The organism is Exiguobacterium sp. SH5S4 (assembly GCF_004337045.1).
Lineage (GTDB): Bacteria > Bacillota > Bacilli > Exiguobacteriales > Exiguobacteriaceae > Exiguobacterium > Exiguobacterium aurantiacum_A.
In genome coordinates this window covers 1-55,081 of the sequence record NZ_SJUQ01000020.1, presented here as the reverse complement: position 1 = coordinate 55,081, position 55,081 = coordinate 1, and the positions used below count along the sequence as shown (strand labels likewise).

54 protein-coding genes are annotated in these 55,081 nt (G+C 49.9%); 19 read left to right on the top strand and 35 right to left on the bottom strand.

The window, feature by feature from the left end:
- The first annotated feature begins 489 nt into the window (after window positions 1–489).
- The 5 genes from EVJ32_RS11625 (at window position 490) to EVJ32_RS11605 (ending at window position 4,262) form a co-directional block, all read left to right on the top strand.
- The gene (locus EVJ32_RS11625; protein ID WP_131458554.1) at window positions 490–942 is read left to right on the top strand and encodes a sigma factor; all 453 of its coding nucleotides are present in this window, start codon (window positions 490–492) and stop codon (window positions 940–942) included.
- Window positions 943–947: 5 nt separating this feature from the next.
- The gene (locus EVJ32_RS11620) at window positions 948–1,193 is read left to right on the top strand and encodes a site-specific integrase (protein WP_131458553.1); all 246 of its coding nucleotides are present in this window, start codon (window positions 948–950) and stop codon (window positions 1,191–1,193) included.
- Window positions 1,194–1,302: 109 nt separating this feature from the next.
- Window positions 1,303–2,802, top strand: a complete 1,500-nt coding sequence (gene istA, locus EVJ32_RS11615) for an IS21 family transposase (RefSeq protein ID WP_131458552.1) — start codon at window positions 1,303–1,305, stop codon at window positions 2,800–2,802.
- On the top strand, window positions 2,799–3,569 hold the full coding sequence (gene istB / locus EVJ32_RS11610) for an IS21-like element helper ATPase IstB (protein WP_131458551.1): 771 nt from the start codon (window positions 2,799–2,801) through the stop codon (window positions 3,567–3,569). The genes istA and istB overlap by 4 nt, the downstream gene beginning before the upstream one ends.
- 63 nt (window positions 3,570–3,632) lie before the next feature.
- The gene (locus tag EVJ32_RS11605; protein ID WP_131458550.1) at window positions 3,633–4,262 is read left to right on the top strand and encodes a tyrosine-type recombinase/integrase; all 630 of its coding nucleotides are present in this window, start codon (window positions 3,633–3,635) and stop codon (window positions 4,260–4,262) included.
- 108 nt (window positions 4,263–4,370) lie between these two features.
- Here the strand turns inward: EVJ32_RS11605 and EVJ32_RS11600 are convergent, their stop codons facing one another.
- The 13 genes from EVJ32_RS11600 to EVJ32_RS11540 form a co-directional block, all read right to left on the bottom strand.
- The gene (locus tag EVJ32_RS11600; RefSeq protein ID WP_131458549.1) at window positions 4,371–5,798 is read right to left on the bottom strand and encodes a lipopolysaccharide biosynthesis protein; all 1,428 of its coding nucleotides are present in this window, start codon (window positions 5,796–5,798) and stop codon (window positions 4,371–4,373) included.
- A 14-nt stretch (window positions 5,799–5,812) separates the two neighbouring features.
- Window positions 5,813–7,783, bottom strand: a complete 1,971-nt coding sequence (locus EVJ32_RS11595; RefSeq protein WP_131458548.1) for an alginate lyase family protein — start codon at window positions 7,781–7,783, stop codon at window positions 5,813–5,815.
- A gap of 4 nt (window positions 7,784–7,787) precedes the next feature.
- On the bottom strand, window positions 7,788–9,134 hold the full coding sequence (locus EVJ32_RS11590) for a hypothetical protein (protein WP_131458547.1): 1,347 nt from the start codon (window positions 9,132–9,134) through the stop codon (window positions 7,788–7,790).
- A gap of 12 nt (window positions 9,135–9,146) precedes the next feature.
- Window positions 9,147–10,235: a glycosyltransferase gene (locus EVJ32_RS11585; protein WP_131458546.1), complete on the bottom strand. Its 1,089-nt coding sequence runs from the start codon at window positions 10,233–10,235 to the stop codon at window positions 9,147–9,149.
- Between the two features lie 44 nt (window positions 10,236–10,279).
- Window positions 10,280–11,383, bottom strand: coding sequence for a glycosyltransferase (locus tag EVJ32_RS11580; RefSeq protein WP_131458545.1), 1,104 nt, complete (start codon window positions 11,381–11,383; stop codon window positions 10,280–10,282).
- Between the two features lie 14 nt (window positions 11,384–11,397).
- Entirely contained in the window at window positions 11,398–12,159 is a 762-nt protein-coding gene (locus tag EVJ32_RS11575; protein ID WP_236639514.1) for a glycosyltransferase family 2 protein, read from the bottom strand.
- A gap of 3 nt (window positions 12,160–12,162) precedes the next feature.
- Window positions 12,163–13,017 (bottom strand): NAD-dependent epimerase/dehydratase family protein, encoded by an 855-nt coding sequence (locus EVJ32_RS11570; protein ID WP_131458543.1) that lies wholly within the window; start codon window positions 13,015–13,017, stop codon window positions 12,163–12,165.
- Window positions 13,010–13,645 (bottom strand): sugar transferase, encoded by a 636-nt coding sequence (locus EVJ32_RS11565; protein ID WP_131458542.1) that lies wholly within the window; start codon window positions 13,643–13,645, stop codon window positions 13,010–13,012. The genes EVJ32_RS11570 and EVJ32_RS11565 overlap by 8 nt, the downstream gene beginning before the upstream one ends.
- Before the next feature lie 17 nt (window positions 13,646–13,662).
- Window positions 13,663–15,495 (bottom strand): polysaccharide biosynthesis protein, encoded by a 1,833-nt coding sequence (locus EVJ32_RS11560; RefSeq protein WP_131458555.1) that lies wholly within the window; start codon window positions 15,493–15,495, stop codon window positions 13,663–13,665.
- A gap of 76 nt (window positions 15,496–15,571) precedes the next feature.
- Entirely contained in the window at window positions 15,572–16,471 is a 900-nt protein-coding gene (galU, locus tag EVJ32_RS11555; protein ID WP_131458541.1) for a UTP--glucose-1-phosphate uridylyltransferase GalU, read from the bottom strand.
- A 219-nt stretch (window positions 16,472–16,690) separates the two neighbouring features.
- On the bottom strand, window positions 16,691–17,458 hold the full coding sequence (locus tag EVJ32_RS11550; RefSeq protein ID WP_131458540.1) for a tyrosine-protein phosphatase: 768 nt from the start codon (window positions 17,456–17,458) through the stop codon (window positions 16,691–16,693).
- A 15-nt stretch (window positions 17,459–17,473) separates the two neighbouring features.
- Window positions 17,474–18,190: a CpsD/CapB family tyrosine-protein kinase gene (locus EVJ32_RS11545; protein WP_070328404.1), complete on the bottom strand. Its 717-nt coding sequence runs from the start codon at window positions 18,188–18,190 to the stop codon at window positions 17,474–17,476.
- Window positions 18,183–18,908, bottom strand: coding sequence for a YveK family protein (locus EVJ32_RS11540; RefSeq protein ID WP_131458539.1), 726 nt, complete (start codon window positions 18,906–18,908; stop codon window positions 18,183–18,185). Before EVJ32_RS11540 ends, EVJ32_RS11545 begins: the two co-directional genes overlap by 8 nt.
- Window positions 18,909–19,102: 194 nt before the next feature.
- Here EVJ32_RS11540 and EVJ32_RS11535 point away from each other — a divergent pair, with 194 nt between their 5' ends.
- Together EVJ32_RS11535 and galE are read left to right on the top strand one after the other, a co-directional pair.
- The gene (locus tag EVJ32_RS11535; protein ID WP_131458538.1) at window positions 19,103–20,299 is read left to right on the top strand and encodes a hypothetical protein; all 1,197 of its coding nucleotides are present in this window, start codon (window positions 19,103–19,105) and stop codon (window positions 20,297–20,299) included.
- A gap of 20 nt (window positions 20,300–20,319) precedes the next feature.
- Window positions 20,320–21,336, top strand: a complete 1,017-nt coding sequence (galE, locus tag EVJ32_RS11530; protein ID WP_131458537.1) for a UDP-glucose 4-epimerase GalE — start codon at window positions 20,320–20,322, stop codon at window positions 21,334–21,336.
- Window positions 21,337–21,361: 25 nt separating this feature from the next.
- Here the strand turns inward: galE and EVJ32_RS11525 are convergent, their stop codons facing one another.
- The 5 genes from EVJ32_RS11525 to EVJ32_RS11505 form a co-directional block, all read right to left on the bottom strand.
- Complete coding sequence (locus EVJ32_RS11525) at window positions 21,362–21,718, bottom strand: hypothetical protein (RefSeq protein WP_131458536.1); 357 nt, start codon at window positions 21,716–21,718, stop codon at window positions 21,362–21,364.
- A 124-nt stretch (window positions 21,719–21,842) separates the two neighbouring features.
- Window positions 21,843–23,042 carry an alpha-amylase family protein gene (locus tag EVJ32_RS11520; protein WP_131458535.1) on the bottom strand — a complete coding sequence of 400 codons (1,200 nt, stop codon included), beginning with the start codon at window positions 23,040–23,042 and terminating at the stop codon, window positions 21,843–21,845.
- A gap of 85 nt (window positions 23,043–23,127) precedes the next feature.
- Window positions 23,128–24,051: an LCP family glycopolymer transferase gene (locus tag EVJ32_RS11515; protein ID WP_131458534.1), complete on the bottom strand. Its 924-nt coding sequence runs from the start codon at window positions 24,049–24,051 to the stop codon at window positions 23,128–23,130.
- Between the two features lie 101 nt (window positions 24,052–24,152).
- On the bottom strand, window positions 24,153–24,998 hold the full coding sequence (locus tag EVJ32_RS11510) for a YihY/virulence factor BrkB family protein (protein ID WP_131458533.1): 846 nt from the start codon (window positions 24,996–24,998) through the stop codon (window positions 24,153–24,155).
- A 72-nt stretch (window positions 24,999–25,070) separates the two neighbouring features.
- Window positions 25,071–26,024, bottom strand: coding sequence for an LCP family glycopolymer transferase (locus EVJ32_RS11505; RefSeq protein WP_131458532.1), 954 nt, complete (start codon window positions 26,022–26,024; stop codon window positions 25,071–25,073).
- 434 nt (window positions 26,025–26,458) lie between these two features.
- Here EVJ32_RS11505 and EVJ32_RS11500 point away from each other — a divergent pair, with 434 nt between their 5' ends.
- From EVJ32_RS11500 to EVJ32_RS11485, 4 genes are all read left to right on the top strand, one after another.
- Window positions 26,459–26,671 carry a hypothetical protein gene (locus EVJ32_RS11500; protein ID WP_131458531.1) on the top strand — a complete coding sequence of 71 codons (213 nt, stop codon included), beginning with the start codon at window positions 26,459–26,461 and terminating at the stop codon, window positions 26,669–26,671.
- A gap of 59 nt (window positions 26,672–26,730) precedes the next feature.
- A complete protein-coding gene (gene gnd / locus EVJ32_RS11495) occupies window positions 26,731–27,612 on the top strand; it encodes a phosphogluconate dehydrogenase (NAD(+)-dependent, decarboxylating) (protein WP_131458530.1) in 882 nt (293 codons plus the stop codon).
- A gap of 201 nt (window positions 27,613–27,813) precedes the next feature.
- The gene (locus EVJ32_RS11490; protein ID WP_131458529.1) at window positions 27,814–28,284 is read left to right on the top strand and encodes a hypothetical protein; all 471 of its coding nucleotides are present in this window, start codon (window positions 27,814–27,816) and stop codon (window positions 28,282–28,284) included.
- A 107-nt stretch (window positions 28,285–28,391) separates the two neighbouring features.
- On the top strand, window positions 28,392–29,378 hold the full coding sequence (locus tag EVJ32_RS11485) for a metallophosphoesterase family protein (protein WP_131458528.1): 987 nt from the start codon (window positions 28,392–28,394) through the stop codon (window positions 29,376–29,378).
- A gap of 150 nt (window positions 29,379–29,528) precedes the next feature.
- Here the strand turns inward: EVJ32_RS11485 and EVJ32_RS11480 are convergent, their stop codons facing one another.
- Window positions 29,529–31,376 carry a DUF2194 domain-containing protein gene (locus EVJ32_RS11480; RefSeq protein WP_131458527.1) on the bottom strand — a complete coding sequence of 616 codons (1,848 nt, stop codon included), beginning with the start codon at window positions 31,374–31,376 and terminating at the stop codon, window positions 29,529–29,531.
- A gap of 638 nt (window positions 31,377–32,014) precedes the next feature.
- Between EVJ32_RS11480 and EVJ32_RS11475 the strand changes: the two genes are divergently transcribed.
- On the top strand, window positions 32,015–34,468 hold the full coding sequence (locus EVJ32_RS11475) for a sensor domain-containing protein (protein WP_131458526.1): 2,454 nt from the start codon (window positions 32,015–32,017) through the stop codon (window positions 34,466–34,468).
- A gap of 193 nt (window positions 34,469–34,661) precedes the next feature.
- Here the strand turns inward: EVJ32_RS11475 and EVJ32_RS11470 are convergent, their stop codons facing one another.
- The 10 genes from EVJ32_RS11470 to EVJ32_RS11420 form a co-directional block, all read right to left on the bottom strand.
- Window positions 34,662–35,108 carry an Asp23/Gls24 family envelope stress response protein gene (locus EVJ32_RS11470; protein ID WP_131458525.1) on the bottom strand — a complete coding sequence of 149 codons (447 nt, stop codon included), beginning with the start codon at window positions 35,106–35,108 and terminating at the stop codon, window positions 34,662–34,664.
- 42 nt (window positions 35,109–35,150) lie between these two features.
- Window positions 35,151–35,357 carry a DUF2273 domain-containing protein gene (locus EVJ32_RS11465; RefSeq protein ID WP_131458524.1) on the bottom strand — a complete coding sequence of 69 codons (207 nt, stop codon included), beginning with the start codon at window positions 35,355–35,357 and terminating at the stop codon, window positions 35,151–35,153.
- A gap of 12 nt (window positions 35,358–35,369) precedes the next feature.
- A complete protein-coding gene (amaP, locus tag EVJ32_RS11460) occupies window positions 35,370–35,912 on the bottom strand; it encodes an alkaline shock response membrane anchor protein AmaP (protein ID WP_070328388.1) in 543 nt (180 codons plus the stop codon).
- 152 nt (window positions 35,913–36,064) lie between these two features.
- Complete coding sequence (locus tag EVJ32_RS11455; RefSeq protein WP_131458523.1) at window positions 36,065–36,460, bottom strand: hypothetical protein; 396 nt, start codon at window positions 36,458–36,460, stop codon at window positions 36,065–36,067.
- A gap of 126 nt (window positions 36,461–36,586) precedes the next feature.
- A complete protein-coding gene (locus EVJ32_RS11450; RefSeq protein ID WP_131458522.1) occupies window positions 36,587–38,173 on the bottom strand; it encodes an FMN-binding glutamate synthase family protein in 1,587 nt (528 codons plus the stop codon).
- A 102-nt stretch (window positions 38,174–38,275) separates the two neighbouring features.
- A complete protein-coding gene (locus EVJ32_RS11445; RefSeq protein WP_131458521.1) occupies window positions 38,276–39,124 on the bottom strand; it encodes a MurR/RpiR family transcriptional regulator in 849 nt (282 codons plus the stop codon).
- A gap of 265 nt (window positions 39,125–39,389) precedes the next feature.
- On the bottom strand, window positions 39,390–39,926 hold the full coding sequence (gene dcd / locus EVJ32_RS11435) for a dCTP deaminase (protein WP_131458520.1): 537 nt from the start codon (window positions 39,924–39,926) through the stop codon (window positions 39,390–39,392).
- A gap of 2 nt (window positions 39,927–39,928) precedes the next feature.
- On the bottom strand, window positions 39,929–41,149 hold the full coding sequence (locus EVJ32_RS11430) for a GTP-binding protein (RefSeq protein WP_131458519.1): 1,221 nt from the start codon (window positions 41,147–41,149) through the stop codon (window positions 39,929–39,931).
- 12 nt (window positions 41,150–41,161) lie between these two features.
- Window positions 41,162–42,736: a nucleoside recognition domain-containing protein gene (locus EVJ32_RS11425; protein WP_131458518.1), complete on the bottom strand. Its 1,575-nt coding sequence runs from the start codon at window positions 42,734–42,736 to the stop codon at window positions 41,162–41,164.
- Entirely contained in the window at window positions 42,736–43,812 is a 1,077-nt protein-coding gene (locus EVJ32_RS11420) for an NAD(P)/FAD-dependent oxidoreductase (protein WP_070328381.1), read from the bottom strand. The genes EVJ32_RS11425 and EVJ32_RS11420 overlap by 1 nt, the downstream gene beginning before the upstream one ends.
- A gap of 184 nt (window positions 43,813–43,996) precedes the next feature.
- On the opposite strand from EVJ32_RS11420, the gene gnd (EVJ32_RS11415) reads away from it, so the two are divergent.
- From gnd (EVJ32_RS11415) to EVJ32_RS11400, 4 genes are all read left to right on the top strand, one after another.
- Window positions 43,997–44,881: a phosphogluconate dehydrogenase (NAD(+)-dependent, decarboxylating) gene (gene gnd, locus EVJ32_RS11415; RefSeq protein ID WP_131458517.1), complete on the top strand. Its 885-nt coding sequence runs from the start codon at window positions 43,997–43,999 to the stop codon at window positions 44,879–44,881.
- Window positions 44,882–44,963: 82 nt separating this feature from the next.
- On the top strand, window positions 44,964–46,307 hold the full coding sequence (locus tag EVJ32_RS11410) for a GntT/GntP/DsdX family permease (RefSeq protein ID WP_016507825.1): 1,344 nt from the start codon (window positions 44,964–44,966) through the stop codon (window positions 46,305–46,307).
- Window positions 46,308–46,323: 16 nt separating this feature from the next.
- Window positions 46,324–47,823, top strand: a complete 1,500-nt coding sequence (gene gntK, locus EVJ32_RS11405; protein ID WP_131458516.1) for a gluconokinase — start codon at window positions 46,324–46,326, stop codon at window positions 47,821–47,823.
- Window positions 47,824–48,053: 230 nt separating this feature from the next.
- Entirely contained in the window at window positions 48,054–48,356 is a 303-nt protein-coding gene (locus tag EVJ32_RS11400; protein ID WP_070328377.1) for a hypothetical protein, read from the top strand.
- Window positions 48,357–48,397: 41 nt separating this feature from the next.
- Here EVJ32_RS11400 and EVJ32_RS11395 read toward each other — a convergent pair whose 3' ends face one another.
- Window positions 48,398–48,913: a dihydrofolate reductase family protein gene (locus EVJ32_RS11395; RefSeq protein ID WP_131458515.1), complete on the bottom strand. Its 516-nt coding sequence runs from the start codon at window positions 48,911–48,913 to the stop codon at window positions 48,398–48,400.
- Between the two features lie 66 nt (window positions 48,914–48,979).
- Here EVJ32_RS11395 and EVJ32_RS11390 point away from each other — a divergent pair, with 66 nt between their 5' ends.
- The 3 genes from EVJ32_RS11390 to EVJ32_RS11380 all read left to right on the top strand — a co-directional run bounded on the left by EVJ32_RS11390 (window position 48,980) and on the right by EVJ32_RS11380 (window position 51,133).
- Entirely contained in the window at window positions 48,980–49,879 is a 900-nt protein-coding gene (locus tag EVJ32_RS11390) for a helix-turn-helix transcriptional regulator (protein WP_131458514.1), read from the top strand.
- A gap of 84 nt (window positions 49,880–49,963) precedes the next feature.
- The gene (locus EVJ32_RS11385; RefSeq protein WP_131458513.1) at window positions 49,964–50,236 is read left to right on the top strand and encodes a hypothetical protein; all 273 of its coding nucleotides are present in this window, start codon (window positions 49,964–49,966) and stop codon (window positions 50,234–50,236) included.
- A gap of 180 nt (window positions 50,237–50,416) precedes the next feature.
- Window positions 50,417–51,133, top strand: coding sequence for a polysaccharide deacetylase family protein (locus EVJ32_RS11380; protein WP_131458512.1), 717 nt, complete (start codon window positions 50,417–50,419; stop codon window positions 51,131–51,133).
- 34 nt (window positions 51,134–51,167) lie between these two features.
- Here the strand turns inward: EVJ32_RS11380 and EVJ32_RS11375 are convergent, their stop codons facing one another.
- From EVJ32_RS11375 to EVJ32_RS16500, 5 genes are all read right to left on the bottom strand, one after another.
- A complete protein-coding gene (locus EVJ32_RS11375; protein ID WP_016507888.1) occupies window positions 51,168–51,566 on the bottom strand; it encodes a cytidine deaminase in 399 nt (132 codons plus the stop codon).
- Between the two features lie 172 nt (window positions 51,567–51,738).
- Window positions 51,739–52,770: a FecCD family ABC transporter permease gene (locus tag EVJ32_RS11370; protein WP_131458510.1), complete on the bottom strand. Its 1,032-nt coding sequence runs from the start codon at window positions 52,768–52,770 to the stop codon at window positions 51,739–51,741.
- Window positions 52,767–53,786 carry a FecCD family ABC transporter permease gene (locus EVJ32_RS11365; RefSeq protein WP_131458508.1) on the bottom strand — a complete coding sequence of 340 codons (1,020 nt, stop codon included), beginning with the start codon at window positions 53,784–53,786 and terminating at the stop codon, window positions 52,767–52,769. Before EVJ32_RS11365 ends, EVJ32_RS11370 begins: the two co-directional genes overlap by 4 nt.
- Before the next feature lie 4 nt (window positions 53,787–53,790).
- On the bottom strand, window positions 53,791–54,810 hold the full coding sequence (locus EVJ32_RS11360; protein ID WP_201738369.1) for an iron-siderophore ABC transporter substrate-binding protein: 1,020 nt from the start codon (window positions 54,808–54,810) through the stop codon (window positions 53,791–53,793).
- 190 nt (window positions 54,811–55,000) lie between these two features.
- Window positions 55,001–55,081 (bottom strand): IS3 family transposase (locus EVJ32_RS16500; RefSeq protein WP_131436690.1); only part of this gene is annotated, 81 nt, incomplete at its 5' end.

The window sequence follows — 55,081 nt, the reverse complement described above, 5'->3', positions numbered from 1 at the left end:
GTGTCGCAACTTAAACGTTAGGGTGAGATTGTGGTTGCTGGCAAGTCCTTTTTCTTTTCTAAAATAGGAGTGCAGAGTTGTGTACGTTTCCGTTGCACACTTCTGCACTCCTATTTTGCACTACACAGTCCCTTCCACTTTCTCTATAATTCTTCCCGTAATTGTCACTGGATACACATAAAAAAGAACGCTCATTTACGGAGCGTCCAACTTCTAAATTGCTTGATCAAACGAAGCCAACTTACGGTTAATTCGGATGGCATCCCTCACCGAATCACCTATTTTTGACCAATCGGAAAATATTCATTGATATCCTCGATGGACGAACGGTCTTATCACACATAAGTCTAGAGCTTACGTGAAATATCGGCCTAGGATAACGTATGGAGTCGAAAGGCGACCGTGGAGCAACATCCGAAAATTGAATATCAATGACTATACTCGAAGCATCCTAGGAAATTGACAGAGCGCTCGAGAAAGAGCAAACCAATGAACACAATCGATGATCAAATTCACGAGTGGGAGCCGATGATTCGTTACGTCATCCGCCACTTACACATCCATCCGAATGAACAGGAGGACTGCGCCCAAATCGCAAGGATCGCTTTATGGGAGGCATTGAACCGCGGCTGCACGTTATCGAAGACGTACTGCTTCCAACGCATCCGGGGAGCGATCTTGAACCACCAACAAAAGAACGCCCGTCACTTGAAACATGAAGTCGCCGCCGAACGCCTGCCCGAACAATGCATCGAGTCCGAGCGCCGCTTCTACGACTGGCTCGACGAACAACGGGTGTTGCTGTCACCACGCCATTTCGAACTCCTCTGCCACTTGATCGACGGGACCGAACAGACGTTGCCTTACTCCCCGAGCCGGCTCCGGGCGTACAAGGCGGACGTCCAACGCGAACTGCGAGAGGCAATCCAGATGAAGGAGTGAACACGATGAAAAAGATGTTGTTGAACGATGCAATCACTGTTTATTTGAAAGACTTGGAGCTACGACGTGAGAAACCCGAGACGACATTGAAATCGTACCGCAACACGCTGCGGCGCTTTGAACAGTTCGCGCTAGAGCGTGGTGCCGTCTATATCCAAGACGTCACCGAGAAGAAACATGCCGTCCCTTACAAACAATCCATCAATGACAAAGCTGACAATACGGTCCGGTCCTACATCATAGCGGTGTGACTGCTAAACTTAAAGGGCAACTGGCGACGACTACGACGCAACACTTTCCACAACAATCAATTCTTCGCTACACTGTTCTCAGAAACAGCGTCAGGGGAGGACACAAGGAGTGGACAAGTGGATGATTCACGGAAGCGTACATGAGATGAGAGCTAGAGGGTTCAACATCTCGCAGATTGCAGAAACATTGAACGTCAGTCGGAACAGGGTCTACAACTATCTGTCGATGGACCAAGAAACATTCCAGACGTGGGAACGTCAGAAAGCGAGACGTACACGAAAACTGGATCCCTATCGGGAAGAGATTTTGAAGTGGCTGCAAGAATATCCGACATTGAAGGCGTCGCAGATCGAGGATTGGCTCAAGGAGCGCTATCCAGAACTGCTGGTCGGAGAGAGCACAGTCAGGTTGTATGTCCGTGACCTGCGACGCGACCATGGAATCCGGAAAGTCGTGAAAGAACGGCAGTTCGTCGCGATCCCAGAACTTCCGCCAGGCAGACAGACACAGGTGGACTTTGGGATGGCCCGTCTGGGACATGAGGACGGGAGCGAGTCGATCGGTCGTTTCATTTCCTTCGTCCTCTCGCACTCACGTTATAAGTATGTAGAATGGCTCGACCGGCCGTTCACGGTCAAAGACATGGTGCGCTGTCACGAGAACGCGTTCCGCTTCTTCGGCGGGATGACGACAGAGATGGTCTACGACCAGGACGCGCTCATCGCGGTCAGCGAGAACGCCGGTGACCTCCTGTTGACGGAGGGCTTCCAGTCCTACGTGTCGTTCCGTGGATTCGATGTCCATCTGTGCCGTGCCCGAGACCCGCAATCCAAAGGGAAAGTCGAACGGGTCGTCCAGTATGTGAAAGGCAACTTCGTTCCGGGCCGTCGCTATCACGACCTCGCCGACTGGAACAAGCGGACCATCGAATGGCTCGACCGGACAGCCAATCATAAACGGCATGAGACGACAAAAAAGAGACCTTGCGAAGTGCACAGCCTGGAAAAGCAGCACCTGGACAAGATCTCTTCACCCGTCTCTTTCGAAACGAACCTTGTATCAAGTGTATCAAGAACCGTCCATAAGGACAATACCATCCGATACGCCGGTGCCCGATATAGTGTCCCGATTGGGACATATCAGGACAGAGAAAAACGAATCGTCCAGGTCTTGGAGCGTACGTCCGAAAACACACTGGTGATTGTCGACGACGAGACCGGCGAGATTATTTGCGAGCATGGGCTCGCGAGTGGGAAAGGCGAGCTCGTCCATGACGCCGATCACGGACATGACCAGACTAGACGTCTTCTGGCGCAGACCGAGGACCTCTATGCGCGATTCGGGGATGAGGAAAAAGCCAAGCTGTTCCTCGACCAGATCGTCATCCGATACCCACGGTATGTCAGGGACCAGTTCGATGTCATCCGCCGTCTGGACAGCTATAAAAAAGTAGATATCGTGGCCGAGATGACCCGGCTCTATGAGACGGGTCAGGTCAGCGCGAACCTTCTGGCACAGAATCTACATAGCGGTCGCGAAGGGGTTTCCGTCGCCATCCGGGAACTCGACCCCTATATCTCCTTGATGACGGGAGGCTTGAGATCATGAGCTCACATCCGATCGAGGGAATTCAAAAGACGGCGCGCACGCTCAGGCTCGTCGAGAGCGCCGCGGAGCTACCGACACTTTTGCGGAGGGCCGAGCAGGAGCGCTGGACCTATCATGAGCTCCTCCACGAGGTGTTCACTTACGAACAAGGTCGCCGGGAACAAAAGCTCCAGGACCGGCTGACCAAATGGGCGAACTTCCCTGTGGAGCGTAGCCTGGACGAGTTTGATTTGACTCACGTACGGTCATTCGGCATCCGCCAACTCAACCAGTTGCGCCAACTGTCTTGGCTCGACAGCCATCATAACCTGATCTTACTCGGTCCCCCAGGGACAGGTAAGACGCATCTGGCCATCGGTCTGGGAGCCGATGCGATCAAGAGCGGGCGCAAGGTGAGCTTTGTGACCATGGGGGAAGCACTTCACATCATGAAGACGCGCAACCTCATCCGTCGTTCCGAGGTCCGATACAAGCGACTCGTCGAGTCGGATTTGGTGATCCTTGATGACATGATGTACATGGCGATGGAACAACGGGAGGCCAACCTCCTGTTTCACCTGATCAACGAGCTGTATGAGCAAAGCTCGATCATCCTGACCTCGAACAAACGGCCCGAGAGCTGGGGCGACCTCGTCGGTGAGCAAGGGATCGTCACGGCAATCCTAGATCGGCTCCTTCATCGCGCCGAGATCATCCAGATGGACGAGGAGAGCTATCGAATGAGAAACCGCTCGGTCATCTTCGAGCCGGAGACGAAAGATATTTAGTCATCGGAAATTGTTGCGGCTAAATCATCGCAGATTGTCTTTTCATCTTGACGGTCACAAGCGGTGCGAAGTCTGTTCACGTTCGCGATGGAACGACGCTGGGTAAAACAAAACCCGTTCAGCCGGATCGTCACGCGCGAGAGCGTCCAAAAACAACCGACCATCCTCAGCCGTGATCAGCTGAACACCGTCCTGTATCACGCGCGGAACACGACGCTCTATACGATTTATCTCGTCGGGGGAGACGCCGGTCTCCGGATCAGTGAGATTTTAAAGTTGAAGCTTAATCATCTCGACTTCGAGAAGAACCTCCTGATCGTCTGGAAAGGGAAAGGCGCCAAAACGCGATTGATCCCGATGACGCCTCGACTCGCCCGAGAATTGAAGACGTACATCGAGAAGGACCGACCAAACGTCGGAGACTCCAACTATGTCTTTCTCATGCCGAGCGGCCGCGTCGTTCAGGCGAACTTTGTGAACGAGGACTTGAAACAGATCGCGAAAGCGCAACTCGGTCTCCACTTGACGAGTCATATGTTGCGTCATAGCTTTGCGACGACATTGTACGATCAAACGCAGAATATTTTGCTTGTCGGCAGCATATTAGGTCATAAATCGACCCAGACGACGGAGCGCTATTTGCATGTGTCACAAGAACAGAGTCGTAAAGCGCTTGAAGAGTTAAATGGATAAACAGTAATCATAAATGAGACTTGGAAGAATCTAACTAATCTTTCAAGTCTCATTTTTTGAGGATTTTTTTAAATAAAATTATTTAACTATTTGTTTGATACTTTTAGTTTATCTATTCACTTTTTCTAATATTCTCAAAATTAATATTACCAAAATGTAAGTAACTATTCCGAATATAACACTTAGAGAAATACGAAAAAAAACTGGAATTTCAACATAGTATGCAAAGTAAAGAACGGGAACACTCATAACTAATGAAGAACATGCAGATTGAATAAATTCAGAAGTAGGAAATTTCCATTTGAAAAACTCTCTGGAAAAGAAAATAATAAGTATCAATAGAACTAAATATGAAATTAATGTTGTGACACCAGCTGCTAAATATCCGTATGTGGGAATCAAAAGAATATTCAGAATTATATTCACGCCTCCACTAAACCCTACTAATTTTGCAATCATATAATTTTTACCGAAAAACTGAAAACTTGCATGATATCTTTGCTGTAACCCCAATAAAAATGCTCCTAAAGCTGCAAAAGGAATAATTATGTAACCCTGACTGTACCCAGCACCTAAAAAGGTTTCAGCTATCACTTTGGATAGAATACTCAATCCTATAACGGCAGGTAAGCAAACAATGATATAGTATCCAGCAACTTTCTCTAAAAATTCTTTTGCCTTTTCTTCGTTTTCATGTTCCCAAATTCTATTCACGATTGGTCCTGACGCCATTATAAAAATTCCTACAATCAGCATCATAACTTTATCTGCAATATCATAATTAGCAGTATAGATTCCTACCTCTTCTACTCCTCGATATATACTTAAAATATATCGATCAGATAAATTTAGTATCCATGCAGATAGGTTAACTATGACTAATGGGACTCCATAATCGCTAATCTTTTTGAAAATGTCTTTAGAGAAACTAATCTTCCATAATTTAACTGTCCCTTTTAGCTTGAAATACATAAATGGAAGGATAATTAGTAGCGATATTATGTATCCAATTAACATATTATTAATATTTTCAGATATTAATAATACAAATAAAATTCCAAAGGTTAGAGTAGTAACACCTTTCCATGATTCAAAGTAACTATAGTAGTTCACTTTCCTAACTACTCTGAAATATGTTTGCAAAGTATTAAATACTATTGTGAGAATAACAACAAAAAAAGCTAACCAGACTGTAAATTGATATTGTTCTGATATAATTTGATTTAATAATATAATCATAGACATAAATAAAAAAGAAATCGAAATAATTGTAAACCATAAAGAGAACATTATATTTTCATTAAACTTGTTTACTTTCTTTTCAACTTCATAATGAGGGTAATATCTAACTATAGACATCAATTGCCAATTACCCACAATTAGCATAATGTTTATAGTCGTTATTATGATTGAGTAAACCCCATAATCATTAGGTGAAAATAACCTTGTTATTACAGGTATTGCTATAATTCCTACTAAGCCCGGAAGTAATTTCGAAGGGATATATTTTACAAAGTCAAATATAAATTCTTTCATTTATGCACCTCTTTTCAAAGTACCATTTCAATTTTAAAATCCAAACCTTCCCCCAAACTCTCAAACGTAATTACTTTGCTACTCTCTAACACTCCATATGCTTTGCTAATTACAGTAGAATCAATACTATAATTACTTTGAGGATGAAGATTCCATAACTTAATTTCTACTTTTTCGTTTTTCAAATATATTGTTTTGTCATCATGACTTAAAATTTCAACTGCTGGATCTAATATAAATCTAGTCTGAACCAATAAACCGTTCTTATTATGTGAGCTTTCATTAAAAATAGTATCATTGATAAATATGCATTTTTTCTCAAGAGTAATCTTTCTTTGATGATAGACACCTAATTCAGAGTAATAACCTTTGTGATAACCCGAAAATTCATTTTCATCAAAAGTTAAACATTCTGAAAAAGTTTCTTCAGCCATATAAAAAAGTTCTTTTTCTTCAAAATTATTTTGTTCTTTATTATTAATTTGAACTGTGTTATGCATTCTTGTACTTCTAAAGAAGTTCCGCATTATATAGTCCGATGTGTAGGTGTATGTTCCTGGGTCAATGAAAAAATCTTTTCCTCCTACATTTAACTCAATACTTAATTGATCATTATGGCTATGTGTACCTTCTCCTCTAAATGATAATTCTCCACACCTTATTGATACATAGACACTTGAATTTCTTAGAATATAATAACCACCATGCTCGTATTTTTTAGATGTTAGCCTTGCAACTTTACCAGTATTTTCACTGTTATCAATTGATTTACTGTGAAGCCATAAAACATCATCACCATACTTCATTCCTATGTCCAGAAAATCATTTCTGTTAAAATAAATTCCGGCTATGATTAAAATATTATTAAAATCTCGTCTATCCCAAGAATAATATGAAGATAAAATCAAAAGTCTTCCATCATCTGCATCACCAATTATAGGTGAATTTCCATTCGGCTTAGTAATATAATAAATAAATTCCACCATGTCTTCGAGTTTCTTGTTGTAAAACTCACTTAAATTCACATTGTATTTTTTACATATTATTGCTGTGAAAAGAAAGAATTCGGTTACTAAACGGTGGTATGAAGTAGAAGCCTCGTAATTTGTACCATCAGTATTAGTCTGAACGATCATTTCATTTTCTATTTCCTTTAAACCTTTCTCTAACCACTTGTCATGATTGTTTAGAATGTTTTTATATTTGTATCCTTTAAAATACAATCCCAACCAAATCAAACCAACAATATTCGATAGATAGTGATTACCTGTAAAGTATCCTTTATTTTCAAGATTTTTAAAAATATAAATTCCATGTTGATATAAAGATGAATTAAAATTCTTCCAAAAATCGCTATTAATCGAAGGAGAATTTTTAAAAAAAGAGTATACAGCTATCCAGTTTACCGCCCGAATTGAGACATCCATTGTGCTTGTCCAATTAATCGATTCTTCATACGGATTTTCAGCTATCCAATCTTCAATTTGTTCTTTAAATTTCAGCGCATATTTTTCGTTGTTTGTTAAAAAATAAGCTTTTCCTAATGTAAATAAATGATGGAATCTAGACAATTCCCATGGTATTTTTACATCAGCTCTATTATTCAAATCTATTAAATTAATATCTTTATAGTATGTTCCATTTGGCCACGAAAAATTCGTTTTAAAATCAAAATTCCAAGGTATTTTATTATTAAACTGAACATCATTAGTACCCAACAAATTGAAGATATTTCTCTCCATTTTGTCAGCTTCTTCTATTATATTTGTAAATTCCTTACAATTTTCAATGTACCATTCCTGATTTCGAGATAAAAGATTAAAATCCGAAGAGAAACTCTCAAAATCCTCACTAATATTTCTTATTATTCTTTTTCTTTTCAATTGATGATAAATCGGGTTAATTGTTAGCTCTGAAAACCTAAACATTAATTGTTTTTTAGAGATTTTTTTTGCTCTTAGCAATAATCTTTCTATTTTTTTCATTTAGTCATCTCACTTCTCTTTTCAATGAAATATTATTGTTTTTATTTATTAAGGCGAGTATAAGTAATACGGTTAAATAACCGTAAACACTGATCACTACAAAAAAAGTTGCTCCCGCAATGACAAAAATTTGAAGTATAATTATAGGTAAAATTGATTTTGTATCTATATTAGACGATACTTTATCTAGTAAAATGAAAAGTAGACCGTATAATATTGGTATTATTAAAAGACCTAAATATCCATACGAGAATGCACTTCCGACTAAACCTGTATTCGCACTAATCTTAGGATTATTGAAAAGAAGCCCACCTAATATATATGGAACACCTTGTTCATACGGGTAATATCGTATAACCCCAATTTTTTCAAAAATAGAAACAAATGGAATCACAGGTTGATTGTTTATAAAAAATTCATAATAAGCATAGCTTAACATCGCTGGTAAAAAATATATTCTTTCTAATAAACTAGCTATTAAGAAGCTTGATTTATTAATTATAAACTCAATAAGAACAAGCAAATTTAGACTAGTTAAAATAAACGGAACTTTCATTACCATGTTCTTCCTATAAAAAACATATGCAATAATTGAAGCAGGCAATAAAAACAGAGCTGCTTTTTGATTACCAATGCTATAAAGCAAAAGTTGCAGGAAAACCATAATAGTGAATAGCATCCAGTTTCTTTTTATATAAAAATATAAACTAGCAAACGGAATAACAACATACATAGCGTTATGACGAAAGTACTCTACTAACGCATTCATCTCAAGATTCCGCACTTCGCTTCTCAACTCATAAACCCTTACAGAATCTAAAGTTAGATTCAGTTTCAACCCATTGTACTTCCATGAAATAATTATTGTTCCAACAGAAAATATAAATATCATTAAATACCAAAGTTTAAGCTTTGTGTCATCATCTATTATTTTGGATGATTTAATTTTTTTAAATTTAATTTTTTTTGAAATTTGTATTGGGATGAATAGAAATATCCAAAAACAAAGTACTATGCTTAAAAACTTATAATCTAAATTAGATAATCCAAATAACGATAATGCAGGAGAGTAACTAGCTAGAAATAATCCTAGAATTAATATTTCGGATGGTTTATCTCCTGTGGTAATGATTTTATAAGTCAAAAATAAAGAAAAAAGAATATATATAACCCATGAGATTACAAATTTGTAGTAGTTAAACTCATATACATAAATGTATGAGAGTAAATAGCTTTCTGTATGATAACTTTGTAATACAGTAACATACAAAACATCTAGGCTAACTTTAAATAGTATTATCCAGATTAAGAAAAATATTTTGTTCAAAGTATTAACTTTAGATTTATTCATCGTATTATCTACTCATTTCCACAAAGCTTCGAATTGATCAACAACAATATCGATATCAAATTTAGATATATCTACCTCAAGCTCCTCGGAATAATCACCATTTAAAAAAGCGTGAATAGTCTGCTCAGGGATCAAATCATGCTTGAAGGACATAATAGGTCTTTGTGATAATTTATAATCAATAATCTTACTAGGAATTTGCTCAGTGTTACCATTTTCAAAATTAATTAAAAAATCCATTTTGCTTAATTCTTTTATACAATCTTCTCTTTCAATCATTTCTTCCAGTTGCAACTTGGCGCCTAATTTTTTCTTGTACTCTATTAAAACATCCTCATACATCTCACCATGCAAATTTGTATAAATAATAAATTTAAAATCTCTATCTAAACTAGTAAGATATTCTAGAAAAAATTTAGGATTTCGGATTTTTTTATAAAATATACCTGCGTACCCAAATGTAGGAACTGAATTTTTTTCATAGTTGCAAAGGAGTGTCTTCTTAAAGTTAAAACCTTGAGGTATAACTTTAATCTGATTTTCTGGTGAATATTCCCGGAAATAATCTCTGCTTTTTTCTGTGGGAATAATGTTATAGTCGAATTTATTACATATATTTTTTTGTATTTTTTTGAAATAAAAAGCTAGAGAGATATCCTTTATACCGTAAAAAGGATCACTCCAATCTCCTATGAACATTGTTTCTTTCTTTTTTTTAATTTTTAAAGAAGTAATTAGGTGAATATAAAAAGGTAGTCCGATAGATATAACAACATCATATTTATCTGGCTCGATTTTTTTATATAGGAAAAAACCTGAGGAAAACAGAAAACGTTCCCCTAAAAAATAATTAAATATTTTTTGGGCCTTTCCAAAAAAGCTGCTATATTTTTTTTTTTGATTAGTTTTCGTATTTTTAATTTGTAACTCATTTTTAAAGTTTTCATATTTGTTGCTTTCAACTTTAATACGATAATCACCTATTATTAAATCAACATTATATCCTCGTCGTTTCAGTTCTTCTACTAATGCTGTCGCTCTAAAAGCTCTAGGCACACTCTTTGGATAATACCAGTGGGAAACCATTAAAATTTTTTTCATAAAACTCCATCTCACTCCTTAACTATTTTCTTCTTTTTAATTTATTAATGTAAATTCAGATATTCATTTTCTAAATGATTTACTACAAGATCTACATTAAACTCTTCTGCGTTCTTATTAAATTGCGTAATCTTTTTAAGCTCTCTACCTTGAATAGATTTAAGAATTAGCGAGGCCCACTCCATTGCATCTTTTTTCAAACTAAAGAACTGAATTTTGTTTGATATTATTGTTTCTGAAGGCACGACGTCAGATGCATAGCATTCCAAGCCGATTACCTGAGCCTCAATTAAAACTATTCCTAATCCTTCGAACTTTGAGGGTAATAGAAATACGTCTGAAGCTTGCATTATATTTGAAATATTAGAACCGGGATTTAATATTGTAACTACTTCATTTAATTCATATTTTTTAATCTGGTTCTCAATCTCCGCTCTTAAAGGACCATTTCCTACAAGAATCAACTTACTCTCCTTATTCTTCTTATGGACTTCTTTAAAAATTTCAATTATTTTTTCATGATTTTTTTGTTGATTAAATCTCCCAACATGACAAATAACTAATTCATCTGTAACGCCCAAATCCTTTCTAATAGAATTTCTAAGATTTGAATTCGGTAAAAACACTTTAAAATCAATTGCATTATTAATTATTTTCACTTTTTTATTTTTAACTTTATTTTTCCCGAAATAAACCTCACCTGCTTTTTTAGAACAGGCAAAGAAATTAGTAGCAATAAGATTAATTGGTGAGCATAATATTCTATTTCTAATTGAATTTAAGAATTTGTCCGAATATTTTGTAGTATGAGCATGAGCAATTAGTTTCATATCTTTATTTCTGTACCGTAGAACAGAAAAAAAGGACACTAAATAATTTTCATGTAAATGCACAATCTTATACTTGCTTACTTTTTTATAAAATTCTGTTTCTTGCGAATAGATTAAACCAATTTTAGGTTTAGGTATTTTGTAAATGTTCCCTCCAAGATCTTCAATTTCATTAATATAGTCAACTTCATTTGTTTCCCAATACAAAAAATCGAATTGTATATTTTCTTTGTCGATTTTTCTATAGAAATTCATTATGAAGCTCATTACTCCGCTACTTTTACTTAAAGAAGACACTATATGTAAAACTCTAGTCATATTGCTTCATACCTTCACTTTTCTTTAATTATTGTATAGTATTTTTTATAACTTTTTATTACATACCATATTAAGTAATAGATGCTTTGAAAAAAGTTTAGATTGGCAAATCGATATGTCTTAAATGTCATCACTATTGACTTTAATTTATTTCCTGATTTTGAATCATTTAATATCCTATAAGTCAGTAAAGGTTCATTTAAGCCATGTGCATAATTATATTTTTTTAATACTTGTATCCAAAAACCAAAATCTTCGTGAGTTTGATCATTTTTCATTTCTAAATCACTTATCAGATATCTTCTTATCAATACCGAGGAACATGAAATCACATTTTGTTTTAAAAGATTTTTGTAATCTACGTACTTAGGAACTTCAAAAACACCTGGAAATTCTCTACCTTCCCTGTTGATATACTTAGCTCCTGAAAAAATGAAATCCGAACCCACTTCTTCCGAAAACTTAATTTGCTTTTCTAATTTCTTTTCGTCCCACATATCATCACTATCTAAAAATGCTACCCACTCTCCATCAGACATTTTTATTCCATAGTTTCTTGTTTGTGAAACTCCTGTGTTTACTTCATTTTTATATACTTTTATTCTCTTATCGATTTTCTGTAATCTATCAACAATTTTTAAAGTGTCATCCGAAGAACAATCATCTATCACTAACAATTCCCATGTTTCATATGTTTGACTCATTACTGAAATGATTGATTCCTCAATATACTTTTCAGCATTATAAGCAGGCATTACTATAGAAATTTTATTCATTATTTATTCAACTCTTTCAGATAGTTTAATCGATTCCTCAAAATCACATACATGGTATCCATCTATTTTTTCGTTTACTTTTTTTTCATAAATCAAATCGCCAAATACTTTTTCAGTTAATTGTATTCGTTTAAATATCTTTGTAAAAAAATGAATTTTATTAACCAGGATTATCTTCTTACCATTAACTTTACTAATTAATTCAACCATTTCTGAAGTACAAACATACTCTTTATTTTGAGGCGAAAAAATTCCAGAAAACTCTTTTCTTATAATTAGAGCTAAAAATTCAGACAAGTTATCTATAAATATCATGCTTCGTTTATTATTTATATTAATAAAAAAAGGTATTTTTTTTGAGAAAGCAGAAAGTTTCAAATAATTACCTTTGCACTTATATCCGTATATCATAGGGGGCCGAATAATTGACACTTTGAATAAAGAAGTCTCCAATTTTTTGATTAAATTTTCAGCTTCATATTTGGATTGACCGTAAATAGTATTAGGTTTAGGTACCGTTAAATCATTTATTATTCCTGAATTTTTACCGTAAACGCTAAGTGAACTCAAAAAAATAAAATGTTTAACATTTTCATTTTTCGCTTTTAAAGCAAGTTCGTATGTTAAATCGCGATTCACTCTAAAGTATTCATCTGCATTTTGTTTTCCACCTTTTTGATGAACAATTCCAGCAACGTGCAATACAGTATCATACCCCACAAAATCTTGTTTTTTCCAGTCCTCATCTCTAACAGTTATCGATTCGACAATCATTGAATCAGCATATTTTTTCAAAACCCATTTTTCAAATGAAGAACCAACATAACTAGTTTTTCCAGTAATTAAAACTTTATTCACTTTTTTTCTCCTTCTTAGTTTTCACGTCTTTTAATATAGATCCTGTTCCACCTTCTAAAACTCCATCGCTCTTTATAACGCTTAAAAAAGTTCCTGTAAAACAACGTACATCCATCCAAAATGATAACTTTTGAATGTAATAACCATCTAACTCAGCCTTTATTTCTATAGTGAGTTCATCACGACCGTTGATTTGAGCCCATCCTGTAAGACCTGGCAAAACGTCATTTGCGCCATGTTTTTCACGTTCCTCAATCAAGTCATATTGATTCCAAAGAGCTGGACGGGGACCAATTACAGCCATCTCACCTTTTAAAATATTGATGATTTGCGGCAATTCATCAAGACTCGTTTTACGGAGAAACTTACCTGTTTTCGTGATGTATCGATCTGGATCTGTTAATAAATGCGTCGGCATATCTTTCGGTGCATCGATTCGCATCGTCCGAAACTTTAAAATATTGAAGTGCGATTGATGAAGTCCGACACGTTTCTGTTTGAAGAAGACAGGACCTTTTGATTCAAGTTTGATTGCAATCATAATTCCGATAAACAATGGCGATAGCACAATCAATCCAATCAAAGAAAGAATAAAGTCGATTTTTCGTTTTTGTTCGCTATACTTCATCATTCACACTCCATTTATTAGACAGTCTCGCGTACGTCTTTATTTACGTTCATATTATTTAAATCTAAACAATCGTTTGCCCAATTAACGAGATACAAACCGAGTCCTTCGCTCGTTTTCAATTCATTCATTCGTGTAAGCTTCTCTTTCAAGTTTGTTTCTTCACTCACGATGCCTGTAAAGATTTTCGGATACACTGCTTCAGGATGAACTTCTCCTTCTTTGAGTAGCTCTTCAAACATCTTCTCACCAGGACGAATCCCGCTAAAAGCAATCGAGATTTGCTCTTCAGTGAATCCACTCAGTTTGATCATATTGCGGGCGAGGTCGACGATTTTTACCGGTTCACCCATATCAAGCACGAACACCTCGCCTCCATCAGCGAGCGTACCAGCTTGAATGACGAGACGGCTTGCTTCAGGAATCGTCATGAAGTAACGAGTCATATCAGGATGCGTCACTGTGACCGGTCCACCTTTTTCAATCTGTGTCTTGAACAATGGGATAACCGATCCGCGGCTGCCTAACACGTTACCAAAACGAACGACTGCGTATTTTGTCCGACTCGTTTTAGCTAAGTTTTGAATGATCATCTCGGCGACTCGCTTTGTAGAGCCCATCACATTCGTCGGGTTGACTGCTTTGTCTGTTGAAATCATGACAAAACGAGATGCACCATACTCATCCGCCATCTCGGCGACGTTTTTCGTGCCGTAAATATTATTTTTCACTGCTTCATGTGGGTTTGCTTCCATTAACGGGACATGCTTGTGTGCGGCCGCATGGAAGACGAGGTGTGGTGAATGTGTCATAAAGACGTCACGCAACCGTTCGACGTCTTGGACGTCAGCGATGACTGGAATGAGTTCTACCTCTAAGTTCAACTCTCTTAACTCTCTTTCGATCAAGTAAATACTATTCTCACCGTGACCGAGAAGGAGCAACCGTTCCGGATTAAACTTCAAGATTTGACGACAAATTTCGGATCCGATCGAGCCACCAGCACCTGTCACCAAAACAGTTTTTCCTTCGACTTCGGATTGGATACCCGAGATGTCGAGTTCGACCGGTTCGCGGCCGAGCAAATCTTCAATCGACACTTGACGCATTTGATTAACCGCGACTTTACCAGCTGCGACTTCTTCAATCATCGGTAGCGTATGCACGTTCGTACAAACCACTTTCGCCCGCTTGATGATGGCTAGTCGCTCTTGGTACTTCATCGATGGGATGGCGAAGACGATTTTATCGACTGCTTCCTTCTCGACGATGTCTTCCAAATCGTTGACCGTCCCGACGACTTTGACCCCGTTGACGGTAAGCGTCTGTAGATGACGGTTATCGTCAAGGAAGCCAATCGGGTTCATTCGGTGGTTATCTGACTGGTTCATTTGCCGGACGAGCATGCGTCCAGCTTGTCCCGCTCCAATAATGAGCGTCCGCTTTTCGTCTTTACGTCGCTTCATATTGCGACCACGCAAGATCGAAAGCTGATCGTGTTTCCACGTTACGTAAATACGTGACCCTAAACGAATGCCACCTAATAGTAGAAGCGACAAACAGAAGCTGAGGAACAACATCCGCTCCATCGCTTCGCCGTAAACGGTGAACTGAATAATATAAAGGGTGATCGTACTCAAGAAAAGCGTCATCGCGAGACGGATTGCCTCAGACATACTCGCAAAGCGCCAAGCGACACGGTATAGACGGCTGACGCCCGCCATGACGATAAATAACGCACTATATAAAATAGCTGACTCAATAAAATGATTTTGATCAATATTTTGAATGAATTCGACTGGATACAAGAAAAAATAAGTGACGACCATCGACGATAAGATTGCTGCCATATCGAGGATGACCAATATACTTGTCCGTAACGACTTTCGACCTAGTTCAGGAATGGACAATCGTTTTCCCTCCCTTTCAATTGACCGCGTTCATAGAAGATTGTTCTTCTACTAACTGCGTCATCATCTTTAAGACATCGTCTCGTAAGTCTTCTCGTGCCAAGGCGAATTCCAACGTCGTCTGGATAAAGCCGAGCTTTTCCCCGACGTCATAGCGCTTACCTGTGAATTCAAAGGCGAATACACGTTGGACTTCGTTCAACCGTGTGATCGCATCCGTCAATTGGATCTCACCACCCGCACCTGGCGCTTGCGTCTCTAAAAACTTAAAGATTTGCGGCGTGAACAAATAACGTCCAAGAATTGCCAAGTTCGATGGCTCGGTCCCTGGTGCCGGCTTCTCGACGAACGACTCGACTTTATGTAACCCGCCTTCAAGCGATGACTGAATGTCGACGATGCCATAACGATGCGTCACGTCACGCGATACCGGTTGGACACCGATAATCGAACTTTCTGTCTTGTTGTACTGTTCGATTAATTGACGGGTACAAGGCACGTCCGCTTGCACGATGTCATCCCCAAGCATGACGACGAACGGCTCGTCGCCGATGAACGCTTTTGCTTGAAGCACGGCATGACCGAGTCCCCTCGGCTTCGATTGACGGATAAAGTGAATGTTAATGTTCGTCGTCTCCTCGACGAGCTTCAAAAACTCCGACTTCCCTTTCTCAATCAATTGCTGCTCAAGTTCCGGCACCGAGTCGAAGTGGTCCTCGATAGCCCGCTTGCCTTTACCTGTCACGATCAAAATGTCTTCAATGCCTGATTCGACCGCTTCTTCGATGATGTATTGGATCGTCGGTTTATCGACGATCGGCAACATCTCTTTCGGCATCGCTTTTGTCGCCGGTAAGAAACGTGTTCCGAGGCCCGCTGCCGGAATGACGGCTTTTTTCACTCGCTTCACTGTCATCTATCCCACTCCTTATGGATGGTTTTATCTAGTCTGTAGAATCAATAGAAAAAAGGATGTATCTACCATCCTTTAAAAAAATTATAAATTAAGGGTATCACGTTCTATCCACCTAAAAAACCAAGGAAAGGAAATTAAAACATAAAATCGTTCGACAGATGTCGACAAAAATCATAATGATAACCTAGTTGTCAACCGTTTATTGTTAATAAAGGGAAATTATTTCTTCCATTTCCCTCTCCAATTTTTAATTGGAAGAATAGGGGGGTCGATGAAGACGAATTCATCTTTCAGGACCGCTTCGGCGTTACCGACGTATGTGTCCCATTTGTCGGCCCCAAGTTCTTTTGTGACCGCGTCTTTGGCGTCATCCCAGTAGAATGTACGGCGACCGGTACTATGGGCGTCCGAGGCAATCAAGTGGCTCAGTCCGTTACGAAGGAACGTAAAAGCGAGGTCTTGCACGTTTTGTCCGAACTCGCCTGTCAGACTGCCCGTTGTGATTTGCGACAGCGCCCCCGACGACACGAAGTCCATCAACCGTTTCGGGTTCGTCGCGAACTCTTTGTTGCGCTCCGGGTGAGCGATGACCGGTGTGTACCCTTCCGTCTGCAAACCGAAGAACAGTTGCTCGGCATAGGCCGGGACAGAGTCGCTCGGAAACTCGACGAGGACGTAACGCGATCCGGCGAGCGAAAGCGCCTGGCCTTGCTCGAGCGCCTCGACTAACTCGCCGAACACACGAATCTCTTGGCCAGCGTATAAGTCGAGCGCGATACCCTCATGGCGCAGTACGTCTTGAAGCTTGGCGACGGCGTTTTGGACGTTCAACTCGTCCGTCTCGAACTGGGGGTGAAACGCGTGGGGGGTGACCACGATTGCGGTCACCCCTTCACTTGCCGCGCGTTTCGCCATTTCTACCGCTTGTTCGACCGTCTCCGGTCCGTCATCGACGGCCGGAAGCAAGTGACAATGGATATCAATCATGGCGTTGTCTCCTTTTTACTCGTACGCGTAGTAGTAATAGTAATCGTCGCTGCCTTGCGGCTCACGCTTATTCAAGACGACGCCGAGAATATGGGCCTCAGCGAGCGTCAACTGTTCTTTCGCTTTGACGACCATCTGGCGGTCCGACTTGTCGCAACCGACGACGAGGACGACGCCGTCTACTTTCCGGGCGAGGACGCGTGTGTCGGCGACTTGCATCATCGGCGGGGCGTCTAAAATGATGATGTCGTAATTCGTCTTCAACTCTTCGAGCACGCGGTCCATCGTCTTCGACGACAATAGCTCCGACGGGTTCGGCGGGATTGGTCCCGCGGCCATCAAGTCCAAGTTCTCGACTTGTGTCGAATGCGTCGCTTTCTCGATCGTCGTCTTCTTGGCGAGGACGGTCGACAGCCCGATGCCGTTCGACAGGCGGAACGTGAAGTGGGCCGTCGGGCGGCGCATGTCGCAATCGACGAGTAAGACGCGCTTGCCTTGCTGGGCGTAGACGACGGCGAGGTTCGACGATGTCGTCGACTTGCCTTCACCAGACGAGGCCGATGTGATGACCATCGTCTGTAAGTCGTCATCGACGGCTGTGAACTCGAGGTTCGTCCGGATCGTCCGGTATTGCTCGGAGATCGGCGACTTCGGCTTGTGGACTGTGATCAAGTCGCGGCCTGTCTTGTCGTATTTGATATGTTTGTGTTTCTTTTTCCCGAAATTAAACATGGACTTCTTCACCTTTCACTTTCGCTTGGCGTTGTTGCTGCATCTCGACACGATCAATGACCGGGATCGACCCTAATACCGGGAGTTCTAAAATTGTCTCGACGTCTTGCTCCGTCTTGATGCGACGGTCGAGCACGACTTTGAGGAAAGCGATAGCGACTCCGATCATCAAGCCAAGCACGGTCGCGATCGCCGTATTGAGCAAGATGTTCGGGCTGACCGGAAGCATCGGTACGGACGCATCCGACAACACTTTGACGTTGTCGACGCCGCTCATTAATTCTTTCACTTCTTTCGAGAACACCGTGCTGATCTCGTTGGCGATATCTGTTGCGAGCACCGGGTTCGTATGTTGGACCGCAATGTTGATGACTTGCGAGTTTTGTTCGCTGTTGACGGTAATCAAGTTACTGATGTCCTCCGGGGCACCGACGACGTTCTCTTGGACCGGCTCTAAGATGGCCGGGCTCTGGATGATGACGCGGTACGTGTTGACGAGCGCGACCGATGACTGGACTTGGCCGGTGTCGATCATGTTGTTTTGTGTCTCTTTCGGTGCGACGAGCACTTGTGTCGACGCTTCATACGTCGGTTGGATGACGTACGAGCTGACGAGGAAGGCGATGAGTGCCGCGATGAGTGCTAAACTTGCGATGAGCCATTTGCTCCGCTTCAAGATGGAGAACAGTTCTCCAAGGGAAATCGTTTCTTCATTCATATTCGTGTTCTCTCTCCTCTATTCTGTAAAATCACGACTGGAAAATTTCCGCAAATAATATTTTTACTGACAATACCAAAACATTATAGCAAAAATTCTCTCCCGTGATGACCCATTTTTTAAAAATTGGGTTTTTTGGCATGCAAATCTGCTAAACTTTGAAAGGAATAACTTTACAAAAGGAGGAGACAATAGTGCACGTTAGTGAGCGCCTACTCCAGCTATATGCCGACGTCGATGCGTCGACACGTACAAACTTACAAACTTTAATCAAACAAAATTTAGGGGACGGCAAATCGTTGACCGTTTCTTTTGAAGAACTGACCGGTGCGACGAAAGCCTCACTCCCGACCGATGAGAAATCAGCGGCCGACTTCACGGCTTGGATCAAAGACGGGAAGAAAGATGTCACGTTCCTTCCATATTACGTGTCTTTACTCGAGAAGCATGATCGCGTATTGAACAAAGAAGCGACGGTGCCGCAACCGATCGCGGTTGACAAGACAGTCGTCAATGAGACAACTGCTGACACCGCATCGGAAAAAACGCCACAATCAGCAGCACCGGCCCCGAAGCCGCGTTACGTGCCGGAGACATCGGTCCCGTCACGCGCCGAACGGGCCAAGCGAATTGAACCGGCCCGCCCTCGTAAGAAGAAAGGCAAATGGCTCGGTGGCCTGTTGCTCGTCTTAGTCTTATTAGGCGGCGGTTATATCGGGTATCCATATGTAGCGGCGCTGTTTGAGCCGAGCGAGACAGCCGAAGTTGAGACAACGACGCCTGAGCCGGAACCGGTCGCCGAAGCACCAGCAGTGACCGAAGTCTGGCTCACCGAGAAAAACGTCGACCTCGTCAGTGAACCGAACGGCACGAACGTGACGTACACCGGGGACATCGGGGACCGTTACGACGTCCTCGAGGAACGAGACGACCACGTCCTGCTCGACCTCGGTGTCGATGACATGAACGCCTGGGCACCGATGGAATCGGTCACGACCGACTGGAAGCCGTTCACGCTCAGTGACCAACAAGTCCTCAACTTCTTACAGACCGGTGTAGATCAAACCTACCTCGATTCGACGACCGTCGATGACTATTTGTCATTTAGCGAAAGTGAATTATATGAGGTACTTGGCCAACCGTACGGCCGCGATGACGATGCACTGAACGACTATGCGTTCTACAACGGCATTTTCTTCGTCATCCAAGACGAGGCCGTCCACGCCATTGACTGGACGAACACGCCAACGACGAAAGAAGCGTTCAAACAGCTCGGCCGACCGGTGTACGAGACAGAAGATGCGATCGTCTTCGAGAGCCCTAAATATTCGCTCCGCATGTTTGTTGGAGAGAACGGGACTTCGACGCGCATCCGCGTGACCGAAATTTGACTTTGAAAGGAGCTTTCCCTATGCAAACCATCCTCGTGACGGGTGGTGCCGGCTATATCGGTACCCATACCGTCCTTCAACTACTTGAGACCGGACACGACGTCATCGTCCTCGACAACTTGTCGAACAGCCGCCGTGAGGCGCTCGAACGCGTCGAGGCGCTGACTGGGAAAACGATCGAGTTTTATCTCGGCGACATCCTCGACCGGGAGTTATTGGAACAGATCTTCTTGAAACATACGATCGACGCCGTCATCCATTTTGCCGGACTGAAAGCCGTCGGCGAATCGGTGAACGAGCCGCTTCGCTATTACGAGAACAACGTCGTCGGGACGACCGTCCTGCTCGACGTGATGAACGCGTTCGACGTGAAACGGATCGTCTTCTCTTCCTCTGCGACCGTATACGGCATGCCGGAACGGACCCCGATCGACGAATCGTTCCCGCTCAGCGCGACGAACCCGTATGGCCGCACGAAGTTGATGATCGAAGACATCATGCGCGACTTGGCCGTCGCCGACCCGGCGTGGAGCATCGCGCTCCTCCGCTACTTCAACCCGATCGGCGCCCATGCGTCAGGCCAGATCGGCGAAGACCCGTTCGACGTACCGAACAACTTGATGCCGTACATCACGCAAGTCGCCGTCGGCCGCCTGAGCGAACTGAGCGTGTTCGGTGACGACTACGACACACCGGACGGCACTGGTGTCCGCGACTACATCCACGTCGTCGACTTGGCAGAAGGCCACTTGAAGGCGCTCGACTATGTCATGGACCACACCGGCGCCGAGGCGTTCAACCTCGGGACCGGCACGGGCTACAGCGTGCTCGACCTCGTCAAGGCTTTCGAGGCGGAGAGTGGAAAAACTGTCCCGTATAAAGTGACGCCGCGTCGCCCAGGCGACATCGGCAGCTGCTACGCCGACCCGACGAAGTCGAAAGACGCGCTCGGTTGGGAAGCGAAACACGACGTCCGCGCCATGTGCCGTGACGCCTGGAACTGGCAAGCGAACAACCCGAACGGTTACCGGGCATAAGAAAAACCCCTTACGCGAGAACGAGTTATCGTTCTTCCGTAAGGGGTTTTGTCATGTCTTCTTCTATCAGGTCTTCTTCTATCAGATCTTGTCGCGCCCCGAGCACGCCGTAGTCAAGGACGACGATCAAGATGGCGATCCCGGCGAGCGTCCACGCGGCGTCGATGGCGAACTCGCCGACGATGAAGCCGAACAAGACGAAGGCGCCGAACGTCAGGTAATAGCCCTTGCGCCAAAGCGACCGGTACCGCTTGGCGACGTCACGGTCCCATACGTAGAGGGCGACGTAACCGACCAAGGCGATAAACAGTGTGGCAAACATCCAATAGAGAAACGACTGCAGCGTCAAGCCGAACAAATACGTGAATAAAGGTTGATTCATGGAAATCCGCTCCTTCGGTGTATGGTCGTGTATGTCATGGAACTTCCTTCTATTCCATTTTCTACCTAAACACCGAATGCGTCAATACGCCTATTCATCAAAAATGATTTTTGATTCAAAAGACCTATTCTTGTTTGAGCCACATAAAGTCGTACGCCTCGAGCACGACCGCCTCTACCCTTTCTCCCGTGAACAAGTTCGTCCCGCTCGCAGCGATGACGACCCGTTCGTCCGACACGTTCGTATAGAGCGCAAGCGTCTCGCCGCCCCCGCTCCGCTCGACCGTGAACACGCGTTTGTCCGTCGCGACGATACGTTGCTCGGCGTAAGGTGAGAAGGCCGGGTGCGTCCGCTTGACGTTCAGCTGGCTCAAGATGCCGGAGAACACTTGCAGGCGGTACGGGTCCGTCTTCAGCTCTTGGACGAGCGCGGCCCGCTCGACCGGCGTCGTCACCCCGAGCAGCGTCCGGTAATCGACGGCCGGGATGCCTTGGAGCGAGAACAGGACGCTATGGGCCGCGAGCAACATGGCGACCGACGGCTCGAGCAAGTTCTTCTCGAACGGGTCCCGCTCCGGGCTCGACAAGAAGTGGAAGTACGTCTTCCCGTCCCCCGGTGCCTCGATGCGGTTGGCCCAGTCCGTCAGCCCTTTGACGTTGCCTTGGGTGAAAGCGAGCAGCGCATGGGACGCCAAGTCGAAGTGACAGACGACGTCGGCGACTTCGAAATAGGAACCGATCCGGCTCACGTCCCCTTCATAGGCGAGGACGAGCTGGCCGTGCGGTTTATAGTGGTGGAGGATCAATTGCCACAGTTCGAGCACGTGCTTGATCCGCTCCTCGGGCATGCCCCGGAACGATTGGACGTGGACCCGGACTTTCGTCGCCCCTTGCGCGAGCCGTTCGATGAACGCGTCGGTCTCGTCGAGCAAATCGACTTGCATCTCGTTATAGACGTCCGGCGTCATCTCGTACATGAGATCGAACTCGTCGTGGAAGCGCCCGAGATCCTCGAACAGACGGATGCGCGGGTTGACGGCCGTGTCGGTCGGCTTCACTTGATGCGGGAACAGCGACACGAGATACAAGTCGCTGATGGACGATCGGACGTGGTCTTTCAACAGCGTATGCAACGCGTCGAGGTCTTGCGTCCCGTCGGTCGTGATGGCGTTCGCGTCGATGGTGAGGACGCTCGTCAGCTCGCTCGGCGCCTCATGGTCGTGCCACGTGTGGCCGGCCCACTTGTCGAACAGACGGCGCCAGTCGTCGGCTGTATGATCGTCTTCAAGTTGATTGATTATCGGTTCAAGTTTGTCCCAAATCATGTGATCCCTCCTAGTCCTGTCTCTATTAACAGTCCCACCGATGTGACCGTTTCAAACGCACGAAAAAAGCCACCCGAGGGCGGCTTCAGTCCATCAAACGCTTCAGTTCGGTCTGGACGCTTACGAGCGAGTCCGGATTTGGGTTCCAATAATAGATCCCGTCCGCTTCTAGCCCGCCCGCCCCTTCGATCCGGAGCGTGCTGGCGTTGCGGAACGCCTGCATGTAGTCCGTCGACAGACCGACGAGCTCGGTGAACTCGATGTTCGTCTTGGCACGGTTGCCGGCGACGTCCAACAGTTTCGTCACTTTATCGACCGAGAAGTCGGAACGCCCTTTCTCGACGATGGCCGCGACGACGGCGCGTTGCCGCTCTTGGCGGCCGAAGTCCCCGTTCGGGTCGTTGTAACGCATGCGCGTATACGACAATGCCGACTCACCCGTCAACTCCACTTCACCGACCGGATACGAGTAGCCGTCCGACGCGAACGCGAAGTTGTTCGTCACCGTGATGCCGCCGAGCGCGTCGACGACCTCGGTGAACGCCTCCATGTCCGTCTCGACGACGTAGTCGATCGGGATGTCGAGCAATTCTTCGACCGTGTCCATCGCCATCTCGGCCCCGCCGAACGCGTAGGCGTGGTTGATCTTGTCACGCATCCCGCGTCCGACGATCTCCGTTTTGGTATCCCGCGGGATGCTGAGCATCGCCCCTTCGTCCGTCTCTGGGTTGAGCGTCATGACGATGATCGAGTCGCTCCGCCCTTGCTCGGTGCCACGGCGGTCGACGCCGAGGAGGAGGACCGACACGGACCGTTTCTCTTCGATCGTCTGCACTTGTTTGCGCTCTTCAGAGATTTCTAAATTATCGTTCACCCGTGTCACCGTCTCATTGACGTCCTGGTACATCGACCAGACGAACAGCCCGCCGGCGATGAGGAAGACGGTCATGACGCCTACTGTGAGCAACACCCATTTCTTCCATGATGATTTCTTGCGATGTCTCGCCATCGGACCACCTGCTTTCATTGAGCTATATCATTAAGAATTCCCACTTATCGTGTTGTATTATAGCACGTTGCCAAAAAATGCTAACGATTTCTTTCGGATTTTCATGGGAAATGTGTGCGCTGTGGCCGGCGTCGCATCTGACCGGGCCAAGCCGCGTTGATCTCCGCCCCGAGCAGCATCGTCGCCGCCGTCAAGTAGAGCCAGATCTGCAGCAAGATGACGATCCCGATCGTCCCGTACGTGTCGCCGAACATCGTGAACTGGTCGACATAGATGCTGTAGGCGGTCGACAACAGTTGCCACGAGATGACGGCGAAAGTGGCGCCTGGGAGCGTATCCGTGAATTTGACGTGTTGCTGGGGCGCGAACTTATAAAACAGCGAGAATGCGAAGATGAGGATGACGGTCGAGACGGTATACCGGGCGAGCGTCGCCAACCGTTCAAACTCCTCGAGCACCGGGAACCATGCGTACATGAGCTCGACGAACTCACGGCCGAAGATGTGGAACACGATCAAGATGACGGCGCCGACGCTGAAGGCGACGAGCGTCAACAGCCCGATGAGCCGACGGACGATGTAGCTGCGCGCCTCGGTCTCGCCGTAGGCGAACACGGTCAGCTTGACGAGCCGGGCCGCCCCGTTCGAGGCCGACCAGACGGCGATGACGGCACCGACCGAGATGAGCCCGGCGTTGATGTCACCGCTGACGTCGTAGACGACCGACAGCATGTCACGCACACTCGCGCCCGGGATCAAGATCTCGATCTGCTCGATCAACAGGGCGTCGTCGATCCCGAGCCACGCCATGACGGCGAACAACAGGACGAACGTCGGGAAAATGGCGAGAAACCAGAAGAAGGCGAGCGTGGCGCTATAGTCGTTAATGTGATGGTCTTTGAAGCGATGGCGGACGTCGATGATGAGACGGATCAGTCGGTCGAGCACACGGGTCACCCCTTTTCTTTTTATTATCGCACAGATTAAAACGCCCCATCCGCTTTGGATGAGGCGCCATTGTCATTGTTCCATCAATTCGCCGAGATACGACTTCACGTCTTCAAGTGAGGCCGCATCCGGGTTCCAGTAATAGATGCCGTCCTCAGCCTTGCCGCCAGTGCCTTCGAGTCGAAGGACGTCCTGGTTTTTGAAGGCGGCCATATAGTCGGCCGACAGCGTCCGGATGTCTTTGAACGTCATGTTCGTCTTCGCGTTATTGCCTAAGACGTCGAGCATATTGTTGAACTTCGAGATCGAGAAATCGTCTTTCCCTTTGTTGACGAGCGCCGTGATGACGTCACGCTGACGCTCTTGGCGACCGAAGTCACCACTCGGGTCGTCGTAGCGCATTCGCGTGTACGCGAGCGCCTCGGGGCCCGACAAGTTGATCGTGCCTGGCTCGAACGAATACTCGCCCGACGTGAAGGCGAACTTGTTCGTCACTTCGACGCCGCCGAGAAGGTCGACCGTGTCTTGGAACCCTTTCATATCGACTTCGGCGACGTAGTCGATCGGGATGTCGAGTAAGTTCTCGACCGTCGCGAGCGCCATCTCGGCACCGCCAAACGCATAGGCGTGGTTGATCTTATCGGTCGTGCCTTTGCCGACGATCTCCGTCTTCGTGTCGCGCGGGATGCTGAGCATCGCGCTCGCGTCCGTATTCGGATTGAGTGTCATGACGATGATCGAGTCGCTGCGGCCTTGTTCGTCGGCACGGCGGTCGACACCGAGCAACAGGACCGATACCGGTTTCTTGTCGCTGATCGTCTGCTTGTTCATCCGTTCCGGGCTGAGCCCAGCCGACTCGTTCAAACGGCTGACCGTCGAGTCCACTTGGTTATACAAATAAGCTGCCACCCCGACTCCGATGAGCAGGAACAGTCCGACGACAATCCCCACAATCAACGCGATGCGTTTTGCAGGTGTTTTCTTCCTACGACGTTTCTTGACTCTCTTTTTCTTTTGCTCTTCCATGACGTGGCACCTTTCCTCGAACCTGTAGTCAATTTCACATAGGTTTTATTTTAGCATGCACTTCATTATTAATATTTCCATTTTTTATAAAAGAGGTAAATGGTTGCCGATTGTTGTCGAATCATTCACTCGTTTATTTTTATCGGCCGGTTTTGAAAAAAGGTTTAGCTTTTCTGACATATCTTTTTCAACCGTACCCTGAGCTCCAAAAACCGAAACCGCTACCATTCGCATCACCATGGGCACAAGGTCGCAACACGCAGTTTTAATTCTCACGAAACCGATTGGGACGTCATCAATCCGTCATTTTTTTAGGTCCGTTTCCTTATTTCTAAAAAACGTCATCGTACAAACGCATTATTTTTTGTAATATTTGTATATGCAATCATATAAATGTAATTTAAATCCAATATTTTTATGAAGGGGATAGACGGATGCGTTTCGTCGTCACGTGTTTTTTCGAGAAAAAAGAGCCGTTTTCATTCATTATTTATGGAAGTTCGAGGCACCAGGCCGAGCAGACGTTCAACCAGACGCTCCAGTTGGCCAATCCGCTCAACGACTTCATCGAGGCGAGTGACGGACAGAAGATTCGAATCGGGTCGATCCTCGCCTACCGGATCGATGATATGAATCCCCTCTTTTGAATCCGCTCCATTTCGGGTAACCCTTATAAAGACTAAACTAATCGATCGGGGGAACGGATATGGAACTAGGAATGATTGGACTTGGCAAGATGGGACTCAACCTCGCACTCAATTTGACAGACGGGGGCCACCGCGTGCTCGGGTATGACCCGGGCAACGTGTCGACGAGCCAGTTCGAGACGCTCGATTCGCTCGAAGCGGTCGTGAACGGGTTGAAGGCGCCGCGCGTCGTCTGGGTGATGGTGCCGGCCGGTGAAGTGACCGAGCGTGTGTTGAACGATTTGCATAATCTGTTGTCTCCAGGGGATATCGTCATCGACGGCGGCAACTCGAACTATAAGGAGTCGATGCGGCGGGCCGAGCACTTCAACGACAAACTGATCTACTTCTTCGACGTCGGGACGAGTGGCGGCATGGAGGGTGCACGTAACGGCGCCTGCACGATGATCGGCGGCGATTTGGAGGCGTTCGGCAAGATCGAGGAGCTGTTCCACGACGTGTCGACAGAATATGGCTATTTGTACGCCGGTCCGAGTGGCAGCGGGCATTTCCTCAAGATGATCCACAACGGCATCGAGTACGGCATGATGCAGGCGATCGCCGAAGGGTTCGAGATTCTCGAGAAGAGTCCGTTCGATTACGACCACGAACAAGTCGCCCGTGTCTGGAACCACGGCTCGGTCGTCCGCTCGTGGTTGATGGAGTTGACCGAGAGCGCGTTCCATAAAGACGCGAAGCTCGACGAGATCAAAGGCGTCATGCATGCGTCGGGTGAAGGCAAGTGGACCGTCGAGACGGCACTCGAATACGGCGTCCCGGCACCGGTCATCGCCATGTCGCTCATGATGCGCCAACGCTCGCTCGAGGCGGACACGTTCTCCGGCAAGGTCGTCGCCGCGCTCCGAAATGAGTTCGGTGGGCATGCGGTCGAGAAGAAATGAATGGCCAGACCGATCCGTTTTGGGTCGGTTTTTTGCGTTGTGACATTTGTCCATTCGGCCTCGTCTCGTCAGTGGTTGATACACTTGGGATATATAAACAACGATGAGTGAAAACTTCTATTTTTTGTAAAATTAATCGACGTATCCTCTGTGTATGATAGAGACAAGACTAAAATTATATCTAAAAGGGGACGGACCACTTTGCTCACACCATTCATTCAAGCAAACAGCTCGCAGACGCTCTATCATGCATTCGAGGAATTTGAATATTTCGAACTCACCGCGGCCGGCTACGACATCGAGACGTGCTTCAACGAATTGATCCAGCAAATCATCGACATCGGTCACGAGCGTAGCTACCTCTACTATGAGATGAACGGACCGCAAGTAAAGAACGTCATGTTATCCAACTTCTTATTCCAGATCTTAAAGCATGATCGACCGATCGCCGCCATCACGGGGACGTACGATGAGGACACGCACGACGTTCTGTTCGAGTTCTCCCTGCTCGACCGTGTGACGACGGCGACTGCTGTCATCGGCTCATCGGGTATGATCACAATGCTGCCCGATGCCTCGAACAACGAGCTCGGGTTCGAGCCGTGCGTGATCAGCTACAACTTCATCGAGAAGATGACGATCGCCTTGCTGGCCCGATTGCGTCATACATGAAGGTTACCCGTACGAACAACGACGTCGCTCCACCACGCTGCTCTTTCCGGAAACGCGTGCTCGGCAAGTATCGGACAATGTAGATGAGACTTAGAGGAGGCTGAGCCATGACCCGTTTCATTCACATCGCCGATATCCATCACGCAAGATATGACGATACAAACATCCTGGTAGAACACTCAAGTTTTGATATTCAGCGAGACAAACTCAATCAGTTGGCTCACGTCATACATACCGAAAGCATCCAGGCAGTTCTCGTCGCCGGTGATATCGAAGTGAGCGATCCGAATGACTTCCTTCCATATTTACGAGACTGGACAAGACTCGGTGCATCCGTATACATCATCTTCGGTGACCACGATGTACATCGTGCAGTCTATACGGATGTATGGGAGACGGTTGAGAACGTCCATTGTTTCTTGGAACCCGGCTACGTCTTCGATGCACGACTCGGTGCCGGTATATATGGTCTCAGTTGTGAAGCTAGACGAATTGGATTGTCTGAATCCTTTGTAACTGTGCCACAGCGGCGAGATGCTTATCCGAATCTGTTTCTGACCCACGGCAATCGTACCGATTTCCCTAAAGACGTTATCGCCTCGCTCGGCTACGACTACTATGCGCTAGGTCATTTGCATGAGCATAAACAACCATTTACTCGTGGCGGCGTCCCGTTCGTCTACCCGGGCCATGTCTTCTCCGTCTGGGACGGAAGCGGTAAGGCTTGGACAACAGGTTACGTCATCGGGACGATTTCTCCAGACGGTGTGACCCATGAGTTCCGTCCATTCGAAGGACCGGAGACGAGACGCATCGCCTTCAACCGATTCGACCGGAATGAGGACCGGATTCGCCTGTCGCTCGATAATATCGCTTGGGACAATGACGGCTGGGTAACGGATGATGATTCCGTCATGCGTTTCCTCGTCTGCGCCATTTTGACACGTTATCCGGACGATTACTTCGTCACTCCGAGTGACCGAAGTCAAAACGTCACGCGCGTCTGTATGACTGGTCGAACGCTACTTCGTAATGAAATTCGATTCGAGGATTTTTATCGTCGTTCCTTCAAGGCGACAGCGACCACCCAATAAAGTTACGGACGTCGTCTCAAAGAGCAAGAAGAGCAGATTTGGCAACTTGCCATGCATGACTCGCTCACAGGTCTGCCCTTGTCGCGTTTCTGCCTTTCAATACACATAACGACTCCTCCGAGATGCTCGGAGGAGTCGTTTGTTTACGATCTACTTGGTATCGCTCTTAATCTCGAGGCTGACGTAAGACGTCTTCAATTCGAGTTGATACAACGTCCCGCTATCTCCGAACGGGCGAACGCTTCCGAACGAGAACTTGCCCGTTTCCAAATATGTCCCTGCCTGCAGACGGATGAGCATCGTCGACGGTATCAGCATCTGGTCGCTGTTGATTTCAATCGTGTCCTCAGTATAAGCGACCTCGATGTCTGCTTGTTGATACAGTTCGTACTTTTGATACGCGTCATACTGGGTGAGTGCCTCAAGGTGCGGATACGTCCGGTCAATCATCTTGAACATGTCTTCAAACGAGTCTTTCATCGTCGCCCAACCCTGTCCTTTCGAGCGCCGTTCATCCAACACGTCGTCCGGATGAATAAAGTGCGACACGAGTCCAAAATTTGCGATCGCGTCGACGATGACGAACTGGTCGTCTATCGTTTCATTATATCCGCTCGAAATGCGCGGAAAGTTATATAGATGTTCATAAATCGGATCGGGGCCGAACTCTTGGACGTAACTGCCTTTCGAGGTGTCCCCGCTGTACAGGCTAGCGATGATGAGTCCGTCAGGGAATGCTTCGTTCAAGACAGAAAGGCCAGACGCCCCGATAATGTTTGATGGGGGAACGTAGCTCCGAATCTCTTCTTTCGGCATGTAATAGTCGAACGTTTCGACGACCCGTTCGACGGTGCTCCGCATCTCCTCTCGACTCGCCCACGCCGTGTACCCGAGGTCAGGGTCCATCGTCTCCCCGTTCGTCACTAACGGCTGGTGGTTAAATCCGTGCAGCCCGATCTCCCCGTCCACTTGCATGAGACCACGCCCGTATTCGAACATCGATGCCCGGATCTTTTGAATAAGTTGGTCGACGCTCTCTTCACTCGACGCTTTATAGCTCCCAATCATAAACCCGGTGTAGACCAGATCATGGTCGCGGGCAATCTGTTGCACGTCCTGCCACCAGACGTCTGAGAAGAAATCTTTGATCGACAACCCGTACGCGTCCTCGATGACCGGGATCGAGTTATCGGGCACCGGTGCCGGGAAATCATCAAAGTGGACGACTTTAATGCCGGATTGCTGGGTCACGAAAGCCGGGAACATCATCGTCAGCGCCTGCACCATCAAGCCGCGTGAGATTTTGTCAGACAGCGAAGTCGTGTTCCAAAACATGACTTCACCGTCACCATATGGCGCCATCCATAAAATCGGCTCGTCTTTCGCCGTGATCAGCACGTCGGAACGCGCCGCGAGCTCGACGTCGGCGATACTGTGGATAAACAATAACAATTCAGAGTCTGGCGATAGGTCGACATAGCCCGGGAAGAGTTCTCGTTCAAAGGTAAGCCCGTCGACCCCGTCTATAAAGTCCCCGAATTCGCTGACACCGACGAGGTCAGCCCACTTCGCGTCGATGAAACGTCCGACGATATAGAGGCGCCCCCCTTGTTCGACGAACTGTTTGATCGTCTCGTACGGCCACTGCTCCGTGTTTTCTCCGCTCAAGACGAGCACGTTATACGGTGACGGGTCAAGCCCCTCGATTTGTGCAGCCGTGATCGATGTGTATGGGAGTTTGGCGTAGTCGAGCGCGTATTTGAAGTTCGTCAAAATCGCCTCGGACAATTCGTCCTCGTTTTGATGAATGTAGATGTCGATCGGCTCTCCTTCAAGTTCTCTGTTCTCACCCGCTAGCGTCTTGAACTCTCTCGCTTCATTGGTTTTGGTCGGGATCAACCGGTGGCCATAGTCGAGTCTAAGCAACTGGACAAATAGAATTCCGACTAAGAGTAGCGAAACTAAGGCAGCGACATAGCTGATCATTGATTTGTTCATCAGACTGCACCTTCTAACCGTCTAAGAATGAACCGCCTGTCTTCTAGGGTGGTGCTTTCCGGCACCATATCTTTCATCCGGTCAAGCAACGGGCGAAGGGTAGCCTCTCCCTCGTCTGCGAACACAAGTTGCCCCGACATCAAGGGACAAGGTCGGTTTTTCCGTCCGTGGCATGCAGCCGGGTCGTCGATCCGCTCGATGGTGACCGTTGATCATGTGACGCACATCGCTTTTATGAATGTTATGACCGTTCCTTGAATTAGGTGTATACTCTGAGACGCATGATTCGTTCGTTTTCGTGTTATGGGTATGCTGGTCCGTCGACTGACACGTTCAGTGCCTAGAATCACAGTCTGGCGACGATCCCGCTATCACTATATGGAAATAATATATACAAAAAATATATCATGTGATTTCATTCCTACTTGTGTATACATATAAACAATCGCCCGATTCTTCTAATATCGCGACGCTTTAGGTCTATTTTCCCGTTTTATTGACTCTTCACTCAAACATATTTACTACTCGTCAAATTATGCGTATATTTGTACACGTTGCTGTTTTTGTAATGATTGGAAATGAAAATCAGGAATGTTTCACCGTTCCTGACTTGATATATTTAGATTAAGGAGGAAACTATGACTCGGTTCAACTGGATCAATCCGCTCAAATCTCGATTGGCTGCCACTGATTTACCGATCGCACTCGCTGACGTCACGAACGACCGCCACTTCATCGAAGGACACCTCGACCCGGTCTTCTTGCTCGACATTCACGGGAACATCGTCGACGCCAACGAGAAACTGTCGCTCTTGCTCGGCTACACGAAGCGTGAGCTGTTCACGCACTTCGCCCGCTTCACGACCGAGGCGGACGCCGAACGGATCCAAACGTATTTCGCAAGCGCCCTGTCAGGAACTGAAGAGACGTACACATGCATGGCGAAACAGAAGGACGGCCGCATGTTGAAGCTTCAGATCACCAACATCCCTGCCTATGACAACCACTTGATCGTCGGCGTGTACGGGATCGCCCGGGACATCACGCAAGTCGACCGCTTAAAGGACGAGGTGGAACGTCTTCGCGACTTATACAAGCACGTTGAGGCGTCCATCTACCGCAAAGATTTACGGACCGGGAAGCTCGAGTTTTATACGGCCGGATTTGAGACGTTGTTCCAGACGGCACCGCAAGCGATGGGCGAGGACCCGACATCTTACCATCACGCGATCCACGGGAACGACTTGGCCAAAGTCCAGGCCGCCCATACGAGCGTCGAAGCGGGACAGGAAACGATCGTCCTCTATCGGATCAACTTCAACGACAGCGTCAATTGGGTCGAGGAACGCCTCATCCCGAAGTTTGACGACGACGGCACGGTCATGGCCGTCATCAGTATCGCCCATGATATCACCCGTCTGAAGACGCAAGAAGAACAGATCTGGCAGCTCGCCATGCACGACTCGCTCACCGGTCTGCCGAACCGGAGCCTGTTTCTCCATGAGTTGGACGAACGGATGGAGCAATATGAGCACATCGCGGTCCTGACGATCAGCTTCAACTCGATTCACCGGATCAATCACGACTTCGGCTACGCCGTCGGAGATGACTGGATCGCCGCAGCGACGTCGGCCCTGCTCCATCGATTGCCGAACGGCAGTTTCGTCGGTCATCTCGGGGGTGACGAATTCATATTGCTCTTGCCCGATGTCACGGACGAGACCTCGTTGATCACGAACTGCCAGTCTTTGCTCAAGCTCGGGGAGAAGCATATCCAAGTCGGCCCGTACGAATGGCGCCCGCCCGTCTCGATCGGGGTCAGCCGCTATCCGCATGACTCGACCGTCCCGGAAGAACTGCTACAGTATGCCAACACGGCACTCGGCCGGACGAACTTGCCGGGTATGGACCGGTTCGTCTTTTACGCCTCGAGCTTCAATATCGACTCGTATCGGCGTCATCAGCTCGGCAACGATTTGCGTCGCGCCATCGAAGAGGACGAACTCTTCCTTGAATTCCAACCGAAAGTCGACGCCTGGTCGGGCCGGATCGTCGGGGCCGAGGCGCTCGTCCGCTGGCAACATCCCGAATGGGGACGGATTCCGCCGAACGACTTCATCCCGTTGTCTGAAGAGAGCGACCTCCACATCCAACTCGCCGACTGGGTGCTCCATCATACGTGTGCCCATCTCCACGACTGGCAGGACAAAGACCTCCCCGTCGTTCCGGTGTCGATCAACGTGTCACCGAAACGACTGTTGCACGGGCATTATGCCGAGACGATCACGCGGGCGCTCCGCCGCTATACGCTCACACCGTCGCTGCTCGAGATTGAGATATTAGAGACCGATGTCTTGAGCGATAATCGGAAGATTCACGATACACTCGAACAGCTCGACGCCGCCAATATCCGTGTCGCCCTCGACGACTTCGGGACCGGCTACTCGTCGTTATCTTATTTGCAGCAGTATCCGATCAAGACGATCAAGATCGATCAACAGTTCGCCGCTGATTTGCATGAGAACAAGAAGACACAGGCGATCGTGCGGACGATCCTGTTCATGGCCGAGGAGTTTGCGATGGACGTCGTCATCGAAGGCGTCGAGACGCTCGAACAACTCGATGTCGTCCGACGCCTCAACTGCCGCATCGTCCAAGGCTACTTGTTCAGTCGTCCGCTCGGTGCCGAGCAGTTCGAACGGGCGCTCGAGGACCGCTTCCTAGCGACGACGGAGACGGTCGGCCCAGCCGTCACGCGACAGGCGTTCTCGCTCGAGGCGAGCGTGACGATCCACAAGTTCCACGATCGGGAGCTGTCGATCGGCTCGACACCGATCTTCGTGACGAAGAACGGGCTGCAAAGCCTACATTTTTACGCCCGGCTCCGCCTGCCGGTCACCGAGGCCATCGAATTGAAGATCCTCTTGCCGCAAGTCGGTGACAAGACAGAGATCCTCGTCCGACTCGTCCGTGTGACCGAGCTCGAAAGCGGCTTGTTCGAATACGAGGCGAGCTATCTCGATGCGAGTGAATCGCACCGTGTCATGATGGCGCTTCAACAAAACACACAAGTTTCGAAAGGCTCTTTGTGATCAGTCGAGGGCACTGAACGACCCCCGCTTTGTCCGAGCGTCCTTTTTCCTTGCCCTTGTCCTGTTTTGGACAGGCTGCACGTAGCTAGACTTTAAAAAGAAAACAGGGTAGTGTCATCCCACGTGGGACGATACTACCCTGTTCAAAGCATTTAACGTTTTTCAAGTGGAAGCATCACCTATATGCTCCTCGTCAAACAAGATCACGGCTCGGCTCGGTACCTTCTTCACTCGATTTACTTTTCGCATCGAACTCCGCCCGCGTCATGACGTCCTCGACATGCATATTCACCTCGACGACATCAAGGCCGGTCATGTCATGCATCGCCTTCTTGATTTTGGCGACGGTCTCGTTAAAGATGCCCGGTATACTCTTTCCGTATTCGACGATGACCCGTAAATCGAGCGCGACTTGATGTTCGCCGACTTCGGCGTCGATGCCTTTCGTGATGTCCTCTGTACTCCGGAACCGGTCTGCGAACCCGCTCATGAAGCCACCGCTCATCGACAAGATGCCTTGGACCTCGCCAGTCGCAAGTCCCGCAATCTTTTTGATGACTTGGTCTTCAAACGTCAACTTGTTTTGACGCACCGTTTCGTCTGACGCGCTCTTCTGGACATTCGTGTTTTCGCTTTGCATGGCCCTTCTCCCCTTCCTAATCCTCGAACTGACTCGTTCCGTTTACTTCCGCGTGAAAAATGACACCCATTCGTCTACCCGAAGCACACCGTCCGCCCACTTGCCGAGTAAAAATCCAACAAACGCCAGCGACACGATGAGAAGCGTCTGGCCGAAGCCGATTGTCAGGAACAGTACCGCAATGACAATCCCGACAACGACTCCGAGCAGACGGAATCGGTAAGGAAACAACATCGTTTTCACATCCATCACAGCACCTCCTTATACGACTCGTTCTGACGTTTGACGTTTCGTATCTTGAATGTGGAGTGACACGTCAGTCACCGGCAATTCAAGCAATGCTTCAAGCCGCTCTTTCACGTGCGTCTGAATCTCTTTCCCGAGCGTCGGCAGCCCGTCACGATTGAAGACTGAACAATCGATATGGACGTGGACGCTCTCTTTCTTTGAATCGATGTCGACTTTGACGTCCGGCGTCCGCACGCCTTGGAACGTCTTCAACGATTCGTACACCATCTTCTCGATCTTCTCGGTCGAGATGGTGATTCGACCTTCCCCTGTCTCGATCGTATATCGTTCCGATTTCGATTTGGCGATGAGTCCGGTCAGAAGCATCAAGATAAACACAATGCCAAGGAAAATGGAGATTGCGAGGATGGTGTATACGTACTCGTCTTGATTTTGCCACCGTTCTAGATAGGAACTGAGTCGTGGGACGTCATAGACTCCGAGCAACAGCACCCCAACACTGACCAACCCGACAATGCCCGTGATGACCAAAATGAATCGATTCAATCCATTCATGCCCCTATCCCCTTTACGAATAGCTTATTTCACGACATAACGTTCATTCTCTCTCTATGTATATACTTAATAATTTCCCTTTCAGACGTGCATAAAACATTTCACGTTATGAACTTGAAGATGGTTTGACGACAACCAAAAAGAAGCCCATGTCAGGCTTCTTCATCGTCCGGAATGGTTATTTTATCGAACTGTTCGTCGCGACAGAGCGTGATCGCTTGCATCGCGAGCTGATAGTCCTCTTGCGGCAGGCTGATCAGTTCCGTCGGCAGCACCCATTCTTTATGGTTGTACAGATGGATGACAAGTTTGACGAGGACGAGCTCGCCCTTATCGAACGTATTGTCGTCGATGATTGTCGATGTGTTGATTCTCCCTGTCTCGAGGTTGACGTACGGCAGCAGAATGTCACGCACCCGCTCGTTCCCCGCGATCACATACAGCGCCGAGAAATATTCTTTCCCCGCCGCCCCTGGGTCTTCTAACCGCCGTGCCAGTTGTTTGAACACGCGATAGTGGTCAGCCGACAAAAATTCGATGTTGTTCATAGTGTTCAGCCTCTCTATCCGTATTTCGCTAGATATGTATCATTTCCACGCTTTGTCAAAACATAACCCTATCCGCAGCCTATTCCGCAATTTTCACATTTCGCAATGACAAAAAAGCGGCAGCTCTTAGCCGTCGCTCGTCCCGAACAGTTCGGTCCCCGGCTTCACCCGTCCGTCGTCATACTTATAGATGATGTGCTCGGCCGAGAACTCGGTCGGTATCGTGAGCCCGGCCGCGGCCGTCAAGTTGTACAGCCCTTCGCGAAGCGAGATGATATAGTTCGTCACCCGGAAGCTCTTCTCGTCAACGACGAGCGCCCGTTGCAGCTTAGGGTCCGTCGTCGCGACACCGACCGGGCACCGGTTCGTATGACACACTTGTGCCTGGATGCAGCCGACGTTGAACATGAGGCCACGGGCGATGTTGACGAAGTCCGCGCCGAGGCCTAAGGCGATGGCGACTTTATCGGCCGTCACGAGCTTGCCGGAGGCGAACAGTTTGATCTTGTCGCGCAGTCCATGCTCGACGAGGAGACGATGGACGTACGGCAATGCGGCGTGAAGCGGCAGTCCGACCGCGTCCGCGAGCTCTTGATACGTCGCCCCGGTCCCGCCTTCCCCGCCGTCGACGGTGATGAAGTCCGGATATCGATCGGACGTGGCCATGGTGGCGATCAGGTCATGGAGGTCATCGAGCCGACCGACGACGAGCTTGATGCCGACCGGCTTGCCCCCGACGTCGCGCAACCGTTCGATGAAGGCGAGCATCTCCGTGTTCGTATGGAACTCGTTGAACCGGTTCGGGCTGTCGATGCTGACGCCGACTTTGACGTTGCGGATCTTGGCGATCTCCGGCGTCACTTTCGTACCTTCGATGTGGCCGCCCCGCGTCTTCGCACCTTGGGCGAGCTTCAGCTCGAAGGCGCGCACTTGTTTGATGGCACTCTTCTCCTCGAACGCCTCCCATGAGAACGCCCCGTCCTCGGTCCGGACACCGAACAATGCCGGTCCGATCTGGTAGACGAGGTCGACGTCCCCTTTCAAGTGATAGTCGGACAAGCCGCCTTCCCCGGTGTTCATCCATGTCCCTTTCGCCCGACCGAGACCAATCGAGAGCGCGCTGATGGCGTTCTCGCCGAGCGAGCCGAAGCTCATCGCCGACTGACCGATGAGGCCGCGCACTTGGAACGGCTCCCGGCACGTGTCTTTGCCGATGACGGGCGCGTCTGCAAGCGGCAATAAATACGGTGACACCTTTTGCTCGACGATGTGCTCTTTTCGCGTGAACAGATTGTCGGCGTCGAGATGATACATATGCGTCGTCACCGTCTCGTCTCGGGCAATCTTCAAGTCGGTCCGTTGCGTCGGGAACAAGGCGTTCTGGACGTAGAAGCCGTTCGCGTCGAAGTCCCGTTCCGACCCGAAACCGATGAGCCGCGACTTATATTTCCCGGAAATGACGGCCGATTCGTACTCGTTCCGCGAGAACGGCGTCGCCTCGTTGTCGTTCGAAAATAGGTATTGGCGCAGCTCGGGGCCAATCATCTCGAGGATGTAGCGGACCTTACCGAGGAGCGGGAAGTTGCGGAGGACGGCGTGCTCGCGCTGATTGCGGTCTTTCATCCATAAGTAGAACAGCAGCATGAACGGCATCGAAATCAAAAGCACCATCAATATGAGCAGTACGACCAGCATCGTCGTGTTGAGCGACATCGTCCTCTCTCCTCCCGTAGCGTTCGGTTGTCCTTATCCGATACCACGTCGGGTGAGCGATGAAACAGCTCCGACCCGTAACGTCCTGGGTCGGAGCTGTTTTCACATACGACGGCGTGAGATGGCTTCCCGCATCTGACGGAGCGCATCCCGTCCCACTTCCCCGCGTTGCATCATGACGACCGTGAACAGAGCGTCAATTAAACTGAGCTCGGCGATACGCGAAGCGAGCGCCTCGGAACGGAACTCGGTCTCTTGCGACACGGTATACAAGGCGACATCGGCGAGTTTCGAGAGCGGTGATTTGGCGTAGTTCGTGATTGCTATAATTGGCACACCGCGATCCCGACAGACGTGCGCGACGTCGAGCGTCTCTTTCGAGGCACCCGAATGCGAGATGAGGACGGCGACGTCGTCTGTCGTCAGCTGTGACGCCGACATGAGCTGCATATGTGATTCTAAATTCGCCGTGACGAGCAGGCCGCTACGGACGAATTTGTGGTACGCGTCAAGTGCGATCACAGCCGAACCGCCACTCCCGAAAAACTCGATGCGGCGGGCCGACAGCAACAAGTCGACCGCCTGCTGCATCGTCGCCTCTTCTAAGATTTGGCGGGTCGACTCGATCGTCTTGACGTTCGTCGCGAAAATTTTTTCGGCGATTTGAAGTGGCGTGTCGTCTTGCGTGATGTCTTCATGGATATCATGGAGCGGTGCGACGATATCCGAGGCGAGCGCGATCTTTAGCGCCTGATACCCTTTGAAGCCGACGCGTTGACAGAAACGGAACACGGTCGACTCGGCGACATCTAAGTCGTCGGCCACTTGATTGATCGTATGGTGAATGATCAGTTCCGGTTGTTTCAACATATAGTCGGCAATTCGTTGTTCTTTTTTGCTGAGTGTCGAATAGGCACCGCGGATACGGGCCAGTCCATTCATCGATTCCATCATCTATCACCCTTTCGTCTCTCTTAACGATACCTTTCCGAAAAAAATTCCGCAATGACGAGACGATGTTCCTGCGTTTGTCGCTTCACTTCTTCGGGACAAGGACTATGCGGCCAAAGTCGCTCGCATATTCACCGGAGAAGGCTTCAAACGAGAAGATGACGTGGCAAGCGCTCGACCGATTACTCGAATAAACAAACCTCCGTCAACCGTGACGGAGGTTTGTTTGTGTACCGTTAGAACGAAATCTGACAAGGGACGATTCTCAAGGCGTCACTTCAAAGTCAGCCGCGACACGACTCGCCGTGACACTCGGCTGTCCCCGATATTTGCCGGCATACGGCGCAGTCGCCTCATCGAGCTTCGCGAACACGAGCTGACAGATCCGTCGCCCAGCCTCGATCTCAATCGGGACTTGGTTGGCATTGAACAGTTCGAGCGTGATTCGCCCTTCAAAGCCTGGGTCGACCCAGCCTGCGTTTTGAATGAACAGACCGAGCCGGCCGATCGAGCTCCTTCCTTCGACAAAAGCGGTCATGTCGTTCGGGATCGACACGTACTCCATCGTCGTCGCGAGCACGAACGTCTTCGGCGGGATGACCATCTTGTCCGTCTCGAATTCGAGATACGCCGCAGTCGCATCCAGCGTCAACATCGAAGTCTGGCTCGGGTCGACTTGCAGGTAGTGCCGGCCGACACGCAAATCGACAGACGCCGGTTGAAGCTGAAGTGCATCCGCTCCGTCGACCCGAATCGAACCTGACTGCATGCCCCGCTCAATCGATTGTCGGGATAAAATCATGGTCACGCCTCCAACCCGAGCGCATGAATCATCCGCTCGTACGCGTCCCGACTCGGTAAGCGGTCGACTGCCTTCAAGTTTGTCTCAAGCTCTGCACGCGTCGCGAGACATGCATCGAGCTCGGCCGTCAATGTCGTCTGGTCAAAACCGATTCCGATCATGACGAGTTCGGTCGAGCGGTCACCATGCTCTGTGTCCCAACGCTCTGACAAGCCCGGCATCTCCCGTAAGTAATAGTCTTGGTCGAGCATCGGCAACGTCGCGACCCAGCGGCTGACGTGCTCGAGCGAATGATGGAAGCCGGCCCGGCTGAACTCACTGACGAGGTTATGTCGTGAGGCGATCCAGAGGAACCCTTTCGCCCGAACGACCTCGGTTGGCCACTTGTCTAAAAAGGCGGCGAAGCGATCAGGGTGGAACGGACGGTTCGCCCGATAGACGAAGCTCGAGATGCCGTACGCTTCGGTTTCCGGGGTGTGGTGATGATGTCCGCCTTGCAGCTCGCGCACCCAACCGGCGTTCAACTGCGCTTCTTCGAAATCGAACAAGTCGAGCGTTAGAATGTCTGTTGACACTTGACCGAACGTCGACTCGATGACGAGCGCGCCCGGATTGAGCGCCTTCAGCGTCTGTCTGACTTCTTTCAGCGTATCAGGGGTCATCCGGTCCACTTTGTTCAAGACGATGACGTTGGCGAACTCGACCTGCTCAATCAACAGATCGGCGATCGTCCGGTCGTCTTCGTCACCGACGGCCTGGTCACGGTCAAGGAGTGCGTCACGCGAACGGACGTCCTGCATGAATCCATACGCATCGACGACGGTCACCATCGCATTGATTTTCGTATAGCGCGACAAGTCAATCCCGTTCTCTTCATCGGCGAACGTGAACGTCTGGGCGACCGGTACCGGCTCCGAGATCCCACTCGACTCGATGACGATCCCGTCGTAGTCTCCTTCTTTGACGAGGCGCTCGACTTCAATCAACAAGTCGTCGCGGAGCGTGCAACAAATGCAACCGTTCGACAGTTCGACGAGCTTCTCTTCCGTCCGCGCAAATCCGCCCTGGTCGATCAAGGCGGCGTCAATATTGACCTCGCTCATATCGTTGACGATGACGGCGAGACGCTTGCCCTCGCGGTTGTTGAGCCAATGGTTCAATACGGTCGTCTTGCCCGCGCCGAGATAACCCGACAGGACGGTAACTGGAATTTTGTTCATCATGTATTCCTCCTTTTATAATAGGTGCGACAAGATAAAGACGGCGCCGAACGCCGTTGCGAACTGAAGCGCGATCGTCCGCGTCGCCTGGCGCCAACCGAACAGTTTGCCGAGTTTTGTCATCGTAACGAGACACGACGTCGCCACTGAGGCGAACAAGACGAGTAAGAACACATCGACGGTCGCCATGGCTGATGCCGATTCGTTCAACAATAGAATCCCATCTTTTCGGATGATGCTCGCGAACAAGGCGGCCGCCCCGACAGCCGGCAATTGTAAGAGCGACAGGATCGGTGTCATCGCCGACTCGAGCAGCGCGATCAGCCCAGTCCAATCGAGCATCGCCGCGACCAGACAGATGAGCAAGAAGAGCGGCATCGCCTGCGTCATGAATTGACCGACGACGTCGCGGACGTGGCGCAGCACGTTCGCGGCCTGGGCCGGCTGCAAGAACGTCTCATGCCGCCAGAACAGCGGCACTTCTTTACGGGCAAACAGCTTCAAGTGCACGAGCGAGATGACGAGCAGGCTGAACACGTACGGGAACACGAGCATCGGCTTCCCGATGGCGCCGAACACGGACAGTGTCGCCCCCATCTGATAGCTGCACGCCGAACCGATCGAGATGAGCGAGGCGCAGTTCTTCTGTGTGCACGCATGACACCCTTTCGTCTGATCGAGCGCCGTCACGTTGCAACCGAAGCCACCAAGGAACGGAATCAAGTCCTGGCCACTCAAGCCGAGCTTGCGCATGACCGGATCGAGTGCGTCCGCAAGCTTGTCCTTCAGTCCGGTGTCATCAGTCACGCCGACCATCACGCCGAGCAAGACGACGACCGGGAACGCCCAGACGAACGAATAGAGGCCGAGCGACAGCAAACCGAAATCGCCGAACAGCATCGTCGTTAAAAAGGCCCCGTCGATAAACGTCGACCCGACGTCAACGAAGCGCTCGATGAACGGCTCGAGCCTGCTCGCCACTTGATAGGCGAGGGCGACCGGGAGCCCGTACAACAGGATAATCGTGAGCACCGCTGCGACGACCCCGCCGACAGGGTGCTTCAAGAACAGATTGACCGGGTCCGTCTGCTTGACGTATAGACTCGTCAAGGCCGAGACATCTGCTAAGGACAGTGCCCGTGCCTCGGTCAACTGTTTGAAAAACGATTGTGTCTTCCACGTGATGCCGGGCGTCTGCAGCATGACGTGGGGAATTTGCCGCTTCTTCAACTGGTGCTCGACTCGGCGCAGCGAATCCTCATCAAGTCGGTCGATGTGTGAGATGACGAGCAAAATCCGTTTGCCCGACGTGAGGACCCGTTCAAGCCGCTTCCACTCACGAATCAACTGATGAGCCCGAGCAAAGACGACATGGACGTCCGCTTCGTCCGTCACATGGCGATAGCGCTCGAAATCGGTGTCGTGCCGCAGCCCCGGCATGTCATGAAACGTCAGTCCGTTCGCCTCGAACGAGACGACATCGGTCGTCGACCCACGCTGGTTCAAGCCACGGGCCGTCTTGTACTGACTCAGCCGATAGAGGAGGCTCGATTTGCCGGACGATTCGAGTCCGATCAGTGCGACGTCCATCAGCAGTCACATCCGGCGTCGCAGCAGGACAAGTCGTCCAAAAACATATCGTTGTCAATATAGTCGTTGAAGACGTCGGCCTGGTCCTTGTCCACCTGCTGGTCCGACAGTGTCAACATCGTCTCGGCGACGACGGCGAAGCGCTGACGATATTTATAAAGGAAACAGAAGATGACGTTACGTTGCCGGACACTCGGTCCGATTAAAAATAGACGCTCGTCAATCGTCGAGCCGTCTCGGTCATTCAAGACCGGCATACCGGAGGCGTCCCATTCGAACCATTCGCGGAACGGACCGAGGTTCGGTTTATAGCCGGTGGCGACGATTGGGACGTGATCCGTCTTGACCGTTCCGCCGTCCGTCTTGATCGAATAGATGCCATCTTGTTCGGTGATCGCTTGAACGGTCACGAAACGCGTCTTGACGCTCCCGTCCGAGAGCAACGGGAACAAACGTTGTCTCGTGTAAGGTGAGAGCGTCGTCGACGGGTCATGATGCTGCGTCCCCCATTGTTCTTTCATTAGGACGAGGACGTCGCGATGCTTGGCCAAATGGATGGCGGCATCTGCCGCCGACTCACCGCCGCCGATGATGACACTCGTCGACTCTTCGTCATACGCCGTCACGGTCGAGACGTGTTTGCCGGCCTCAAACGGCTGGATCGGCGCACCGTACTCACCCGTCGCCACGATGACAAAATCGCTCAGGCTAGTCCCGTCAGAGTGGCTCAGCTTAAACGCATCACCTTGTTTTTTAATTTTGTAAATGCCTCGCTTCTCGAACGGAATTTCATAAAACGCAACGAGACTCTTTAAGTAGCGTTGATACTCCAATCCGGTGAAACGCTCTTTATGGAGCGAATACGCTGGTGACGTATTCGGTGCGACTGCATTCAAATCGAGGGCGCCAAAACCATGCGCCGTGAAGGACGGGGTCAAAAACGTCGTCTCTTCCGGCCACTTCGCTAAACTGGCCCCAACTTCGTCTCGGTCGACCAAGACGAAAGGTAATCCTAACTTCTTCAATAAAATGGACATTCCAACGCCCGAGGGTCCGGCTCCGATGACGGTAATCATTCGACCACTCCTATCCCTTAATCGTAATCATTACTATTTATAGAACTGCTTGAGTAGGATTGTCAAGTCAGAAACCGGCCAAATAAAAAAATCGAAATAAATTTCAAAAATTAAATTGAAAATCGAATTTTATTTGATATTATGGACTAGAGACGGAAAAAAATTCTTTTTTTGAGGTGACGTTATGAAAATCGGTTTGATTGGATTAGGTAAAATGGGTTACAACTTGGCGCTCAATTTGAGCGACCACGGTCACACGGTCATCGGAACGGACGCGTCGAGCGTCGAGGCGACGACAGCGTTTGAGATCGTCCCGACACTTAAGGACGTCGTCGACAAGCTTGAGGCGCCCCGTGTCGTCTGGGCGATGGTCCCGGCTGGTGACATCACGGAGACGGTGCTCACTGAACTCTTCGAGCGACTCGAACCTGGTGACATCGTCATTGACGGCGGCAACTCGAACTATAAATTGTCGGTCGCACGCGCCGAGCAGTTCGCAGAGAAGAACATCTTGTTCTTCGACTGCGGGACGAGCGGCGGGACGGACGGTGCACGCAACGGGGCCTGCACGATGGTCGGCGGTGACGCGAAGGCTTGGCCAACCATCGAGCCGATCTTCAAGGACCTCTCGGTCGACAACGGCTACTTGTATACGGGACCGGCCGGCAGCGGCCACTTCCTCAAGATGATCCACAACGGCATCGAATACGGCATGATGCAAGCCATTGCCGAAGGGTTTGATATTTTAGAGAAGAGTCCGTTCGACTACGACTACGAACAAGTGGCCCGCGTCTGGAACCACGGCTCGGTCGTCCGGTCATGGCTCATGGAACTGACCGAGAACGCGTTCAAAAAAGACGCCAAGCTCGATGAGATCCGTGGCGTCATGCATTCCTCAGGGGAAGGAAAATGGACGGTCGAGACGGCGCTCGAATTGCAGGCGGCGGCCCCGGTCATCGCCATGTCTCTCATGATGCGCTATCGCTCACTCGAGGACGACACGTTCTCAGGTAAAGTCGTCGCCGCACTCCGCAACGAGTTCGGAGGCCACGCGGTCGTCAAAAAATAATGTTCGGGAGAAGGTCAGGGGTGGCCTTTTCCTTTGTAAAAATTTGTAAACGGTTACACATACGGTAAAGGGGGAACTACATATGTCAGGCTCTACACTTATCTTGATCGCCGTCGCCGGCATCTTCTTGCTCTTATTTTTGGTCATGCGGACGAAACTTCATGCGTTCGTCTCGCTCTTGCTCGTCAGCTTGCTCGTTGGGATCGCGGCCGGAATGCCGCTCGGGGATGTCATCACCTCGATTCAGAACGGGATGGGCGGAACGCTAGGTTTCGTCGCCGTCGTCGTCGGACTCGGTGCCATGTTTGGTAAAATGTTAGAAGTATCAGGTGGCGCGGAACGTCTCGCCCAGACACTCGTCAACAAGTTCGGCGAGGACAAGGCACAATGGGCACTCGCCATCACCGGTTTCATCGTCGCCGTCCCGGTCTTCTTCGACGTCGGCTTCATCATTCTCGTTCCGATCGTTTATGGCCTCGCCAAGCGGACGGGTCGCTCGCTGCTCTACTACGGCATCCCGCTCCTCGCCGGCCTCGCCGTCACACATAGCTTCATCCCGCCGACACCAGGTCCGATTGCGGTCGCAAACCTCATCGGTGCCGAGCTCGGTTGGGTCATCTTGTTCGGAGTGATCGCCGGGATTCCGGCAGCGATTCTCGCCGGTCCAATTTTCGGGAAGTACATCGCGAACAAGATTCACGTCACCATCCCGGACTATATGGAATTTGAAGAGATCGATACATCGAAAGAATTGCCAAGTTTCAAAATGATCATCTCGCTCATCTCGATCCCGCTCGTGTTGATTCTTGCGAACACGTTGTCTGCGGTACTGTTAGATGAAGGAAATACGATTCGTACGTTCTTGACGTTCATGGGTCATCCGTTCGTCGCTTTGACGATCGCGACGCTCCTCACGTTCATCTTCCTCGGCACGCGCCGTGGTTACACACGTGACGAAGTGCAAGAGATTGCGACGAAAGCGCTCGAACCGGCCGGGATCATCATCCTCGTCACCGGTGCCGGCGGCGTGTTCAAACAAATCTTGATCGACTCAGGTGTCGGTGACGTCCTTGGGGAGATGATGGCCGGGTCACCGCTTCCGGCGATCGTGCTCGCCTTCTTGATTGCGACCGTCGTCCGCGTCGCCCAAGGTTCAGCGACCGTATCAATGGTCACGGCGGCAGGACTCATCACGCCGCTTCTTGAGATTCAAAACATCACTGGGGCCGCGCTCGGCTTGATCGTCATCGCCATCGCTTCCGGTGCGACTGTCCTCTCACACGTCAACGACTCGGGCTTCTGGCTCGTCAACCGCTACTTCGGTCTAGACGTGAAAGACACGCTCAAATCGTGGACCGTCATGGAGACGATTATCGGACTGACCGGATTTGCGGTCGTCTTCTTGATCAGCCTATTCATCATTTAACAAAGGAAGTGATTGTGTGTACACCATTGGCGTCGACATTGGGACGACGAGTACAAAAGCCGTCCTGTTTCAGAATCACCAACAACTCGCGGTACATAACGTGCTGTACCCGCTCCTCACCCCGGACACGGAGACGGCCGAGCAAGACCCGGTCGTCATCTACGGGGCGGTGCTTGAAGCAGTCAGTGCCGTCCGGGCGCAAGCCGACGGGCCGATCCGCTTCGTCTCGTTCAGCTCAGCGATGCACAGCTTGATCGCACTCGATGTGTCAGGGCGTCCGCTCACGAACAGTATCACCTGGGCCGATAGCCGGGCCAACCCGTACACGCAGGAGATTAAACGCGACTTTGACGCGAGCGCGCTCCATATGCGCACCGGCACGCCGGTCCATCCGATGGCGCCGCTGTCGAAACTGCGTTGGTTAAAAGCGGAACATGCGGACGTGTTCAAGCGTGCCGCCAAGTTTGTCTCGATCAAAGAGTACGTCTTCTATCGCCTGACCGGACGCTTCGTCGTCGACCATTCGATCGCCTCGGCGACCGGTCTGTTCAATTTGAAGACGTGCGACTGGGACGCGGAGGCGTTACATATCGCCGGCGTCACACCGGACCAACTGTCCGAACTCGTCCCGACGACCAAGATCATTCAATTAAAGCAAGACGTGCGTGAGACGCTCGGCTGGGACTTCCCGCTCGTTATCGGGGCAAGCGACGGCGTGCTGTCGAACCTCGGTGTCGGGGCGTTCGAACCGGGCGTCGTCGCCGTCACGATCGGGACGAGCGGTGCCATCCGGACGGTCGTCCGTGAGCCGGTCGAGGACCCGAAAGGCCGGATCTTCTGTTACGCCTTGACCGACAAGCATTGGGTCATCGGTGGACCGGTAAACAACGGAGGCATCATCTTGCGTTGGCTCCGCGACGAGTTCGCGGCGAGCGAGGTCGAGACAGCGAAACGGCTCGGCATGGACGCCTATGACGTGTTGACGCGCATCGCCGAGACGGTCAAACCAGGTTCTGACGGACTGTTGTTCCACCCGTACTTGATGGGCGAACGGGCCCCGCTCTGGAACTCGAACGCACGCGGTTCATTCTTCGGTCTGAGCATCCACCATAAGCGTGAGCACTTCATCCGTGCCGTCTTAGAAGGCGTCATCTTCAACTTGTACACGGTCATGCTCGCACTCGACGAGTTGACAGGCGCACCGAACCGGATCCATGCGACGGGCGGTTTCGCCCAGTCGAAGCTATGGCGCCAGATGATGGCCGACATCTTCGACACGCCGGTCGTCGTGCCGGAAAGCCATGAGAGTTCGTGCTTAGGTGCGGTCATGCTCGGCGAGTATGCGTTCGGTGACATCGACGACTTCACGGCGGTGCCGCAAGTGACGCATGAGCACATTCCGGACGTAGAGGCGACGAGCGTATATCGGGAACTACTTCCGATCTATATTCGCTTATCGCGTCATTTCGCGGAAGAGTATGAAGCGATTGCTGCGTTTCAGCGGAAACATGTGTGAGAGAAGCCGAGTCCTTCAAGGGCTCGGTTTTTTGATGGATCCAGTTGGAGGTGCTAGAGTCTATTCATCGTCAGAATATAATCATTCGAATGAATGACAGGTTTACGAAAGGATATTCAATTACATATATGGAAAATAACGATAGGGTTAAAAGTGTCTACACTGCTCTTGGAAGGGTTATAAGTTTTAGTGAATGAAAAGGATGATCATCAGGAGAAGGGATTGATTCAGTGGCCATTGCTGTTGGATATATCATTGCATGTATAGGTGCATTTGTGGCTTATTGGTTTAGTACGGGAGAATCGAGAAAGAAAAAATATAAAATATGGGGCATCGCTCTGATGCTTCCCATTTCACCCGCTTTAGCATTTTCAATCGGGCTCTCCTATGCAATTAGTGTCGAAAATGGTTGGGCCGGATTAATCATGTGGCTTATCTTCCCCATTATTTTCTTAATCGGACTCACTCTGCTGTTAGTTGGCATTTTCAAAAAAGAAAAAGATAACCAAGCGAACAGAACTTCTAGTACATAGAAGTTCTGTTCGCTTGGTTATCTTCAAGAAATTGAGCGATTTCACTCGTACGTCACCATGACGAACTGTCCGGACGCGCGCTGACTCGTCAGTCTCAACTTCGTCTCCTTCGTGCCTTCCGGGAAGAGCGGGATGCCTTCTCCTAGGACGACCGGTGCGATGGCGATCTCATAACAATCGATCAAATCGTGTTCCATCGCGGCCTTGATGATTTCCCCGCCGCCGATGAGCCAGACGTCTTTGTCGACTTCTCGTTTCAACCGCTCGATCAACTGCTCGATCGGCTCGTCCGTAAACGTGACGTGCTCGGCTTCCCGCTCCGGGCTCCGCGTCAGAATGTAGTTCGGGATGTCCGGGTACGGATAGCGGTCAGGCTCTAACTTCAACACTTCCTCGTATGTCTTCCGCCCCATGATGACCGCACCGACCGTCTTGAAGAAGTCGGCGTAACCGTTGTCCCCATCCCCAATAATTTCAAATAGCCAATCGAGCTGATCGTTCGTCCGAGCGATCTTTCCATCTAAACTCATCGCGATATATACGACGACGTTTGCCATGATGTATTCCTCCTTGGTTCGTGATACATTCAGCTTAATCGACAAACACGACAAAACATGACGGGAATGGTTCATTTGAAAAAACGACATTTGCAGTTGATCCGATTGCTCAACCGGGGACGACGCTTCACGGCGGACGAACTGGCGACAGAGACGGGTGCCTCGGTCCGGACGATTCAACGGGACATGTTCACGCTTGAAGAACTCGGCTATCCGATATGGAGCGTCCCTGGCACGGGCGGCGGTTATGAGATGTTGCCGAACCGCTTGCTACCGCCGCTCCAGCTCCGGGAGCAAGAAGCGGTCGCGCTCTACCTCACGCTCAAATGGATGGAACAGATCCCGGACGTACCGTTCGGCGATATGCGCGACACGCTGTCCGACTGGTACGTGAACGAGCTGCCGCACGACCTCGAGATGAAGATCGCCCGACTTGAAAAGAACATTCTTTGGCTCGGGAACAAGACTGTCCCGCCGGCACCGTTCACGAAAGACGTCTATGAGGCGGTCGAACGAAAACGAAAAGTCGAAATGACGTACGCGACGACGAAAGGACAACGGACGTTCACAATCGAGCCGGTCGGGATGGCGCTCCTCAACTTCAAATGGTACGTGTTCGGTCTCTCGGATTACGGGTTGCGTCAATATCGGATCGACCGGGTCGAAGCGCTACGCCTGCTCGATAAGACGTTTGAAGCAGATGATTTGGCGACGCTCCTCGAAGCAATTGACGAACGAACCGGCGTGACCGTCCGGCTCAATATCACTCCGCTCGGCCGCCGTCTGCTTGAAGACGTATTACCCGATATCGCTGAAAAGAATGAGTGGGATGTGCCGGAAGCAGAGCTCCCGTTCTTGTCGCGGCAGTTGCTCGCGGCCGGCGCGGAAGTCGAGGTCGTGGCACCGATCGAATTGCGTGAGATGATGCGAGATCAAACAGAACGGCTTTGGGACCTGTATCGGTGAGCAAATCGATGCTTTGGCCTCATGTCAAAATTGTCTTTATATGGTAATATCAGTTCATATTGCTACATGTAAAGGAGCGCTATTATGACTAACAAGCTATCGTTCTCCACGTTATTCCTTTCCATCAGTGTCGTCTCCCTCTGCGCCATCATGGTATACCTCAACGTCTCGACGCTCGAGTTGAACGAGACGATTGGTTCAGGCGTTTTCTATTTTAAGGGCTATTATGAGGAAGGAAATATGATTGTCACCGAGCAAGGTATCGGCGTCATCACGTTGCCACTCGCGATCGGACTCGTCACATCGACACTCATCAAGGTCGTCCGGTACTACAAAACACCAGCGTTCACGAACTAAAAATCAGCCCGTCAATCAACCGATTGATGGGCTTTGTCTTGGCTATAAACGAGCAACGCGAATCATCCATTTCTTGTACAAAAATATGCTGTTTCGCCTTCTAATCGGGTAAAGAGTAACGTATATTTCACGCCGGCACCGTCCAACCCCCATCGACTTAACGTTAGGAGGGTTTGTACGATGAAGAAGAGCTTGATTTTGTTCGTGTTGGCCTGTCTGTTGCTCAGCCCGTTGTCGTCAGCATCCGCGGCGACGCCAAAAGCGTACAACGACCGCAGCCTTATCTATTTGACGTTCGATGACGGGCCGCATCGTCAGACGGGCGCGTTGCTCGACGTCTTGAAGAAGCATAAGGTCAAGGCCACGTTTTTCATTCTCGGCAACAATATAAAAGGCAATGAGAAAATGCTGAAGCGGATCGTCGCCGAAGGACACCTCATCGCTCTGCACGGGATGACGCACGACCGTCATAAGTTTTACCGGACGCCGACGACAGCCGTGCGCGAGATGCAGACGGTCCAAAAGCTCGTCTTTCAAGTGACAGGCGTCAAATCGAACATCGTCCGCACCCCGTACGGTAGCGACCCGTACATGACATCAGCGCACAGGCAAGCGATGGCAAAGGCCGGCTTCCAAATGTGGGACTGGAACATCGACAGTCTCGACTACCGGTATAAGTCGGACAACCGCCGCGTCCAAAATCAAGTGTTCGCCCGGCTCGACGCGAACTACAGAGCGAGAATCGCCTCGATCATTTTGACTCACGACCATTCGATCACCCCGGCCGCACTCGACTACATCCTCCGCCATTCGAAGAAACGCGGCTACGAATTCAGGACGCTACAAGGCATCAAAACCCCGCACAACTTCTTCAATAAATGGAAGCCAAGACAGTAAAAAATGCCGAGTCGCATGGACTCGGCATTGCTGTTTACATCTCGAGCTCTGTGAACGCGAGCGGAACGAGTTCTTCGAGCGTCACTTCTTTGACGTCGGCGTTGCCGTTCGTGAGCAACACTTTAAAGTCGGGATCGCCGAACTCGACGAGCACTTGGCGGCAGATGCTGCATGGCGGCAAGAAGTCGACCGTGTCACCTGACACCGCGACGGCTTCGAAGTCACCTTTTTTATAGCCTTGCGCGATGGCCGTGAACACAGCCGTGCGCTCGGCACAGTTCGTCGCTCCGAACGAGACGTTCTCGACGTTGACGCCGTCGATGACCGTTCCGTCCTTCATGAGCAACGCTGCTCCGACACGGAAGTTCGAATACGGTGAGTAGGCGTTCTCTTTCAATTGACGGGCGCGTTCGACTAATTGTTGTTGGTTCATGGGATCATGTCCTCTCTGACTCAAAATGAACTGATGCCAGTTCCCGTGCCTCGATTTTTGGGCAGGATTTCTAGCATACACCTCGCACTTGAGACAAGTCAACATTTTTTTGTTGACGCTTTCACCTAGACGAAATAGAAGCCGTGTCCCACCCGACACGGCTCCTCTCTCGTTACAACTCCCCTCTCCGGTTCATCCGGATCAAGAGGTAAATCAAATACGGCGCGCCGACCATGCCGGTGATGACCCCGACCGGATAGCGGACGGTGAAGGCGAACTGACCGATCAGATCGGCGGCGAGCACGAGGACGACGCCGACAAGTCCGGCCGGAATGATCGTCGAGCGCCCATCCCCGACGAGCCGTTTCGCGATTGGCCCAGCGAGGAAGGCGATGAAAGCGATCGGTCCGGTCGTCGCTGTCGCCAAGGCGAGCATGAGCACCGAGGCGATGATCAAGAGCACCCGGGTCTGGTTCGTCTTGATACCGAGCGACGTCGCCGTCATCTCCCCGAGCTCTAAAATCTGCAGCTGCCGGCTGAGGCGGAGGATGACCGGGAGACAGAGGGCGACCGCGAGCATGAGCGGCGGTAACGTCTCCATCTTGACCCCGTTCAAACTGCCGCTCAGCCAACGCATCGCCGTCCCGACATCGTTTTGGCGACTGATGAGCAATAAGTAGTTGATGACCGCGGTCAGCATCGCTTGGATGCCGATCCCGACCAAGACGAGACGTCCGATCGAGAAGACGGCGCCTTTTGATAAGACGTAGAGCACGATGACCGTCGCGAGTCCCCCGATGACCGAGATCATCGAGACGAAAGTGTTGCTCGCCTGCAAGACGACGATGCCGAACACGGCGGCCGCGCTCGACCCTGTCGTGATGCCGATGACGTTCGGGTTGGCGAGCGGGTTTCTGAGCATCGTCTGGAACACCGTCCCGGCGATGCCGAACGCGAGTCCGGCGAAGACGCCGGCGAGCATGCGCGGCAGACGGATCGTGCCGACGGCGAACGAGGCACCCGGTACTTGTTCCCCGAACAAGACACGGACGACGTCCGCGACCGGATAGATCGTATTGCCGAGCATGAGCATCGTCGCGCTCAAGGCGAGCGCGAGCACGAATAGTACGAGTGTCACGAACACCGTCCGCTGCCGGCGCTTGCGACTATTGTGAATGATAGGTTGAACTGAATGCTTCATCATAGGCCACGCACCTTCACTTTCATCGTCAAGGCGATCAAAATCGGTGCCCCGACGAACGCCGTGACGATCCCGACTTCAAGTTCGCCCGGACTGCCGAGCAAACGCCCGACCACGTCGGCGAACGTCAACAGGATGGCGCCCGATAAGGCTGACATCGGAATGATGTACCGTTCATCCGGCCCGAGCACGAGACGGATCAAGTGTGGGGCCAACAGACCGATAAAGCCGATCGGACCGGCCAAGGCCGTCGCCGCGCCACACAAGATGACGCCGGCGAACGAGGCGATGACTTTTAACGAACCGATCCGGACCCCGAGTCCCGTCGCCATCTCTTCGCCGAGCGCCATGATGTTGAGTGACGGGGCCGCGAAGATGGCGATAAAGATGCCGGCGATGAAGAACGGGAGGAACGTTACGATCGAGTCCATCGTCCCCGCCCCGACGCTGCCGACTTGCCAGAACCGGAACTGGTCCATGACGTTCGAGCGCGGGATCATGATCGCCATGACGAGCGAGGACAAGGCCGCACTCGTCGCCGCCCCGGCCAAGACGAGCTTGAGCGGGGTCGAACCACCTCGTCCGAGCGAGCCGATACCGAACACGAACGCGGCCGTCAAGAGCGCACCGACGAGGGCGAACCAGATGTAGTCGCCCGCCGTCGAGATGTTGAAGAACGCGATCCCGACGACGACGAACAGCGCCGCGCCCGTGTTCACCCCGAGAATGCTCGGGTCAGCGATCGGATTACGTGTCACCGACTGCATCAAAGCACCCGACACACCGAGCGCCGCGCCGCACATGAGACTGAACAGCGTCCGCACGACCCGTTGCCGGACAATGTCCGCTTCATACGACTGAACAGCCGGACGGAATAAACCGTCAAGCAGTTCATCCCATCCGACTGTCCGTGAGCCGAAAGCAAGTGAAGCGAGCATGCAGACGACGAGCAGGACGATCGATCCTACGAGCAGGAGCGGGAAATGTCTCGGCGTTTGCAACTTCTTCAGCCTATTCATATGATTACTCGACTTTCCCGATCGCTTCTGACACGAGCTTCAAGTAGTCGTCGATCGTGTATTCGATCGAGAGCGGTGACGGTGTCCCGGCAGCCGCGAGCGGCGTGTTGTCTTCGATCATGACGACCGACCCGCGCTCGATGGCCGGTACTTTGCTGTAGAGCGGGTCCGCTTGAAGTGCTTTCAACGTCTCTTCGTTACCATAAGTGACGAAGAGGTCGACGTCGTTCAAGATGTCAGCGTTCTCCGAGCTGAGCTCGAGGTAGAAGCTGTTCTCGTCTTTAATTTGGTCCGTGATGTTTTCTGGGTACTCCATACCGAGTTCTTCGATGAAGGCGCCACGCGGGTCACCTGTCGTGTAGATGTAGAACTTCGAAAGGTCGTCCGGGCTGAGCGCGATGAAGGCCGCTTTCTTGCCAGCCATGTCCGGTACTTCAGCCGCTTTATCAGCGATGAGTTTTTCTGTGTCTGCGATCAACTGTTTGCCTTCTGCTTCCATGCCCATGGCGATCGAGTCGTAGAGGACCGTGTCCTGCCATGATGACACCCAAGGCGTTTTTTGGTAAGCGACGACCGGTGCGATTTCGCTCAACGTGTCGTAGTCTTCTTGCGTGATGCCTGAGTAGGCAGCCAAGATGACGTCCGGTTGTGAGTCAGCAATCGCTTCGAAGTCGAGACCGTCTGTATCTTGGTAAATGTTCGGGTTGTCTTCCCCGAGGTCTTTTAGCTTCTCAGCCGTCCATGGCAACATGCCGCTTCCGTCCTGGACACCGTAGTTCGCAGCCGAGAAACCGACTGGGACGACGTCAAGCGCGAGCGCGACGTCTTGGTTCGCCCAAGCGACCGTCGCAACGCGTTCCGGCTTCTTGTCGATGACCGTCTCGCCTAACGCGTGTTTGATTGTGATCGGATAGCCTTCCGCTGTGTCTGTCGATTCATCGGTCGTGGCCGCGTCTTCATTGTTCGAGCCGCATCCGGCGAGCACGAGCACGAAGGCAGACATGACGATGAACATATGTAGCATCTTTTTGTAGTTTTTCACGTTCTGATCCCCTTTTCGTATGACAATGCCGTTTAATCGACATTGATAATCATTATCATTCATGAGTATAGGCTGAACGGCTTGACGTTGTCAACGTGAAATACGCAAAAACCCATCGCCTTCACGTGAACTGCTCCCCGTCAAGTAGACAGGGCAAATAATGAAAACCAGCCTAGGCGGCTTGAGACCTGTATTCGACAGGGCTCAAGCCGTTTAGTCGTTTCTGGAAACGATCGTGGTTGTAGAACGATAT

What these genes read in the sequence shown, in the direction of transcription:
- EVJ32_RS11625 (WP_131458554.1), top strand. Translation starts at nt 490, where the DNA reads ATGAACACAATCGATGATCAAATTCACGAGTGGGAGCCGATGATTCGT.
- EVJ32_RS11620 (WP_131458553.1), top strand. Translation starts at nt 948, where the DNA reads ATGAAAAAGATGTTGTTGAACGATGCAATCACTGTTTATTTGAAAGAC.
- istB (WP_131458551.1), top strand. Translation starts at nt 2,799, where the DNA reads ATGAGCTCACATCCGATCGAGGGAATTCAAAAGACGGCGCGCACGCTC.
- EVJ32_RS11600 (WP_131458549.1), bottom strand. Translation starts at nt 5,798, where the DNA reads ATGAAAGAATTTATATTTGACTTTGTAAAATATATCCCTTCGAAATTA.
- EVJ32_RS11595 (WP_131458548.1), bottom strand. Translation starts at nt 7,783, where the DNA reads ATGAAAAAAATAGAAAGATTATTGCTAAGAGCAAAAAAAATCTCTAAA.
- EVJ32_RS11590 (WP_131458547.1), bottom strand. Translation starts at nt 9,134, where the DNA reads ATGAATAAATCTAAAGTTAATACTTTGAACAAAATATTTTTCTTAATC.
- EVJ32_RS11585 (WP_131458546.1), bottom strand. Translation starts at nt 10,235, where the DNA reads ATGAAAAAAATTTTAATGGTTTCCCACTGGTATTATCCAAAGAGTGTG.
- EVJ32_RS11580 (WP_131458545.1), bottom strand. Translation starts at nt 11,383, where the DNA reads ATGACTAGAGTTTTACATATAGTGTCTTCTTTAAGTAAAAGTAGCGGA.
- EVJ32_RS11575 (WP_236639514.1), bottom strand. Translation starts at nt 12,159, where the DNA reads ATGAATAAAATTTCTATAGTAATGCCTGCTTATAATGCTGAAAAGTAT.
- EVJ32_RS11565 (WP_131458542.1), bottom strand. Translation starts at nt 13,645, where the DNA reads ATGAAGTATAGCGAACAAAAACGAAAAATCGACTTTATTCTTTCTTTG.
- EVJ32_RS11560 (WP_131458555.1), bottom strand. Translation starts at nt 15,495, where the DNA reads ATGGCAGCAATCTTATCGTCGATGGTCGTCACTTATTTTTTCTTGTAT.
- galU (WP_131458541.1), bottom strand. Translation starts at nt 16,471, where the DNA reads ATGACAGTGAAGCGAGTGAAAAAAGCCGTCATTCCGGCAGCGGGCCTC.
- EVJ32_RS11550 (WP_131458540.1), bottom strand. Translation starts at nt 17,458, where the DNA reads ATGATTGATATCCATTGTCACTTGCTTCCGGCCGTCGATGACGGACCG.
- EVJ32_RS11545 (WP_070328404.1), bottom strand. Translation starts at nt 18,190, where the DNA reads ATGTTTAATTTCGGGAAAAAGAAACACAAACATATCAAATACGACAAG.
- EVJ32_RS11540 (WP_131458539.1), bottom strand. Translation starts at nt 18,908, where the DNA reads ATGAATGAAGAAACGATTTCCCTTGGAGAACTGTTCTCCATCTTGAAG.
- galE (WP_131458537.1), top strand. Translation starts at nt 20,320, where the DNA reads ATGCAAACCATCCTCGTGACGGGTGGTGCCGGCTATATCGGTACCCAT.
- EVJ32_RS11525 (WP_131458536.1), bottom strand. Translation starts at nt 21,718, where the DNA reads ATGAATCAACCTTTATTCACGTATTTGTTCGGCTTGACGCTGCAGTCG.
- EVJ32_RS11520 (WP_131458535.1), bottom strand. Translation starts at nt 23,042, where the DNA reads ATGATTTGGGACAAACTTGAACCGATAATCAATCAACTTGAAGACGAT.
- EVJ32_RS11515 (WP_131458534.1), bottom strand. Translation starts at nt 24,051, where the DNA reads ATGGCGAGACATCGCAAGAAATCATCATGGAAGAAATGGGTGTTGCTC.
- EVJ32_RS11505 (WP_131458532.1), bottom strand. Translation starts at nt 26,024, where the DNA reads ATGGAAGAGCAAAAGAAAAAGAGAGTCAAGAAACGTCGTAGGAAGAAA.
- EVJ32_RS11500 (WP_131458531.1), top strand. Translation starts at nt 26,459, where the DNA reads ATGCGTTTCGTCGTCACGTGTTTTTTCGAGAAAAAAGAGCCGTTTTCA.
- gnd (WP_131458530.1), top strand. Translation starts at nt 26,731, where the DNA reads ATGGAACTAGGAATGATTGGACTTGGCAAGATGGGACTCAACCTCGCA.
- EVJ32_RS11485 (WP_131458528.1), top strand. Translation starts at nt 28,392, where the DNA reads ATGACCCGTTTCATTCACATCGCCGATATCCATCACGCAAGATATGAC.
- EVJ32_RS11480 (WP_131458527.1), bottom strand. Translation starts at nt 31,376, where the DNA reads ATGAACAAATCAATGATCAGCTATGTCGCTGCCTTAGTTTCGCTACTC.
- EVJ32_RS11475 (WP_131458526.1), top strand. Translation starts at nt 32,015, where the DNA reads ATGACTCGGTTCAACTGGATCAATCCGCTCAAATCTCGATTGGCTGCC.
- EVJ32_RS11470 (WP_131458525.1), bottom strand. Translation starts at nt 35,108, where the DNA reads ATGCAAAGCGAAAACACGAATGTCCAGAAGAGCGCGTCAGACGAAACG.
- EVJ32_RS11465 (WP_131458524.1), bottom strand. Translation starts at nt 35,357, where the DNA reads ATGGATGTGAAAACGATGTTGTTTCCTTACCGATTCCGTCTGCTCGGA.
- amaP (WP_070328388.1), bottom strand. Translation starts at nt 35,912, where the DNA reads ATGAATGGATTGAATCGATTCATTTTGGTCATCACGGGCATTGTCGGG.
- EVJ32_RS11455 (WP_131458523.1), bottom strand. Translation starts at nt 36,460, where the DNA reads ATGAACAACATCGAATTTTTGTCGGCTGACCACTATCGCGTGTTCAAA.
- EVJ32_RS11450 (WP_131458522.1), bottom strand. Translation starts at nt 38,173, where the DNA reads ATGTCGCTCAACACGACGATGCTGGTCGTACTGCTCATATTGATGGTG.
- EVJ32_RS11445 (WP_131458521.1), bottom strand. Translation starts at nt 39,124, where the DNA reads ATGGAATCGATGAATGGACTGGCCCGTATCCGCGGTGCCTATTCGACA.
- dcd (WP_131458520.1), bottom strand. Translation starts at nt 39,926, where the DNA reads ATGATTTTATCCCGACAATCGATTGAGCGGGGCATGCAGTCAGGTTCG.
- EVJ32_RS11430 (WP_131458519.1), bottom strand. Translation starts at nt 41,149, where the DNA reads ATGATGAACAAAATTCCAGTTACCGTCCTGTCGGGTTATCTCGGCGCG.
- EVJ32_RS11425 (WP_131458518.1), bottom strand. Translation starts at nt 42,736, where the DNA reads ATGGACGTCGCACTGATCGGACTCGAATCGTCCGGCAAATCGAGCCTC.
- EVJ32_RS11420 (WP_070328381.1), bottom strand. Translation starts at nt 43,812, where the DNA reads ATGATTACCGTCATCGGAGCCGGACCCTCGGGCGTTGGAATGTCCATT.
- gnd (WP_131458517.1), top strand. Translation starts at nt 43,997, where the DNA reads ATGAAAATCGGTTTGATTGGATTAGGTAAAATGGGTTACAACTTGGCG.
- EVJ32_RS11410 (WP_016507825.1), top strand. Translation starts at nt 44,964, where the DNA reads ATGTCAGGCTCTACACTTATCTTGATCGCCGTCGCCGGCATCTTCTTG.
- EVJ32_RS11395 (WP_131458515.1), bottom strand. Translation starts at nt 48,913, where the DNA reads ATGGCAAACGTCGTCGTATATATCGCGATGAGTTTAGATGGAAAGATC.
- EVJ32_RS11390 (WP_131458514.1), top strand. Translation starts at nt 48,980, where the DNA reads ATGGTTCATTTGAAAAAACGACATTTGCAGTTGATCCGATTGCTCAAC.
- EVJ32_RS11385 (WP_131458513.1), top strand. Translation starts at nt 49,964, where the DNA reads ATGACTAACAAGCTATCGTTCTCCACGTTATTCCTTTCCATCAGTGTC.
- EVJ32_RS11380 (WP_131458512.1), top strand. Translation starts at nt 50,417, where the DNA reads ATGAAGAAGAGCTTGATTTTGTTCGTGTTGGCCTGTCTGTTGCTCAGC.
- EVJ32_RS11375 (WP_016507888.1), bottom strand. Translation starts at nt 51,566, where the DNA reads ATGAACCAACAACAATTAGTCGAACGCGCCCGTCAATTGAAAGAGAAC.
- EVJ32_RS11370 (WP_131458510.1), bottom strand. Translation starts at nt 52,770, where the DNA reads ATGATGAAGCATTCAGTTCAACCTATCATTCACAATAGTCGCAAGCGC.
- EVJ32_RS11365 (WP_131458508.1), bottom strand. Translation starts at nt 53,786, where the DNA reads ATGAATAGGCTGAAGAAGTTGCAAACGCCGAGACATTTCCCGCTCCTG.
- EVJ32_RS11360 (WP_201738369.1), bottom strand. Translation starts at nt 54,810, where the DNA reads ATGCTACATATGTTCATCGTCATGTCTGCCTTCGTGCTCGTGCTCGCC.